Origin of the sequence: Stutzerimonas stutzeri (genome assembly GCF_000935215.1) — a bacterium.
Taxonomy (GTDB): Bacteria; Pseudomonadota; Gammaproteobacteria; order Pseudomonadales; family Pseudomonadaceae; genus Stutzerimonas.
Genome location: NZ_JXXD01000009.1, coordinates 1 through 52,928, shown reverse-complemented (window position 1 = coordinate 52,928; position 52,928 = coordinate 1). Strand labels below are relative to the sequence as shown.

The following is a 52,928-nucleotide window of genomic DNA, read 5'->3' as shown; positions in this document are numbered from 1 at the left end:
TGGCAGGGTGGCAGGCACATCAGCATGCGGTTCGTTTTAAAGAAGCCGCAAGCGTGTCGCATCGCACTTCCCATCAGTAATCATTGCTGATGGGCGATGCCTTTTTGATTGGCATAAATTGCAGCGCTCCAGCCGTCCCGCCGAATCTCCCAGAATTCGTCCACGCGAAAACGAGCTTTTTTGCCCCTTCCTTGTAGCTTCACTACACTGCAAATCTATGCGGTACTGTGTGGCTATGCCTAAGAGCCTGATCGACAAAGAAAAACCCCGGCGCTAGGCCGGGGTAGTGACAGAAATTGTCATGACAATAACTTGCACAAACATGACAATTTATCTGCCCGTCGACAGGCGGATCAGAAGTCCAGATTAGACACTGCCAGAGCGTTGGTTTCGATGAAGTCGCGACGCGGTTCAACGGCATCGCCCATCAGGGTATTGAAGATCTGATCTGCACCAATGGCATCTTCGATCGTCACTTTCAACATGCGCCGTACGTTTGGATCCATGGTGGTTTCCCACAGTTGATCCGGGTTCATCTCGCCCAGTCCCTTGTATCGCTGAACGCTGTGGCGGCGCGTGCCTTCGGTCATCAACCACTCCAGCGCTTGCTTGAAGGTGGATACCTGCTTTTTGCGCTCGCCGCGCTGAACATAGGCTCCCTCTTCGAGCAGGCTGTTCAGCTTCTCACCGAGAGCGGTTACGGTCCGGTAATCGTTGCTGGCGAAGAAATCACGGTTGAAGGTGATGTAGCTGGCCAGGCCGTGGGAGCTGATCTCAACTTCCGGCAGCCACAGGTGGCGCTCTTTGTCTTCACGCAAGCTGACGTTGTAGATCAAACCGGAGCGTTCACCGACCTTGAGTTGCGCGCTGTACTGCTCCAGCCAGGCCTGCATCGCGGCGTGATCGGCCAACTGCTCTACTGAAACACGCGGCAGGTAGATGAAGTGCTCAGTCAACTCCAGTGGATACAGACGCGATAGGCGCTGCAGAGTTTTCATCACAGTACGGTAATCGTTGACCAGCTTCTCGAGCGCTCCACCAGAAAGGCCTGGGGCATGCTCATTGACGTGCAGGCTGGCGTCTTCCAGGGCCGACTGGGTGAGGTATTCCTCCATCGCCTCGTCGTCCTTGATGTACTGCTCCTGCTTGCCACGCTTGACCTTGTAGAGCGGCGGCTGGGCGATATATACATAGCCGCGCTCGATCAGCTCAGGCAGCTGACGGAAGAAGAAGGTCAACAGCAGCGTCCGGATGTGCGAACCGTCGACGTCGGCGTCGGTCATGATGATGATGTTGTGATAGCGCAGCTTGTCGATGTTGTACTCTTCACGCCCGATACCACAGCCCAGAGCAGTAATCAGGGTGCCCACTTCCTGGGATGAGATCATCTTGTCGAAACGCGCCTTCTCGACGTTAAGGATCTTGCCCTTGAGCGGCAAAATTGCTTGAGTCTTGCGGTTACGACCTTGCTTCGCCGAGCCACCCGCGGAATCACCCTCCACTATGTAGAGTTCGGAAAGCGCGGGATCCTTTTCCTGGCAGTCAGCAAGTTTGCCCGGCAGGCCGGCGATATCCAGAGCGCCTTTACGACGGGTCATTTCCCGGGCCTTGCGCGCAGCCTCGCGAGCACGGGCGGCATCGATCATCTTGCCGACCACGGCCTTGGCCTCGCCCGGATGCTCGAGGAGGAAATCACCGAAGTACTTGCCCATCTCCTGTTCCACGGCCGTTTTCACTTCCGAGGAAACCAGTTTGTCCTTGGTCTGCGAGCTGAACTTAGGATCCGGAACCTTCACCGAAATGATCGCAGTCAGGCCTTCGCGGGCATCGTCGCCGGTAGTGGCGATCTTGTGCTTCTTGGCCAGACCTTCCTGCTCGATGTAGGAGTTCAGGTTTCGCGTCAGCGCGGAGCGGAAGCCGGCCAGGTGAGTACCGCCGTCACGCTGAGGAATATTGTTGGTAAAGCAGAGAATGTTTTCGTTAAAGCTGTCGTTCCACTGCAGCGCCACCTCGACACCAACGCCGTCGTCACGCTGAACGTTGAAATGGAATACCTCGTTGACGGGGGTTTTGTTTGTGTTCAGGTAAGCAACGAACGCGCTCAGACCGCCCTCGTACTTGAACAGCTCTTCCTTGGCGGTACGCTCGTCCCGCAGGACGATACCGACCCCCGAGTTCAGGAATGACAGTTCGCGCAGACGCTTGGCCAGAATATCCCAGCTGAAATGGATGTTCTGGAAGGTTTCGGACGACGGCTTGAAGTGAATCTGTGTACCCGAGGTATCAGTTTCACCTACCGGAGCCAAAGGTGCCTGGGGCACGCCATGACGGTAGAGCTGTTCCCAGACCTTGCCCTCGCGGCGGATGGTCAGCATCAACTCCTCGGACAGCGCATTGACCACCGAAACACCTACGCCGTGGAGTCCACCGGATACCTTGTAGGAGTTGTCATCGAACTTACCGCCGGCGTGCAGCACGGTCATGATGACCTCTGCCGCCGAAACACCTTCCTCATGGATATCCACCGGAATGCCGCGACCGTTGTCGCGAACGGTGATGGATTCATCGGTATGGATGGTGATGGAGATATCGCTGCAATGCCCGGCCAGCGCTTCGTCGATCGAGTTATCGACGACCTCGAAGACCATGTGATGCAAACCGGTGCCGTCGTCGGTATCGCCGATGTACATGCCAGGGCGCTTGCGCACTGCATCAAGGCCTTTGAGTACCTTGATGCTCGACGAATCGTACGTGTGGTTTTCGCTCATGCCTTCACTCCCGAGGGGCCGTGGATCTGGGTAATTTGCCCATGTTCCACGTGAAACATTGAGACTGGCGTCTGTTCATGCCAGCCTTCTTGCAAAATGGATGAATCTACGCAGGTGATAAACACCTGACAGTTAAGTTGCTCAAGCAACTTGCACAGCGCCAACCTATGTTGGGCGTCCAATTCGGACGGCAGATCGTCGACAAGATAGATGCACTGACCGCGCTTGGTTTCGCTAACCAGATGGCCCTGAGCAATACGCAATGCACACACCACCAATTTCTGCTGGCCGCGCGATAGCACTTCAGCCGCGTTGTGATTGCCAACCTTCAATCGCAGATCCGCACGCTGCGGCCCGGATTGGGTATGCCCTAATGACCTATCCCGTTCCAGCGAAGACGCCAGCACATCAGCCAAGGAGCGGTCTTTATCCCATCCCCTGTAATAACTAAGCTTCAGGCCGTCCATGTCGAGCAAGGCCGCGAGGGTCGATTCAAATACGGGCTTAAGTGCCTGAATATAGGCTCGTCGATATCCGTCAATTTCATCACTGGCCAGCGTCAGTTCCCGGCTCCACGCCGCATCCGAAGCGCCGTCCAGTGTACCATGCCGCAGCCACGAGTTCCGTTGCCGGAGCGCCTGCTGCATGCGCAGCCAGGCTGGCATGAACCGATGTTCCACGTGGAACACGCCCCAATCAAGAAACTGCCTACGTAATTTCGGTGCGCCTTCGAGAAGACGAAAACTATCCGGATTGATCAGTTGCAAAGGCAGCGTATCGGCAAGCTCCGCGGCTGACCTGACCCCCTGTCCGTCGATACGGATCCGGACGTCACCGCTACGATCCCGGGAAACTCCCAACGCACGACTGTGCTGATCTGGCAGTTCAACTTGACCAAAAACGGTGCACGCCGATTGTTCATAGGTGATGACGGGGTTCAGCCGAATGCTACGAAACGAGCGCGCCAGCCCGAGCAGGTGAATGGCTTCGAGCAGGCTGGTTTTTCCGCTACCGTTATCGCCGAACAGGATGTTGATTCGAGAGGAGGGAGATAACGTCACCGGGTGCAGATTGCGGACCCCGGTGACGGAAAGACGACTGAGGGACATGAAGCTGGTTTACAGACGCATCGGCATCACGACATATGCGGAATCGTCGTTATCGAATTCCTGAACCAGAGCACTGCTGTTCGCGTCAGACAGAATCAGACGCACCTGTTCGGTGGTCATCACGCCCAGCACATCGAGCAGATAGCTGACGTTGAAACCGATCTCCAACGAACTGCCGTTGTAGTCGACCGCAACCTCTTCCTCAGCTTCTTCCTGTTCGGGGTTGTTCGCCTGAATCTTCAATAGCCCACTTTCCAGCTGCAGACGAATGCCGCGGTACTTTTCGTTGGAGAGAATCGCCGTGCGACTGAACGCTTCACGCAGCAACTGACGATCTCCTACCACAAGCTTGTCGCCACCACGCGGCAGTACGCGCTCATAGTCCGGGAACTTGCCGTCCACCAGCTTGGAGGTGAAGGTGAACTCGCCAGTGGTGGCGCGAATATGGTGCTGGCCCAGAACGATGCTGACCTCGGCGTCCTGATCGTTGAGCAGCCGCGCGAGCTCGAGGATACCCTTACGCGGCACGATGACCTGATGCCGATCGGGTTGCTCGATCCCCGCCTGCATCGAGCACATCGCCAGGCGGTGGCCGTCCGTCGCTACCGCGCGCAGCATTCCGCTTGAAACTTCGATGAGCATACCGTTGAGGTAGTAGCGAACGTCCTGCTGCGCCATGGCAAAGCTGCTGCGCTCGATCAGCTTGCGCAGCTTGCCCTGTTCGACGGTGAAGGAAAGCGAACCTGGGCCTTCTTCGACCGTAGGGAAGTCATTGGCCGGCAAAGTTGAAAGGGTAAAGCGGCTGCGCCCGGACTTGATAACAACCTTCTGATCATCGAGACGGATATTGATCAGCGCATCGCTCGGCAGGCTCTTGCAAATGTCCATGAGTTTGCGCGCCGGAACGGTGATCTCGCCTGGCTCGGCGGCCTCTTCAAGGGCAACACGGCCGACCAGTTCGACTTCGAGATCGGTACCGGTCAGCGACAATTGCTGTCCTTGCACCACAAGCAGTACGTTGGACAGCACCGGCAAGGTCTGACGGCGCTCAACGACGCCAGCAACCAGCTGCAGGGGTTTCAACAGGGCTTCGCGCTGAATGGAGAAATGCATGGTCTGGTCCCTTGCCTATAGATTAGGTCGCACTCAGGTTGTCAAAGTTCGCAGCAAATTCTTGTAATCTTCACGTATATCCGCGTCAGTTTCCCGTAGTTCGGCGATCTTACGGCAAGCATGCAGAACCGTGGTGTGATCCCGCCCACCGAACGCGTCGCCGATCTCAGGGAGGCTGTGGTTGGTCAGCTCCTTGGACAGGGCCATGGCCACCTGCCGCGGTCGGGCGACCGATCGCGATCGCCGCTTCGACAGCAAGTCAGAGATCTTGATCTTGTAGTATTCGGCCACGGTGCGCTGGATATTGTCGACGCTGACCAGTTTATCCTGCAACGCCAGCAAGTCCTTCAGCGATTCGCGAATCAGTTCGATCGTGATATCGCGCCCCATGAAGTGAGCATGGGCGATGACCCGCTTCAGCGCTCCTTCGAGTTCACGGACGTTCGAACGGATCCGCTGGGCAATGAAGAAAGCCGCGTCGTGGGGCAGGTCCACCTTCGCCTGGTCCGCCTTCTTCATCAGGATCGCTACACGAGTCTCAAGCTCGGGCGGCTCAACGGCAACGGTCAGCCCCCAGCCAAAACGCGATTTCAGACGTTCCTCAAGGCCGTCGATTTCCTTGGGATAGCGGTCACTGGTGAGGATGACCTGCTGGCCACCTTCGAGCAGCGCGTTGAAGGTGTGAAAGAACTCTTCTTGCGAACGCTCTTTTTTGGCGAAGAACTGGATATCGTCGATCAGCAGCGCATCGACCGAGCGATAAAAGCGCTTGAACTCGTTGATGGCATTGAGCTGCAGTGCCTTGACCATATCGGCCACGAAACGCTCGGAGTGCAGGTAAACCACTTTGGCGTTGGGGTTCTTCTTCAGCAGGTGATTACCCACTGCATGCATCAGGTGGGTCTTACCCAGGCCAACACCGCCGTACAGAAAAAGCGGGTTGTAGCCATGCTTGGGATTGTCGGCAACCTGCCAGGCAGCGGCTCGCGCCAACTGGTTGGATTTGCCCTCGACGAAATTTTCGAAGGTAAAGGTCCGGTTCAGGTAGCTGGTGTGCTTGAGCCCACCCTCGACCTGCACGGTACGCTCGACACGCGGCTGCTCGGGTTCACTGTTGTCAGCCGACAACGGCTCGAAGCGTGGCGCCTGCATGGCCGGCGCAGGCGCGCTTACTGCCATTGGCTGTGGCTGAGCACGTGCAGCAGCAGCCGAAGGAAGAGCGGCGGATGACGTCCGTTTACTGCCTATAAGGAGAGTAAGCGCCGGAGCGATTCCGCTTGAACGCTCCGACAGCAGTTCCAACAATCGGGAAAGGTACTTTTCGTTGACCCAGTCGAGCACGAAGCGATTGGGCGCATAGACGCGCAGCTCATCACCATCGCCTTCCACCTGTAGTGGACGAATCCATGTGTTGAATTGCTGAGCAGGCAGTTCATCGCGCAAAAGCTCAACACACTGCTGCCAAAGTTCCACCGACACGGAAGCTCCTATCGACTCAGTCGAGGTAAGACGGCGGCCATTGTAACGGCGCGCCCTCAGGTTATCCACAACAAACCTGAAGCGCAGGACGGGATACCCTAGGTCTGGTCAACCACTCAACGCATGGAAAAGCATTGTCACCAAGTCTGTTGATAACCCCCCCCTGAGGGCAGTGGTCAAGCCTGTTCAAAAGCACTGATTAACACCACCTGTGGATATCTTGCGTTTTAATCCACAGCTTGCGCAGAGCCTCTGCACGGGGTGAGCACCGCTTTCGCACCAGGTTTGCATTCGCGGGAGTGCCCGTCTCCTAAGGTCTGTAGCCATCTATCCACAGAAAAGGTGCTGCACATATATAAGCATTACATCTTAAGAGCTTATATTTCTTTTCCTCTTATATTTTTCATCCATGCAGGGCTGGTTGGAAATTGACCTGGCTCGATAGCTTCTCTACAATCGCCGGTCTCTTAAAAGGGGGCCATTCCGGCCCGCAATGAATCACCAGGTAAACGCACCATGAAACGCACTTTCCAGCCCAGCACCATCAAGCGCGCTCGTACTCACGGCTTCCGTGCCCGTATGGCCACCAAGAACGGTCGTCAGGTTCTGTCGCGTCGTCGCGCCAAAGGCCGCAAGCGTCTGACCGTCTGATATCGGAACAGGTAGTGAGTCGGGGCTTCGGCCGGGAAAAGCGACTGCTGACTCCCCGCCAATTCAAGGCAGTCTTCGACTCCCCTTCCGGTAAGGTGCCTGGCAGGAACGTCCTGCTGCTGGCACGTGAGAACGATCTGCAACACCCCCGCCTTGGGCTAGTGATCGGCAAGAAAAGCGTCAAGCTTTCGGTCGAACGTAACCGCATCAAGCGGCAGATACGTGAGACCTTTCGCCATCACCAGTCGGATCTGGTGGGCTGGGACATCGTGATCGTCGCCCGCAAGGGATTGGCTGATCTGGACAATCCCGAACTGGCGAAGCAATTCGCCAAGCTCTGGAAGCGACTGTCACGCAGTCCATCCAAGACCGCCGTCGAACCTGGAGCCGCCAACAGCACCCATGCGTAAATTGGCCATCGCTTCGATCAGAGTCTACCAGTACGCCATCAGTCCGATGATGGCCAGTCACTGCCGTTTCTATCCAAGCTGCTCCTGCTATGCACTCGAGGCCATCGAAACTCATGGCCTGTTGCATGGTGGCTGGCTGAGCCTGCGCAGGTTAGGGCGCTGCCATCCGTGGAACCCCGGCGGCTACGATCCCGTGCCTTCCCATAACACCTCCAATTCATCTCCGATGGCCGAGTAACCATGGATATCAAACGCTCGATACTGCTCGTCGCATTAGCAGTCGTTGCCTACCTGATGGTTCTTCAATGGAATCAGGACTACGGTCAGGCAGCCCTACCGACCGAAACCGCGCAAAGCCAGCCGGGCGCACCGGCTCTTCCGGATAGCCCGGCCGCCAACAGTGAAGGCACCGCTGGCGACGTGCCCGCGGTTGCCGGCCAGCAGCAAGCCAGCGCTCTGCCGGCTAACGCGCCGAGCAGCCAGCTGATTCGTGTGCGCAGCGACGTGCTGGATGTGGCCATCGATCCGCGCGGCGGCGACATCGTCGAACTGCATCTGCCGCAGTACCCGCGTCGGCAGGATCGTCCCGATGTGCCGTTCCAGCTGTTCGAGCGCAGCGGCGAGCGTGTCTACGAGGCACAGAGCGGCCTGATCGGCGACGGCCCGGACAAGGCGAGCGGTCGTCCTCAATACAGCAGCGAGAAAAGCGAATACCAGCTGGCCGAAGGTCAGGACCAGGTGGTCGTCGATCTGAAATACAGCGCCGATGGTGTCAACTACATCAAGCGTTTCACCCTCGAGCGCGGCAACTATGCGCTCAAGGTGAACTACCTGATCGACAACCAGAGCGCTCAACCCTGGACCGGTTACCTGTTCGGCCAGCTCAAGCGCGACAACAGCGGTGACCCGTCCTCGAGCACCGCCACCGGCACCGCTACCTATCTTGGCGCTGCGCTGTGGACCAAGGACGAGCCGTATCGCAAGGTCTCCATGGGTGACATGGATGAAAGCAATCTGCGTGAAAGCGTGCAGGGTGGCTGGATCGCCTGGCTGCAGCATTATTTCGTCACCGCCTGGATTCCTCAGCCGGGCGATACCAACCAGGTACAGACGCGCAAGGACAGCCAGGGCAACTACATCATCGGCTTTACCGGCCCCGCCGTTACCGTACCTGCCGGCGCACAGGGCGAGACAGGCGCCACGCTGTATGCCGGCCCGAAGAGCCAAGACAAGCTGGAAGAACTGTCCCCCGGTCTGCGTCTGACCGTCGACTACGGCATCCTCTGGTTCATCGCTCAGCCGATCTTCTGGCTGCTGGAAAACATCCACGCGCTGCTGGGCAACTGGGGCTGGTCGATCATCGTTCTGACCATCGTCATCAAGCTCGCCTTCTTCCCGCTCTCCGCGGCCAGCTACCGGTCGATGGCGCGCATGCGTGCGGTGTCGCCGAAAATGCAGGCGCTGAAGGAACAGCATGGCGACGACCGCCAGAAGATGTCCCAGGCGATGATGGAGCTGTACAAGAAGGAAAAGATCAATCCGCTGGGCGGCTGCCTGCCGATCCTGGTGCAGATGCCGGTATTCCTGGCCCTGTACTGGGTGCTGCTGGAAAGCGTCGAGATGCGCCAGGCGCCGTGGATGTTCTGGATCACCGACCTGTCGATCAAGGATCCGTTCTTCATCCTGCCGATCATCATGGGCATAACCATGTTCATCCAGCAGCAGCTCAACCCGACACCGCCGGATCCGATGCAGGCGCGAGTGATGAAGCTGCTGCCGGTGATCTTCACCTTCTTCTTCCTCTGGTTCCCTGCCGGTCTGGTGCTGTACTGGGTGGTCAACAACGTCCTGTCCATCGCTCAGCAGTGGTACATTACCCGCAAGATCGAGGCCGCGGCGAAGCCCGTCTGACGCCTCAACCGCCAATGCACAACGCCCCTTGATTGGGGCGTTGTGCTATCTGCCATCCAGAAAGGAGGCCGCATGAATCCAGTTCGCGACACCATTGCCGCCGTCGCTACCGCCCCGGGACGCGGAGGAGTCGGCATCGTTCGGGTGTCAGGGCCGCGGGCCAAGGCCATCGCCATTACCCTGACCGGTCGTGAGCCGACGCCGCGGTATGCACATTACGGTGCGTTTCACGCAGACGACGGCGAGGTGATCGACGAAGGCCTGTTGCTGTTTTTTCCAGGTCCGCATTCATTCACCGGTGAAGACGTACTCGAACTTCAGGGGCATGGTGGCCCGGTCGTTCTGGATATGCTGCTGCTGCGCTGTATCGAGCTCGGCGTGCGCCTGGCTCGACCAGGAGAATTCAGCGAACGCGCATTCCTCAACGACAAACTCGATCTGGCCCAGGCCGAGGCGATCGCCGATCTTATCGAAGCCAGTTCGGCGCAGGCCGCGCGCAATGCGGTGCGTTCTCTACAGGGCGAATTCTCTCGCCGCGTGCATCAGCTGACCGAAAAGTTGATTCAGCTACGTATCTATGTCGAAGCGGCGATCGATTTTCCCGAAGAGGAAATCGACTTCCTTGCCGATGGGCATGTTCTGGCACAACTGAATGCCGTGAAGACCGAGTTATCCACAGTGCTGCGCGAAGCCGGACAGGGCGCCCTGCTGCGCGACGGAATGACCGTGGTGATCGCAGGGCGCCCCAACGCCGGCAAGTCCAGTCTGCTCAACGCACTGGCGGGCCGTGAGGCCGCCATCGTCACCGATATCGCCGGTACCACCCGGGATGTCCTGCGCGAACACATCCTGATCGACGGCATGCCGCTGCATGTGGTCGATACCGCAGGCCTGCGCGACACCGAAGACCAGGTGGAGCGCATCGGTGTGCAGCGCGCGCTCAGCGCCATCGGCGAAGCGGACAGGGTGCTATTGATGGTCGATGCCAGTGCGCCTGAGGCGCAGGACCCACTGGCCCTGTGGCCGGAGTTTCTCGAGTCCAGTCCCGCGCCGAACCGGGTGACGCTGATTCGCAACAAAGCCGACCTCAGCGGTGAGCCGATCTCGATTCGCTTTGACGAGAACGGACAAGCGACACTGAGCCTTTGTGCACGATCCGGCGAAGGTATCGAGTTGCTGCGCGAACACCTCAAGCAGTGCATGGGATACGAACAAACCTCTGAAAGCAGTTTCAGCGCCCGCCGCCGCCATCTGGACGCATTGCGTCTGGCCGATCAGTACCTGCAGCATGGCCATGCCCAGCTGACGCTGGCCGGCGCCGGCGAGTTGCTGGCCGAGGATCTGCGCCAGGCACAACAGGCGCTTGGCGAGATCACGGGTGCGTTCAGCTCGGACGACCTGCTCGGGCGAATCTTCTCGAGCTTCTGCATCGGCAAATGACATGCACAGGGCGCTAACCGCGCCCGCCCCCTCCATCACAACGCATAGCGCCACGCAGAAGAACTCGTGACGCAGGCATTCGGCTGCCCATTTCTCCTGTCATGAGTCCTGTGGAAAAAGCCGCCTGAGGGCAGTAGAAAACTCATGACAGAAGCTGGTGAAAAACCGCCCTGTGCATAAGCTTCACTTTAATCCACAGGATGCAGACGGTATCCACACCGTTAACGCCCAACCGAAGCACAGCTTTATCCTTCGCTACAGAGTAGACATGACAAGGGATACAAGCGGTTATCCACAGAAAATCGCTTCACCATTCATAAACACATAAATAAGCTTCTTATATATTTCTTCTCTATTTCTATGTTTATCCACCGACTTGTCTCCGCCCGATGGTTGGTCATTTTTTGCTCAGAGCCCTTCTTTAGCTCCGGCTAAATCCCTATACTTCGCGGCTTCCCGAATTTCCCATCTGAACAGGCACGAGGTGCATGGTGGACTTCCCTTCCCGTTTTGACGTGATCGTTATCGGTGGCGGCCATGCTGGCACCGAAGCTGCGCTGGCAGCGGCACGCATGGGCGTGAAGACCCTGCTGCTCAGCCACAATGTGGAAACCCTCGGCCAGATGAGCTGCAACCCGGCTATCGGCGGCATCGGCAAGAGTCATCTGGTCAAGGAAATCGACGCCCTGGGTGGGGCCATGGCAATGGCTACGGACAAGGGCGGCATCCAGTTCCGTGTACTCAACAGCCGCAAGGGACCAGCGGTGCGCGCCACCCGTGCGCAAGCGGATCGAGTTCTTTACAAGGCTGCAGTGCGTGAAGCGCTGGAGAATCAGTCCAACCTGTGGATATTCCAGCAGGCCGCTGACGACCTCATCGTCGAGCAGGATCAGGTTCGTGGTGTGGTTACCCAGATGGGCCTGCGGTTTCTGGCCAGCTCGGTGGTGTTGACGACAGGAACCTTCCTCGGTGGACTTATCCACATCGGCTTGCAGAATTATTCAGGTGGGCGCGCAGGCGATCCGCCTTCGATCGCCCTGGCTCAGCGCCTGCGCGAGTTGCCACTGCGCGTCGGTCGACTGAAAACCGGCACCCCGCCTCGTATCGATGGTCGTTCGGTGGATTTTTCCCTGATGACCGAGCAGCCTGGCGACACACCGCTGCCGGTGATGTCGTTCATGGGCAGTCGTGAGCAGCATCCGCGTCAGGTCAGCTGCTGGATCACTCACACCAACGCCCGCACGCACGAAATCATTGCTGCCAACCTCGATCGTTCGCCGATGTATTCCGGCGTGATCGAAGGCGTGGGGCCGCGCTACTGCCCGTCGATCGAAGACAAGATCCATCGTTTCGCCGACAAGGACAGCCATCAGGTCTTTCTCGAGCCGGAAGGCCTGACCACCCATGAGCTGTATCCCAATGGCATCTCCACCTCGTTGCCGTTCGATGTGCAGCTGCAGATCGTGCAGAGCATCCGTGGCATGGAGAACGCCCACATCGTGCGGCCGGGCTATGCCATCGAATACGACTACTTCGACCCACGCGATCTCAAGTACAGCCTGGAGACCAAGGTGATCGGCGGGTTGTTCTTCGCTGGCCAGATCAACGGCACCACCGGTTACGAAGAGGCCGGTGCCCAGGGGCTGCTCGCCGGAGCCAACGCCGCGCTACGCGCGCAGGGCAAGGACAGCTGGTGCCCACGGCGTGACGAGGCCTACCTCGGTGTGCTGGTCGATGACCTGATCACCCTTGGCACTCAGGAGCCCTATCGGATGTTCACCTCGCGTGCCGAATACCGGCTGATCCTGCGCGAGGACAACGCCGATCTTCGTCTGACCGAGAAGGGTCGCGAACTGGGGCTGGTGGACGATGCCCGTTGGGCGGCGTTCTGCGCCAAGCGCGAAGGTATCGAGCTCGAGGAGCAGCGCCTGAAGAGCTGCTGGGTCCGTCCCGGCACCCCACAGGGCGATGCGATCGTCGAGCGCTTCGGCAGCCCTCTGGCCCGCGAGTACAACCTGCTCAATCTACTGGCTCGTCCGGAGATCGATTACCAGAGCCTGATCGAACTGACCGGTGACGGTGCGCCGGATCCGCAGGTCGCCGAGCAGGTCGAGATCAAGACCAAGTACGCCGGCTACATCGAACGTCAGCAGGACGAGATCGAGCGACTGCGTGCCAGCGAGAACATCGCCCTGCCGGCTGATCTCGACTACACGACGATTCCGGGCTTGTCGAAGGAAATTCAGCAAAAGCTCGATCAGGCAAGGCCGGAGACACTCGGACAGGCATCGCGTATTCCGGGAGTCACTCCCGCTGCGGTGTCGCTGCTGATGATTCATCTGAAGAAGCGCACTGCCGGCCAGCAGCTGGAGCAGAGCGCCTGATGAGCCTGGTCAGCGAATCCCATGCCGCCGAACTCGTGCGCGGCGCCCAGGCGCTCGGTGTCGAGCTGAGTGAAGGGCAACAGCAGCAGTTGCTGGCCTACCTGGCACTGCTGATCAAGTGGAACAAGGCCTACAACCTCACCGCCGTGCGCGATCCCGACGAAATGGTTTCGCGACACCTGCTCGACAGCCTGAGCGTGGTGTCCTTCGTTGCCGAGTCCGGACAGACCTGGCTGGACGTCGGCAGCGGTGGTGGCATGCCTGGCGTGCCGCTGGCGATCATGTTTCCTGATCGCAGCTTCACGCTGCTGGACTCCAATGGGAAAAAAACGCGATTCCTGACGCAGGTGAAGCTGGAGCTGAAACTGGCCAACCTCGAAGTCGTGCACAGCCGCGTCGAGCAGTTCCAGCCGGCGGAAGCCTTCGGCGGCATCACCTCGCGCGCCTTCAGTTCCCTTGAGGACTTCGCCAGCTGGACGCGGCATCTGGGCAATACCCAGACGCGCTGGTTGGCGATGAAGGGCGTGCAGCCGGACGACGAACTGCAACGGCTGCCCGCCGACTTCCGCCTCGATGCCTGTCACGTACTCAAGGTTCCCGGTTGCCAAGGCCAGCGCCATCTGCTGATACTGCGCCGCACTTCATGACCCGGACAGACACTGACCATGGCTAAAGTTTTCGCCATTGCCAACCAGAAGGGCGGTGTCGCCAAGACCACCACCTGCATCAACCTTGCGGCTTCGCTGGTTGCCACGCGCCGTCGCGTGCTGCTGATCGATCTCGACCCCCAGGGCAACGCCACCACTGGTAGCGGTGTGGACAAGCTCGGGCTGGAGTACTCGATCTACGACGTACTGATCGGCGAATGCAGCCTTGTGGATGCCATGCAGTTCTCCGAGCATGGCGGCTATCAGTTGCTGCCGGCCAATCGCGACCTGACCGCGGCGGAAGTGGCCCTGCTGAATCTGCCGGCCAAGGAAAAACGCCTGCGTGAAGCACTGGCACCGGTGCGGGAGAACTACGACTACATCCTCATCGATTGCCCGCCGTCGCTGTCGATGCTGACCATCAACGCGCTGTCTGCGTCGGACGGCGTCATCATTCCCATGCAGTGCGAGTATTACGCGCTCGAAGGGCTTACCGATCTGGTCAATTCGATCCAGCGTATCGGCCAGGCGCTCAACCCCAGCCTGAAGATCGAAGGCCTGCTGCGCACCATGTACGACCCGCGCAGCAGTCTGACCAACGATGTATCCGAACAGCTCAAGGCGCATTTCGGCGACAAACTCTACGACACCGTTATCCCGCGCAACGTCCGGCTCGCCGAGGCCCCCAGCCACGGCATGCCGGCGCTGGTCTACGACAAGCAATCCAAGGGCGCTCTGGCCTATCTGGCCCTGGCCGGTGAACTGTCGCGACGCCAGCGCCAGTCGGCGCGTGGCACCCCCGCATAAGGACTACTCATGGCGACCAAGAAAAGAGGCCTAGGCCGTGGACTCGACGCCCTGCTCGGCGGCGCCAGCGTTTCGGCAATGCAGGAAGAGGCTGCGAAGGTCGATACCCGTGAACTCCAGCACCTGCCGCTGGACCTGATCCAGCGCGGCAAGTACCAGCCGCGCCGCGATATGGACCCGCAGGCCCTGGAGGAGCTGGCCCAGTCGATCAAGAACCACGGCGTGATGCAGCCGATCGTGGTGCGTCCCGTCAGCGGTGGCCGTTTCGAGATCATCGCCGGTGAACGTCGCTGGCGCGCCAGCCAGCAGGCCGGGTTGGAGAAGGTGCCGGCGCTGGTTCGCGAAGTGCCGGACGAGGCGGCCATTGCCATGGCGCTGATCGAGAACATCCAGCGCGAAGACCTGAATCCGATCGAGGAAGCCGTCGCGCTGCAGCGCTTGCAACAGGAGTTCCAGCTGACCCAGCAGCAAGTTGCCGACGCGGTAGGCAAGTCGCGTGTCTCGATAAGCAATTTGCTGCGCCTGATTGCGCTGCCGGAAGAGATCAAGACGCTGCTGTCACACGGTGACCTGGAGATGGGCCACGCGCGAGCATTGCTAGGTCTGCCGGCGGAACAGCAGGTCGAAGGCGCGCGGCACGTTGTCGCACGTGGCCTGACCGTGCGCCAGACCGAAGCCCTGGTGCGACAGTGGTTGAGCAGCAAGGAAACACCGAAAGCCGAAGTCAAGGTCGACCCGGACATCAGCCGTCTGGAGCAGCGCCTCGCGGAACGCCTGGGCTCTCCGGTGCAGATCAAGCACGGACAGAGGGGCAAAGGGCAGCTGGTGATCCGCTACAGTTCGCTGGATGAACTGCAGGGTGTATTGGCCCACATCCGCTGATACAAAATGTTTGTAGTGCCGGTCGGAAAATACTACCGGAGAGTTGAACCCTGGCTGGCCTGCTCCTATACTCGCCGCGCTTTTTTGACTGCGGACAATTATTTACGCGGCCTGCTACAGCGATGGAATTCAGGTGAACATACGCAACAGAACACCCTTCCATCGCCTTCCGGCATTTCGCGTACTGCTGATGCAGGCAATGGTCGTAGTAGTGACCGCTGTCTCATGTGGCCTGGTTTTTGGTATGGTCGCCGGCTACTCCGCGCTGTGCGGTGGTTTGATTGCGCTGTCAGCGAACGTGTATTTCGCGTACAAGGCCTTTCGTTACTTTGGCGCACGTTCGACTCAGGCGATCATCCAGTCGTTCTGGTCTGGCGAGATGGGTAAACAGATTCTGGCAGCAGCGCTTTTTGCGTTGGTGTTCGTGGGAGTGAAACCGCTGGAACCGATCGCCTTGTTTGCCGGCTATCTGCTGGTTCTGGGTGTCGGAGCAAGCGCGCTCCTGCTGATGAAAAACAATCCGAAGCATTGAGCATTGAGGCGTTTATGGCGAGTACCCCCGCTGAATATATCCAGCACCACCTGCAAAACCTCACCTACGGCAAGCTGCCGGCAGGTTACGAGCGTGCTGATGGCTCCGTTCTCGATCAGGCCACCTGGACCATCGCTCAGACGGGTCTGGAAGCTCGTGACATGGGCTTCATGGCATTCCACCTGGATACCCTCGGCTGGTCGCTGCTGATGGGCGCCATCTTCATCCTGCTGTTCCGCAGCGCCGCCAAGTCCGCCACGACCGGTGTACCGGGCAAGCTGCAGAACTTCGTCGAGATGTGCGTCGAGTTCGTCGAAGGCGTGGTGAAGGACACCTTCCACGGCCGCAATGCTCTGATCGCTCCGCTGGCGCTGACGATCTTCGTCTGGGTCTTCCTGATGAACAGCCTTAAGTGGATTCCGGTCGACTACATCCCGGGTCTGGCCAGCCTGCTGGGCCTTCCGGCATTCAAGATCGTGCCCACCGCTGACCCGAACGGTACCTTCGGTCTGTCGCTCGGCGTGTTCATCCTGATCCTCTTCTACAGCGTCAAGGTTAAGGGTTTCGGTGGCTTCAGCAAGGAGCTGGCGTTCACTCCGTTCAACCACTGGTCGCTGGTGCCGTTCAACCTGTTCCTCGAGATTCTCGGCCTGCTGACCAAGCCGCTCAGCCTCGCGCTGCGTCTGTTCGGCAACATGTATGCCGGTGAGGTGGTGTTCATCCTCATCGCTCTGCTGCCGTTCTACGTGCAGTGGACCCTGAATGTGCCTTGGGCGATCTTCCATATCCTGGTGATCCCGCTTCAGGCCTTCATCTTCATGGTACTGACGGTGGTGTACCTGAGCTCTGCCCATGAAGAACATCACTGAAAACCGCTAACGCTTTAACCGAAAAACCTTAACCCCCCTTAGCTTCAGGAGCTTTACATGGAACTCGTCTACATCGCCGCCTCCATCATGATCGGTCTGGGTGCCCTGGGCACCGGTATTGGCTTCGCCCTGCTGGGCGGCAAGCTGCTGGAATCCACTGCTCGTCAGCCTGAGCTGGCTCCCCAGCTGCAAACCAAAACCTTCCTGATGGCCGGCCTGCTCGACGCCGTGCCGATGATCGGCGTTGGTATCGCGATGTACCTCATCTTCGTTGTCGCCGGTTAATCACTTTCCGGTTTGAGATGGGGTTCGCCGGGCGAGCCCCGTCGCCGTGGAATGACTCCCGCGTTGAACGAGATAGCACGAGGTAAATCGCTGTGAACATTAACTTGACGCTGTTCGGTCAAACGCTCGCCTTCGCTATCTTCGTCTGGTTCTGCATGAAGCTCGTCTGGCCGCCAATCACGGCAGCCATGGCAGCGCGCCAGAAGAAGATCGCTGAAGGACTGGATGCGGCAGGCCGTGCGCAGCAAGACCTGAAACTGGCTCAGGACAAGGTGTCCAACACCCTCCGCGAGACCAAGGAGCAGGCAGCCCAGATCATCGAGCAGGCGAACAAGCACGCCAATGCGATCATCGAGGAAGCCAAGCAGCAGGCACGTGTCGAAGGCGAGCGACTGGTCGCCGGCGCCCGCGCCGAGATCGAACAGGAAGTGAACCGTGCCAGGGACCAACTGCGCAATCAGGTAGCGGCTCTTGCCGTCGCCGGTGCAGAGAAGATCCTGGAGTCCCAGGTGGACGCCAAGGTGCACAACGAGCTGGTCGAAAAACTGGCCTCCCAACTCTAAGCGAGGCAAGCGATGATCAATACCCAGACGCTTGCTCGGCCTTACGCGAAAGCCGCTTTCGAGTTTGCCAGCGCCGCAGGAACGACCGAGTCCTGGTCGAAAATGCTGAACCTGGCCGCCATCGCTGTTGAAGTCCCAGAAGTCGCAGCGTTGCTGAACGACCCCCGCCTGACCAGCGAAAGCAAGGTCCAGGGGCTGGTGCGTCTACTCGGTGACGACGCCGACGAAGCTTTCCGCAACTACGTCCAGACCCTTGGCGAGAACGATCGCCTGTCGGTACTGCCGACCGTGTGGGAGCTGTACGAGGACATCAAGGCGCAAGCCGAGAAAACGCTCGAGGCAGAAGTTGAAACCGCCTTCGAGCTCAGCAACGAGCAACTCCAAACTTTGGCTGCCGCCCTGTCGAAGCGGCTAGATCGCACCGTCAACCTCCAGCAGGCCGTGAATCCTGCGCTGATCGGCGGCGTGTTGATTCGCGCCGGTGATGTGGTTGTCGACGGTTCGGTCCGCGGCAAACTGAGCCAGTTGGCCGAATCGTTGAAATCCTGATTTGAGGGTCATGGCATGCAGCAACTGAATCCTTCCGAGATTAGTGAAATCATCAAGCAGCGCATCGAGAAATCGAATGTCGCTGCTCAAGCCCGTAATGAGGGCACCGTCGTCAGCGTTTCTGACGGTATCGTACGTATCTACGGTCTGGCCGACGTCATGTACGGCGAAATGATCGAGTTCCCTGGCGGCATCTTTGGTATGGCACTGAACCTGGAGCAGGACTCCGTAGGTGCCGTGGTTCTGGGTAACTACCTGGGCCTGACCGAAGGCATGAGCGCCAAGTGCACCGGCCGCATCCTTGAAGTTCCGGTTGGTCCGGAACTGCTGGGCCGCGTTGTCGACGCACTGGGTAACCCGATTGATGGCAAAGGCCCGATCAACGCTCAGGCAACTGACGCGGTCGAGAAGGTTGCGCCGGGCGTGATCTGGCGTAAGTCCGTCGACCAGCCGGTGCAGACCGGTTACAAGTCGGTCGACGCCATGATCCCGGTAGGCCGTGGCCAGCGTGAGCTGATCATCGGCGACCGTCAGATCGGCAAGACCGCCCTGGCCATCGACGCCATCATCAACCAGAAGAACAGCGGCATCCGCTGCGTTTACGTTGCCATTGGTCAGAAGCAGTCGACCATCGCCAACGTGGTTCGCAAGCTGGAAGAGCACGGCGCGCTGCACAACACCATCGTTGTTGCTGCGTCCGCCTCCGAATCCGCTGCCCTGCAGTACCTGGCGCCTTACGCTGGTTGCACCATGGGCGAGTACTTCCGCGACCGCGGTGAAGACGCGCTGATCGTGTATGACGATCTGTCCAAGCAGGCCGTGGCGTACCGCCAGATCTCCCTGCTGCTGCGTCGTCCGCCGGGACGTGAAGCCTATCCGGGCGACGTGTTCTATCTCCACAGCCGTCTGCTGGAGCGTGCGTCGCGCGTTTCCGAAGAGTATGTCGAGAAGTTCACCAACGGTGCCGTAACTGGCAAGACCGGCTCGCTGACCGCTCTGCCGATCATCGAAACCCAGGCGGGCGACGTTTCCGCGTTCGTTCCGACCAACGTGATTTCCATCACCGACGGTCAGATCTTCCTGGAATCGGCCATGTTCAACGCAGGTATCCGTCCGGCCGTCAACGCCGGTATCTCGGTATCCCGCGTGGGTGGTGCTGCTCAGACCAAGATCGTCAAGAAGCTGTCTGGTGGTATCCGTACCGCTCTGGCTCAGTACCGTGAACTGGCTGCATTCGCGCAGTTCGCTTCCGATCTCGACGAAGCGACCCGCAAGCAGCTGGAGCATGGTCAGCGCGTTACCGAGCTGATGAAGCAGAAGCAGTACGCGCCGATGTCCATCGCCGACATGTCCCTGTCCCTGTACGCCGCCGAGCGCGGTTTCCTGACGGACGTGGAAGTGGCCAAGGTTGGCGCCTTCGAGCAGGCCCTGATCGCCTTCTTCAACCGCGAGTTCGCCGATCTGATGGCGAAGATCAACGTGAAGGGTGACTTCAATGACGAAATCGACGCAGGCCTGAAGGCCGGTATCGAGAAGTTCAAGGCCACTCAAAGCTGGTAAGCCGCAGCGGGAGCCGTGAGGCTCCCGCCTGCTAACCCGATAGGTGTCAAATGGCAGGCGCAAAAGAGATTCGCAGCAAGATTGCGAGCATCAAAAGCACGCAGAAGATCACCAGCGCCATGGAAAAGGTGGCGGTCAGCAAGATGCGCAAGGCACAGATGCGCATGGCTGCCAGCCGCCCTTATGCGGAGCGGATCCGGCAGGTAATCGGCCATCTGGCCTTTGCCAACCCGGAATACCGTCATCCGTTCATGGTAGAGCGTCCGGTCAAGCGTGTCGGCTACATCGTCGTGTCGACCGATCGTGGTCTTTGCGGTGGCCTGAACATCAACCTGTTCAAGGTCCTGATCAAGAACATGAAGGAGTGGCACGATCAGAAGGTCGAAGTCGACCTCTGCGTGATCGGCAACAAAGGCGCGAGCTTCTTCCGCAGCTTCGGCGGCAACGTCGTCGCAGCGATCGGCAACCTCGGCGAAGAGCCGTCGATCAATGATCTGATCGGCAGCGTCAAGGTCATGCTGGACGGCTTCCACAATGGCCGTATCGATCGCTTGTACCTGGTATCCAACAAGTTCATCAACACCATGACCCAGAAGCCCACGGTCGACCAACTGCTGCCGCTGGCCGCAGACGAGAACGCCGAGCCGGTCAAGAAAGGTCAGTGGGACTACCTCTACGAGCCGGACGCCCAGCAGCTGCTGGATGCTCTGCTGGTACGGTTCATCGAGTCCCAGGCCTATCAGGCGGTGGTTGAGAACGGCGCAGCCGAACAGGCCGCGCGGATGATTGCCATGAAGAACGCAACCGACAACGCCGGTGAGCTGATCGGCGACCTGCAACTGGTCTACAACAAGGCCCGTCAGGCTGCGATCACTCAGGAAATTTCGGAAATCGTCGGCGGCGCTGCCGCGGTTTAAGAACGGTTCAAATATTCAGAGGAACCAAACATGAGTAGCGGACGTATCGTTCAAATCATCGGCGCCGTTATCGACGTGGAATTTCCGCGCGATGTGGTACCGAACGTCTATGATGCGCTGAAAGTTCAAGGCGCCGAGACCACCCTGGAAGTCCAGCAGCAGCTGGGCGACGGCATTGTCCGTACCATCGCCATGGGTTCGACCGAAGGCCTCAAGCGTGGCCTGGACGTCGTCAACACCGGCACCGGTATCTCCGTACCGGTCGGCAAGCAGACCCTGGGCCGCATCATGGACGTCCTGGGTAACCCCATCGACGAAGCCGGCCCGATCGGCGAAGAAGAGCGCTGGACCATCCACCGCGCTGCTCCGTCCTACGCAGAGCAGGCTGGCGGCAACGAGCTGCTGGAAACCGGCATCAAGGTTATCGACCTGGTCTGCCCGTTCGCCAAGGGCGGTAAGGTCGGTCTGTTCGGTGGTGCCGGTGTAGGCAAGACCGTAAACATGATGGAGCTGATCCGTAACATCGCGATGGAGCACAGCGGTTACTCCGTGTTCGCCGGTGTGGGTGAGCGTACTCGTGAAGGTAACGACTTCTATCACGAGATGAAGGACTCCAACGTTCTGGACAAGGTTGCCCTGGTTTACGGCCAGATGAACGAGCCGCCGGGAAACCGTCTGCGCGTTGCACTGACCGGCCTGACCATGGCCGAGAAGTTCCGTGACGAAGGTCGTGACGTTCTGCTTTTCGTCGACAACATCTACCGCTACACCCTGGCCGGTACCGAAGTATCCGCGCTGCTGGGTCGTATGCCTTCCGCGGTAGGTTATCAGCCGACTCTGGCCGAAGAGATGGGCGTTCTGCAGGAGCGTATCACCTCCACCAAGAACGGCTCGATCACCTCGGTACAGGCCGTATACGTACCTGCGGACGACCTGACCGACCCGAGCCCGGCGACCACCTTCGCCCACCTCGACGCCACCGTCGTACTGTCGCGTGACATCGCCTCCCTGGGTATCTACCCGGCGGTCGACCCGCTCGACTCGACTTCGCGTCAGCTGGATCCGCTGGTGATCGGCCAGGAGCATTACGACACCGCTCGCGGCGTTCAGTACGTGCTGCAGCGCTACAAAGAGCTGAAGGACATCATTGCGATCCTCGGTATGGACGAACTGTCCGAGACCGACAAGCAGCTGGTATCCCGCGCTCGTAAGATCCAGCGCTTCCTGTCTCAGCCGTTCTTCGTGGCCGAAGTCTTCACTGGCTCGCCAGGCAAGTACGTTCCGCTGAAGGAAACCATCCGTGGTTTCTCCGGCATCCTCAATGGCGACTACGACCATCTGCCGGAACAGGCGTTCTACATGGTCGGCAGCATCGACGAAGCCATCGAGAAAGCCAAGAAACTGTAACTGGCGCGCCCGTTCGCGGGCGCCAACCAGCCTGACCGGCAGCTGCTGGTCAGGCTGATTACCGAGGCATGAACATGGCTATGACAGTGCATTGCGACATCGTCAGTGCGGAAGAAGAGCTGTTCTCGGGGCTGGTGGAAATGGTCGTCGCCCACGGCAACCTGGGTGACATCGGCGTTCTGCCGGGTCACGCGCCGCTGCTGACTGATCTCAAGCCGGGTCCGGTTCGAGTGATCAAGCAGGGTGGTGACGAGGAGATCTTCTACATCTCCGGCGGCTTCATCGAAGTGCAGCCGAACATGGTGAAGGTTCTCGCCGATACCGCTACGCGCGCCAAGGACATCGACGAAGCTGCCGCTCAGGCTGCCGTCAAAGCTGCCGAGAAGGCCCTGCACGAGAAGGGCGCGGAGTTCGATTACGGCTCCGCCGCCGCTCGCCTGGCCGAGGCCGCAGCCCAGCTGCGAACCATCGAGGCAATGCGCAAGAAGTACGGCCGACACTGATCGGCAAGCGACTTCATCGCGCACGAGTAAAAGGGTAGCCTTGGCTACCCTTTTTCTTTTTCTGCCATTTGTCGGCGCTGATACCAGCTGCACTCTGACGTACGGGTGAGCTGACGGGCCGATACCGCTCAGGAATCGCTTCATGTCTCTCGATATCGTCATTCTCGCCGCTGGCCAGGGCACGCGCATGCGTTCGGCGCTGCCAAAGGTTCTGCATCCGGTCGCCGGAAAATCCATGCTCGGGCACGTGATCGACACCGCGCGCGCATTGCAGCCGAAAAGCATCCAGGTGGTTATTGGCCACGGTGCCGAGCAGGTGCGCCAGCGACTGGCCGGCGATGATCTCGCCTTCGTCGTTCAGGCCGAGCAGCTGGGAACCGGCCATGCTGTAGCCCAGGCGTTGCCGAATCTGTCGGCCGAGCGCGTGCTGATCCTTTACGGTGACGTACCACTGATCGAAGCCGACACCCTGCAGCGCCTGTTGCAGAAGGTCGGGCCGGAGCAGCTCGCGCTGCTGACGGTGAAGCTTGACGACCCAACCGGCTATGGACGCATCGTCCGCGACGCGCGCGGCGAAGTGCAGGCTATCGTCGAGCACAAGGATGCCAGCGACGAGCAGAAGGCGATCCGCGAGGGCAATACCGGGATTCTCGCCGTACCGGGCAGCCGTATCGGCGAATGGCTGGGTCGCCTGTCCAACAGCAATGCCCAGGGCGAGTACTACCTGACAGACGTCATCGCCATGGCTGTGGCCGACGGCCTGCGCGTGGCCACCGAGCAGCCGCTGGACGCCATGGAAGTGCAAGGCGCCAACGACCGTATCCAGCTGGCCGAGCTGGAACGCCATTACCAGCAGCGTGCCGCTCGTCGTTTGATGGCCCGGGGCGTGACGCTGCGCGACCCGGCACGTTTCGATCTGCGTGGCGAGGTGGAGGTCGGGCGAGACGTGCTGATCGACGTGAATGTGGTGCTCGAAGGCACGGTGGTCATCGAAGACGACGTGCAGATCGGACCGAACTGCGTGATCAAGGACAGCACGTTGCGTCGCGGTGCGATCGTCAAGGCCAACTCCCATCTTGAGGGCGCGGTAGTCGGCGAGAGTGCCGATTGCGGCCCGTTCGCGCGGCTGCGTCCAGGCAGCGTACTCGGCGCCAAGGCGCATGTCGGCAACTTCGTTGAGCTGAAGAACGCGACCCTCGGCGATGGTGCCAAGGCCGGGCATCTCAGCTACCTCGGTGACGCCGAGATCGGCGCGCGGACCAACATCGGTGCCGGTACCATCACCTGCAACTACGATGGCGCCAACAAATTCAGGACGGTGATAGGCGAGGACGTTTTCATCGGCTCCAACAGTTCGCTGGTTGCACCGCTGAATCTCGGTGATGGCGCAACGACCGGCGCCGGTTCGACGATCACCGAGGACGTGCCGGCCCATACCCTGGGCCTCGGCCGCGGTCGCCAGCGCAATATCGAAGGCTGGCAGCGACCGAAGAAGCAGTCGTAGATCCGCGTTCGGCGCGGGATGCCGGCCTGCTTCCCGCTGTTGGTGGGTGACGCCGGATCGCCAGCGGCTTGCAGCCCGTAAGCACTTATGTTTTGATTCGCGCCGTTATCTTTCGAATCGAAACATATCTATGTCGAAGCGCAACACTCCACAACGTCGCCACGCGATCCTCGCCTTGCTAAACGAGCTCGGCGAGGTCAGTGTGGACGAGCTGTCGCGGCGCTTCGAAACCTCGGAAGTCACCATCCGCAAGGACCTCGCTGCGCTGGAGAAAAATGGCCTGTTACTGCGCCGCTACGGCGGTGCGGTTCCGCTGCCTCAGGAGCTGATCGGCGACAGCGTGCAGCCCGTTTCGCCCTGGAAGCAGGCGATCGCCCGTGCTGCGGTTGGCTGCATCCGCGAGCACGCGCGGATCATCATCGACAGCGGCACCACCACGGCGGCGATGATTCCTCAGCTCGGCCACAAGCACGGGCTGGTGGTGATGACTAACTCGCTGAACGTGGCCAATGCCCTGCGTGAGCTGGAGCATGAACCGGTGCTGCTGATGACCGGCGGCACCTGGGATCCACATTCGGAGTCCTTTCAGGGCCAGGTCGCCGAGCAGGTGCTGCGGTCCTATGACTTCGACCAACTGTTCATCGGTGCCGATGGCATCGATCTGGAGCGGGGCACCACCACCTTCAACGAACTGCTAGGGTTGTCCCGAGTGATGGCCGACGTCGCGCGGGAAGTCATCGTGCTCGCCGAGGCCGACAAGATCGGTCGGCGCATCCCCAATCTTGAGCTGCCCTGGAGCAGCGTGCACACCCTGATCACCGATGAGCGCCTCAGCGACGAGGCGCGCAGCAGCATCCTGGCCCGCGGCGTCAAACTGATCTGCGTGGCCGTCGAAACCAATCTGGAGACCTGAGCATGTGTGGCATCGTTGGCGCCGTCGCCGAACGCAACATCACCGCGATCCTTCTCGAGGGCCTCAAGCGCCTGGAATACCGTGGCTATGACAGTGCCGGCGTTGCCGTGCTGGACGAGAACGGCACACTCGAGCGTCTGCGCCGTAATGGCAAGGTCGCCGAACTGGAGCAGGCTCAGCAACACACGCAGCTGGCCGGCCGCCTGGGCATTGCGCATACCCGCTGGGCAACCCATGGCGCGCCCTGCGAGCGCAATGCCCATCCGCATTTCTCCGGTGATGATCTGGCCGTGGTGCACAACGGCATCATCGAGAACCACGAGGCGCTGCGGGCTCAGCTCAAGGAGATGGGTTACGTATTCGTCTCGGATACCGACACCGAAGTCATCGTGCACCTGCTGCACCACAAGCTCGATTCGCTCGGCGACCTCACCGCTGCGCTGAAGGAGGCAGTCAAGGAACTGCATGGCGCCTATGGACTGGCGGTGATCAGTGCGCGGCAGCCGGATCGCCTGCTCGCCGCGCGCAGCGGCAGCCCGCTGGTGATCGGTCTGGGCCTGGGCGAAAACTTCCTCGCGTCGGACCAGCTGGCGCTGCGTCAGGTCACCGACCGTTTCATGTATCTGGAAGAGGGCGACATCGCCGAAATCCGCCGCGATGCGGTGCAGATCTGGGATGTCGACGGCCAGCCGGTGCAGCGCGAGGCCGTGCAGTACCACGAAGGTGCCGAGGCGGCGGACAAGGGCGAGTACCGCCACTTCATGCTCAAGGAGATTCACGAGCAGCCGAAGGTGGTGCAGCGCACTCTGGAAGGCCGGCTAGGCGATCATCAGGTGCTGGTGCAGGCGTTCGGACCGCAAGCCGCCGAGCTGTTCGCCAAAGTGCGCAATGTGCAGATAGTCGCCTGTGGCACCAGCTATCACGCCGGCATGGTCGCGCGTTACTGGCTGGGGGAACTGGCCGGCATACCCTGTCAGGTCGAGGTTGCCAGCGAATTCCGCTACCGCAAGGTGGTGGTGCAGCCGGACACCCTGTTCGTCACCATCTCCCAGTCCGGCGAGACGGCAGATTCGCTGGCAGCGCTGCGTAACGCCAAGGCGCGCACCGAGCAGGAAGGTCGCTATCTCGCCAGCCTGGCGATCTGCAACGTCGGCATCAGTTCGCTGGTGCGCGAGTCGGACCTGACCCTGCTCACCCAGGCCGGCCCGGAAATCGGCGTTGCTTCGACCAAGGCCTTCACCACCCAGCTGGTTGGCCTGTTGTTGCTGACGCTGTCGCTGGGCCAGGTCCGGGGCACGCTTTCCCCTGCGCTGGAGGCCGAACTGGTTGACGAGCTGCGCCGGCTGCCGACCCGCCTGGGTGAGGCGCTGGCGATGGACGCTACGGTGGAGAAGATTTCCGAGCACTTCGCCGAGAAACATCACACCCTGTTCCTCGGCCGCGGCGCTCAGTATCCGGTGGCGATGGAGGGCGCGCTCAAGCTCAAGGAAATCTCCTATATCCATGCCGAGGCCTACCCGGCCGGTGAGCTCAAGCACGGCCCGCTGGCGCTGGTGGACGCCGACATGCCGGTGGTCACGGTGGCGCCGAACAACGAGTTGCTCGAAAAGCTCAAGTCCAACCTGCAGGAAGTGCGCGCCCGTGGTGGTGAGCTGATCGTCTTTGCCGACCGTGAAGCCGGGTTCGACAATGCTGAAGGGATCTTCGTGGTGAACATGCCGCATATCCACGATGTTCTTGCGCCGATCCTCTATACCCTGCCGCTGCAACTGCTGTCGTACTACGTTGCCGTGCTGCGCGGTACCGATGTCGACCAGCCACGTAACCTCGCCAAGTCCGTCACGGTGGAGTGACCGGCGAGCGCGCCAGAGAGCGTGTGGCTGCACGGAATAAAGATTGACACAATATAATAAAGTCTGACACAAGCTATTAAAGTCTGACACAATGCCTAAACCCCTGTATCTACAGGGGTTTTCCGTTTATGGGCTAAGCCGTTTGTCAGCGACCGCCACGTTAGATTTTAGTAGGAGTAGTCTGGAAAGCCCTTCGACATGGCTGCTTGGCAGCCCTGCGTTTTCCTAGAACTATACTTTTGCCGTCTGAGGGAACGGTCCGGACGGACTGAGGAGGGAGGGTGCGAGGTCGTAGGTTTGCTTCAAGTCAGGATATTGAACGGCACATTGCCAATGGTTTTGGAGCAGGTGCCGGAGCTGAGTACGTGCCTTGGCTGCGTGTTCAAGATGTTCCTTCAAGGGGTCGTTCCTGGAAAATCCCAGGCGTTAAGATTGACCGGATTCATCACCTCCTATCCGATCTTGAACGAGCGTACTTTTTACTCTCTGAGTTTTCAGAGGACGTAGTCGACATCCGCGAGCAATATCCCCTGCTGCCGTTGGAAAGCACCCAGGCTATAGCCAGAGCAATCGGTGTTCGGTACCCAAGGTACAGACCCACTTCTGTTCCTATGGTAATGACCACTGACTTTCTGCTGACCGTTCAGCAGCCAAACGGGGATCTCAAGTCGGTTGCTCGGACGATCAAATATCAGGAAGACCTTAAAGGTAGAGACTGTGCTCGAACTTTGGAGAAGTTGGATGTCGAGAGACGATTCTGGATCAGCCAAGGCGTTGATTGGAGCATCGTAACGGAGGAGCTATTTACGCCCGACTTAATCCAGAATCTTGGATTCCTTCGGAAATACGCAAAATTGCCTCGTGCCCTGATGGATGTCTCGCTGCATTCGGAATTTATCGAGATTCTTGAATCGGTAAGGATTTGCCCTTGGTCAACCTCAGAAAGCTTGAGAAAAATTGGCAACCGATTATCTATACCGTATAGCGAAGCTCGCGACATTTTCTTTAATTTGATCTGGCGGAAGATTATAAGACTCGACTTAAGCGGTGCGCCGTTACATCTTAAGTCGCCCTTACCAGATTTCAAAGTTGTTCCCGCCACCGAAATGATAAAACTTAGCGAGAGGTCGTCATGAATATTTCAGTCAATGATGTCTTCGAGCCGCTCACAGAACTCTCCGTGCTCTATACTACGGCGAGAGCACTTCACCTTGATGAAAAAAACGATGCACTGGTCATAATCGATCTGACTGAACCTCCCAGGAAGCCCTATTCCATTGGCCTGGAGGAGCTCAGGGCGTCATTGGCATCGGGCCATACAAAGCCTGTAGTTACTGCGGTGCCAGAATTTCTTTTGGTTTTGGAAGATGATCTAGACGAGAGTGCTAGGCGCGATAGGGACGAAAAATGGGCTTTGATTGCGCCACTTTTGGATCCGGCGTATCCAGGACAGATATTCTCTCAAGGCGAGATGGGCCGGCTGGTCGGAAATCGTGCTGCTGAGGTAGGCGTGCAGCGAAAGACGATCTATCGCCTGTTGTATAGATACTGGTTCTATGGCCAGGTAAGAAATGCGCTTCTAAAAAACTATTCTGCTGTAGGTGTTGGGAGTCGCAATTATTCCGTTGATAACCCGCCAGGACGAAAGCCTAAGTATCAAGGGGTGCTAGTCTCACGTGCCAAATTACTAAGCGAAATCGACAAACGATGCATTCGGCTGTCTTACGCACTTTATGCGCAGAACAAGACATCAACGATCCGCAGCGCTTACGACAAAATGCTGAGCAACTTCTACTCGGAAAAAGAGCTTTCAAAATACGCCGAGAATCGAGTTCGCTTGCTTCCTGAATCTGAGATTCCCACATTCAACCAGTTCGATTACTGGGGCAAGCAATTCTTTGATGAGATCGACACCGATCGTGGCCGTATGGGCATGAGGAGGTGGCTGAAGGACTGCCGCCCGTTGTCCGGTACCGTCCGCGATTGGCTTAGAGGGCCAGGTCATCAATTCGAAGTAGACGCGACCATTGCTGACATTTACTTGGTCAACAGCTACTCCCGACGGATGCTCATCGGGCGGCCCGTGGTGTACATCGTGGTTGACAGTTTCTCGGGGATGATTGTTGGCCTGTATGTCGGCCTTGAGGGGCCTAGCTGGAACGGGGCTCGACAGGCACTGTTCAACGCATTCACCTCCAAGGTGGAATTTTGCGCGCAGAACGGCGTGGATATCAGTCCTGAGGATTGGGATTGTCATCACCTGCCACATCAGATCTACTCCGATAGAGGTGAAATGTTGGGGTTAGCAGCTGAGGGTCTCGCGGCTGGCCTGGGTATCGATATGGGGACGGCTCCTCCGTATCGACCGGATTGGAAGCCCATGGTCGAGAGCCGCTTCGGCATCCTGAATGACTTGACCGGTATTAGGTGGCTCCCCGGCGGGGTTGCGGCCCGAGAGAAGGAGCGCGGCGAGCGTGATTATCGGCTCGATGCGACGCTGACTCTGAAGGAGTTCACCCAGATCATGATCGAGTGCATTCTTCACTACAACCGTCATCACCGGCAGCCTGATCGGCTCACCCAAGCGATGATGAACGATGGCGTTCAACCCACCCCGATGGAGATCTGGAGGTGGGCTTTGGAAAATGACCTTATCCAGGCTAACAAGCGTCCTGACGAGCTGATTTATCTCAACTTGCTGCCTCGAGAGCGAGCCACCGTCCAGAAGGGGGGAGTTTTGTTCCGCGGTATGCATTACTCCTGCGAGATGGCTGTCCAGGAAAACTGGTTCGCAAAAGCGCGTCGCAATGGCGTTTGGTCTATTGATTGCTGGTTTGATCCGAACTCCGCAGCGCACATCTGGATCAAGGGCGAGAACAAGGAATTCCTGCGCTGCGACCTCAGACGGTCGGATGCCAAGTATGCAAATTATCGTTCGGACGAGATCTACGATCTTCTGGAGGCCTATCGGCAGATGCCTCCGGCTCATAAGCGCGCTGAACTCGAAAGCCGAGTGGGCTTGGCCGACACCGTGGGGCAAATTATCAGTAATGCATTGGCCGAGCGGAAGCTTGAACCAGCTGCTAGCACCAAGGCTGAAGCGGTATCGAACATACGCGAGAATCGTGTTGAAGAGCGACTGCTTGAGCGTGAGAACGCTACTGTTCCAGACGGCGTACGCGCAGAACCCGTTCAACCTGATGCGCAGGGTCCCGCCATTGCCCGAGATTCGTACGCTGGACCGCGTACCGCGCAGGTTATCGACTTGCTCAACAGAGTTCGACCGGGGCAGACTAAATGAGAGGTGCCAAAGCTCTTGCGAGCTATACGAAGCAAGTCATCACTGAATACGCTGGAAACCCGCTGATCGAAGCGCTGCCTCCTATTCTTGACGAAACGGCGGCTGCCGAGCTGATATCTAATTTTCCCCAGCCGGTAACTCCTGAAGAGCTTGAGCTCGACGGGGCAACGCGGATTCACTGTATTGATCGCTTGAGGACGGTCGTGCAGCCGTTTCTGCTGCATTTGGAACTAGAGTCCCTGTTATCTCTGCTGATCCGCCGCGGATATGTTGGCCGTAATCCAACTAGTGCCTCAACTGTCAGGCACCTTCATTCCTTGTCAGGGGCTCAGCGCTATCACGATGCTTTCAAATCAACAGCTGACACCTTCAGCGTTGTGGGCCTGAGTGGTATTGGGAAGTCCACTGCACTGCATGCCATTTTAAGCCTGTACCCTCAGACGATCCGGCATGAGCATTATGAGGGCCAGCAATTCGTCCACACCCAGATCACCTGGCTCAAGCTTGATTGTCCACGAGATGGCTCGTTGGCTGGTTTTTGTCAGCAGTTCTTCCACGCGGTCGGCCAAGCACTGGGCGACAAGGACTACCACAAGCGCCATCGGCATCGAAACATCAACGATGCGCTTCAGCAGATGGAACAGGTAGCCAGCACGTTTTTTATCGGCGCCTTGCTCATTGATGAGCTGCAGAACCTTCACCTGGCCAAGACCGGGGGTAAGGAAAGCATGCTGAATTTCTTCCTTCACTTGGTGAACAACATCGGTATCCCGGTCGTGTTCATAGGGACGAATTCGATGATCAGCCTGTTCTCGGACGTAATGCGTGTCGCCAGGCGCAGTTGCGGTGGGGGGATGATAGAGTTCAAGCGCTTCGAGAAGGAGGATGACGAGTGGCGTTTTCTGGTCGAGAACCTTTGGAGCTATCAGTGGTGCAAGCAGACGGCTGAACTGACACCGGAGATTTTTGAAGCGCTGTACGAGCACACCCAGGGAGTGACCGACTTCCTGGTTAAGTTATTGGTGCTGAGCCAGCGCTATGCCATTCAGAGCGGCTCCGAGCGTGTGACTGCCGAGACGATCGTCAAAGTAAGCAATTCCAAGATGCAAATACTCAGGCCAGCGCTATCAGCTCTGCGTAGTCGTGATCTTAATCGCATGCGCAAGTTCGACGACCTGCTTCCCATAGAGGAGCAGCTGATGGAAATGATGGCGTTCAGTGGGCTTGGGCGAGCTGACCGTCTTGCTTTGCTTCGAGGTGTCACCCCTCCTGCACGCGCAAACACTGCAGTACCAGAAGCCGCTGTTAAGAAAGCCGGTACGCCTGTAGCAGTCGCCGTTGAGGCGTCGCAAGCAAAGGCGTTCAGTGAGCATCCTGACACCCTTGCAGAGTTGAAGTCAGCTGGCTGGGTCACCAAGGATATCTTCGAGTTCTCGCCGACCTACCGTCGATCATGATTCGAGGGTCGCGTAATGGAACTGAAATTCCATTTCTTCCCTGCAGCACTACCCGACGAGACGCTACACAGCGTTCTCTCTCGCTATGCCCGGCTTTGTGGCGGGCATAGCCGCAAAGCTGCGTTCACCGGCAACAGAGCTGCGGTCTCGTTCACGCAAAATGTAGCGTTTCCCTGTCGGTTGGATGATTTGGCCGAGTTGCTTCCCCCAGGCACAGATCTCTCGGTATCCAAAATCATCACGCGCCATACCGTTCTGCCCTATTACGCGCCTTTTCTCACCGATGAGCAGATGCAGCATGCCCGCACCTCAATGGCCGGGGACGGCAAGTGGCTAATGCTGAAACTAGGAATCAATGCCAGTCGGATCGAAGGAGCTTCGAGGGTACGGTTCTGTCCGGCCTGCCTCAATGAGGACGTCGTTCGGGTTGGAGCAGCGTACTGGCACCGCGTTCACCAGCTTCCCGGTGTGTTGGTATGCCCTCACCACGGCGATTCGCTCAGGACGGTGGATCCGAGCTGGTATAGCCGTAATTCATGGCAGCTCCACCTGCCTGACGATGCCGAAGTACAAGCTCATTCACATCAGGTCACTGTTGGTCTGGAGGCTTTTCCAACGCTGCATCAGATCGCGCTACGATCGATGCAATTGCTTACGCTAGACCTCGATCCCCTTTCACCCATTGCCTTGCGCGCTTGCCTGATGCGGAGAGCTGCTGAGTCAGGCCTAACCCGGGGTAAATCGCAGCGGCTGGATCTATGCCGTTTGGCCGCACATATGGACGGCGTTTACAACGCTCTGCCTGCAGCTTGGGAATACTCGATTCTCGGAGATTCACCCTCAGATCTGCCCGCGACTTGGGTCACCAAGCTGCTACGGAGGCCAAGGCATACGCATCATCCACTCAAATACATTGTGCTGGCCACCGCCCTGGGGGTTGATCTGGGTCATCTCCAGTGCAGCGACAAGCCATCAACGCAAGCTGTTAAGCGACCATCGCCAACTGGTGTTGGCTATCCAAAAGCGAAGCTTTCTGAGGTCCTGCTAGATGGACTGGAAGGCTTGCCTGCTGCGGTTTGGAAACTAGCTATTGCCGGGTGCGAGGCTCGGCAGATCGCCTCTGCGCTTGGAGTCACCCGAGTGTATGTTTATCGAACCATCCGTGCCGTCAACGGCGGTTCGCAGGCCTGGAGAGATGCAAGATTTCAAAGCGAGCGTCTCAGGCGCCGAGCAACCTTCGAGGTTGAATATGGGGGCCTGCTAGCTCACCAATGCAAAGGATACATGTGGCTGTATCGTTGTGATCGACCCTGGCTCTCAGGCTACATCGCCAAACATGCGGGTGCTCATACAAACCGCGTTGATAACACTGATACATTCGCTACTCTCGATGCGAAACTTGCTGAACAGATCAGGTGCTATGCACAGCGCCTTCTAACCGCGTCGGGTAAGCCTGTCTTGATCTCGCGCGCTAGGATACCTCTGGGATAACGCTTATCAAGCCACCCGCTGGCTAGCGGAGCATGACAACGCATGGTTGATGGGAAAGCTCAGCACGCCAAAGCGCTTACCTGAAGTAGTCGAGGAGGTTAGTGATCTCCGAGACAGCGCTTATGCTGCCATTCTCCTATCGGGTGCTGAGAATCTCTATCGGATTTCCAAAGGACAGAAGCGGGTTAATCTCAACAACCTGCAGAAACTCCTACCCGTGCGTTTACCGCGGTGTCCAAAGTTACGTAAGCGTAGATTTCCCTTGGCGTCCCAGCAGGCTGAACTTCTTATGGAGTCTGTCTGGCACTTTAGATTGAGACGGCTAATTTTCGCTCTTGCCAATATGAAAAGGCTAAACCTTCCGATGAACACTGGAAGTCTGGGTATGGTTTCCAGTGTTCCGAATACTGTTTTTCAAGCCCTTGTTAGCTTTTTCGAGTGGGACCTAGAGGACTTTGCGAGAAATGGAGTGGACGCAGAAACTCTGCTTAAGTCCACCGGTTTACCAAGGAATTGGCAGGGACCACCTGGTTTCAACCAAGTCCTGGGAGGCACTGCGTACTATCGGAATAAGTCTGTAGCTGAGAGCACCTGAAAAAAACGCGCTGAGTGAAGCCTGTAACGCTTCCGTTGGATTAAAGTAATTTGCAATATGTTCACTCACCGACGCCGCGCGCTTTTTCAGAGCCTGTGCCATTCAACCGGACGCGGTTCTCCACAGCAATTACCGCTACGCGGTCGGATGCATGTGCTTTTTGCATCCAGATGTCATGGCCGGCCACAGACGGTATTACATCTGATTAATCTAGGAGAAATTATCTAGAATAAATTGGCTCACGGCATAAATGCTAGTGTTGTCTTGAGATTCTGTTGCGCTTGGGGGAACTACGCCTTGTTCGAGTATCCGCTTCTTGCTGCCGGAATTTGAAGACCACGAGCAGCAGCCATCGAACAAAAATTTCTGCTGTTTTTCAGTGCAAGTGATGAGGTTAAGAGCACATCACACGTAAGCTCCGCTTAGCATTAATGTAATATAAGACTCAGCTTTGTGTAAGGTTGACACCTTTAAACTATCCAACATCAATGACCAAGAGGTGTTAACGATGAAAAAATTTGCGGCAGTTCTTGCTGTTGGCATAGCCGTAAGTTCCTCCTTCGCAATGGCTGAGGTTGATAGAAACTCAACGATGCAGCATGACTATGCTGCAGTCGAGGGTAGACAGGCTTTAAAGGTTCTTCTTGAAAGCGGTGATGTACTAAGTGTGACGCCAATGGGCGAAGATAGTATTCTAGGCTGGCCAAGCTATCGTGCGCAGCCATACGAAATCAAAATTCGTACTCCTGATGGAGTTGTCCACTCAGTGGAGTTCCGTAGCGCGCCAGTTGGCATCAATAACGGTTAATTATTTATAAGGGAATTAATACGATATAAGCCAATTGTATGATCGTTACGATTGGCTTATGACTGATTTTTCAAATGGCATTCTTTTTTTTGCACAAGAGTAACAATAGAAGCCAAGGCGTCATTTCAGTGGGTAGAGCGTAGGTGTCCTGCCACTGAATAAAAGCGCTTTCCTACCAAGTCCATAAGATACCATCTTGGCAGGAAAGCGGCTTGCTGGTTATACAGCCATACGTTCACATTCCTCAGCGCACTTCATACAGGCTTTCGCGCACTCTTGGCAGTGATCCATCTGATGCTTGGCACACTCTTCACCGCAGGCTCGGCAAATTTTTGCACACAATGCACAGAACTCTTTAGCCAACTCGCTCTGGCGACTCATGAGTCTGGCTGCCAGAGCACATATGTCAGCACAATCTCTGTCGAGCTCAATGCAACGGGCCATCGTTTGTACGTCGTCTTCAAGTAAACAGGCAGATGCGCATGCTTCGCAAACTAGAGCGCAGTTAGAACAAGCTTGAATGCAGCTATTGAACATTGTTTCAGTCATGACTTCCTCCAAAGTTCGTATTTTAGCGTATAGTCTTGAGCTGGCCTGAGGTGATCCTCTAGCAGCTCATAAATCCGACATATTCAGAGTTCGTCCGTTCCAATGGTTAACATTACAATCGTGTAAGGTCCCTTATGATCGCTATGCGGCTGATTTTAAAATATTTACCTTTATTCGATATTTTATTATTGGCGGGGAAATTCCATGTGAAAGCCCGTCATGCCGTCTAATGAGGTGCACCAGATTCTGCCTTTATGGGCCTCAACAATAGATCTGGTAATAGCCAAGCCGAGGCCAGCGTTGCTTGGACTACCCTCGCGCCGGGCAGGATCGACCCGATAGAAGCGATAAAAGAGCTTGTCCAGGTGCTCGGGCTCGATCGTCCCTCCGGGATTCTCGACGCTGAGGGTTACCGTTCTTTCCGCCTCGTGAATCGTTACAGAAATAGTTTCCCCTACCGGGGTGTAACGCAGCGCGTTGGATAACAAATTGGAGACCGCTCTATCAATCATTAATTTATCTCCCAGCACATTTCCTGCGCCTGAGACTGAGAGACGGATATCGCGTTCGTCAGCCACTAAGTGGTAATACGCAAGCAGTTTAGCAACGACATCAGCTAGTTCGATAGACGCTTGTTCGGGAATAATCAAGCCGTTGTCGGATTTGGCCAAAAAGAGCATGTCGTCAATAATGCGTGACATACGCTTCAACTCCTCTAGATTGGAGTAAAGATTCTCCTCATAAGCATCAATATTCCGCTTTTTGGTCAGCACCACCTCGGTGTGGGTCATGAGGTTGCTAACAGGGGTTCGCAGTTCATGAGCAATGTCCGCCGAGAAATTGGAAAGCCGAACAAAGGCATCTTCCAAGCGACCTAACATCGCATTGAAGGACAGAACCAATTGCTGTAACTCAAGCGGTATCGGTTCAAGCGGCATTCGTTCCTGCAACGACCTTGCTGACATCGATGCGGCGAGATGGGTAACTTGCCTCAGAGGCCTGAGACCGCTTCTAACTACCATCCAGCCAAGCGCAGCACTAATTAGAGCGCTGACGCTTAATCCAACGCCGAACCAACGCTGCAAAGTCTGAAAGAAATGCGCGTGGTTAGTGACATCAAGAATCAACAGTGCTGTAAGTGGTTCGGGCTGGTCTGCTACCGAGATTCGGGCAGTCAATCCTCTATACAGGCGGCCGGCATATTTCCATTCCCACATATTCTGCTGTTCTGCGTCCCTATAGCTTTCCGGGACGTCGACTGTCTTGGGATCAGAAAAGAGCACTCTGCCATCTTCGCTCAAGATGGTCGCCGCTAAATCATGATGGGCACCTAGCAGAGCTCGCAACTGCGGTAGCTCCTCAGCAAGGTTTGCGCTGCTGCGTACGTTATTGAAAATTTTCTTGGTCGATTCGAGCTTCTCCACCAAGGCCTGCCGATCCAACACTTCGAAGTGATGCTGGCTAAGCAAATTGAAGCTCAGCCCAGCTATGGTGAGAACTACAACCACCACAGACATGAACATGACACTCATTCGGGCGGTCAGCGAAAGGTGACGCAGTCTCACTCCGGTGCATCCATCATATAGCCCATGCCACGCACGGTATGGATCAGTTTGTGCTCGAAGTCGTCGTCGACTTTTGCGCGCAGACGGCGTACCGCGACCTCGATAACGTTGGTGTCGCTGTCGAAGTTCATATCCCATACCTGAGATGCAATCAGAGACTTCGGAAGCACCTCGCCGCGTCGGCGCATCAACAATTCCAGCAGTGAAAATTCCTTCGCCGTCAGATCAATTCGCTTCCCAGCACGAACGGCGCGGCGCTTTAGCAGGTCCACTTCGAGATCTGAAATTTTCACGGTGGTTTGGGTGGGGGAGCCGCTGCCCCTGCGAAGCAATGTCCGGACCCTTGCCAGAAGTTCGGAGAACGCGAACGGCTTAATCAGGTAGTCGTCCGCGCCCAGCTCCAGGCCTTTGACGCGGTCTTCCACGCCATCACGTGCGGTCAAGAACAGTACGGGTATTTCGTGCCCTGCTGATCTGACCATGCGTAGCACCTCCCATCCATCTAACCCTGGCATCATCACGTCAAGGATTAAAAGGTCATAAACCTCACTCAGCGCATATTGGAGCGCATCTGTGCCAGTCGTGACCCGGTCGACGGTAAATCCAGCTTCGGTAAGTCCTTGTTGCAGGTAAGAACCAGTTTTGGGTTCGTCTTCAGCGACCAGTAATTTCATGCAGGCAGATTCCGAAAGTTTGTTTCGACTCAGTGTGCAGGTTAACGAGGCCGCCATCTAGAAGCTTACAAAAATGTAACGTATAAATCAGCTCGCTGACAGGCGGAGGTGATAGTGTTTCACATAAGTCGGAATCTATGTTCGAGCAAAATATGAGCAGTGACTCTAAGAATGCTAGCAGCTGGTTTTTCCAGGCCTTCCACATTGCTCCCTTGGCCTAATGGCGCCTCAACGGCGCCTTTTTTTTTGATGATCTGATCAGGCGGGCGAGCCTTACAGATAGTAATTTAAGTGTGCGCACCTCTGAACTTGAAGTGAATTAATTCATTCCTCTGCACGGAGTTTCTTTCAATGCTTAGATTGGGCGCGACATCCATCAGTCGGCTATCAAGCAAGGAGGGTCGGCAAGGTGAGGATCCGTTAATCTCCTTAGTTGGCATGCTATATCTATCGGGACGAGCGGCTCATGCTGACGCAACGTACTAAAAATACCAGCACTGGAGGTCACTGCCGTGTATCACCGCCATCTTCATCGGAATAATGAAATATCTTTTTGGAAGACTAGACCCGGCGTAGCGCTCTTAATGCTGGCAATAATCGGTTTTTTCTACTTGGCACGCGAGCATTACGGTCATCTCTTGCAGGGACTGCCATACATAATCTTGCTGCTTTGCCCGTTGCTCCATTTGTTTGGTCACAACCATGGTGGCCATTCCAATCCCACCCGTGTCTCCAAGGACAAAGATAGGAAGTAAATGGCATGCACAATTCTTCCAGCAACCACGACCGGCATCAGGCTAACCATTCGCACGATCAAAACGGTAAACAGTACGACCCGGTGTGTGGAATGGCGGTCAAGCCAGATAGTCCTCATCACGAGACCTTCGAAGGAAAGACTTATCGCTTTTGCAGCGCAAGGTGTCAGGAGAAATTCCAGGCTGCCCCTCAGCGGTTCGCAAGCGCACGGTCGCGTGAGGAGAATCAGAATGTAGCTCAAGCGCCGTCCGAACCGAGCACTGAATACATCTGTCCGATGCATCCGGAGATTCGCCAGGCGGGACCAGGAAGCTGCCCAATCTGCGGTATGGCATTGGAGCCTGTGATTCCGGAACTAGACGAAGAAGAGAACCCGGAGCTTAAGGACTTCTCTCGGCGCTTCTGGTGGACCCTGCCGTTGACGGTGATCGTCACCGTGCTGGCCATGGGGGGGCACTCTCTGAACCTATTTCACGGCTCCACGCAGAACTGGGTCGAACTCATATTGGCCACTCCAATAGTGCTTTGGTCCGGCTGGCCGTTCTTCGAGCGCTGCGTACGCTCCTTCCTGCTGCGCAGTCCGAATATGTGGACGCTGATCGGTCTCGGCACCGCCGCCGCCTATCTGTACAGCGTCGTGGCCACTCTCGCGCCGGGCGTGTTTCCCGCCGACTTCTTGAAAGACGGGCGCATCGGTGTGTACTTCGAGGCGGCGGCAGTGATCATCTCGCTGACTTTGCTCGGCCAGATACTTGAGCTGAAGGCGCGCTCGCAGACTTCGGCGGCGATCAAGTCACTCCTTGGCCTGGCGCCGAAGACCGCGCGACGCATCAATCCCGACGGTACGGAGAACGACATTCCGCTCACCCATGTTCATGCGGGCGACAGGCTGCGAGTGCGCCCTGGAGAGAAGGTGCCTGTCGACGGTCTGGTACTGGAGGGCGAAAGCGCAGTAGATGAGTCAATGTTGACCGGCGAGCCGGTGCCGATCATGAAGCACGTCGGTGACAGTCTCATCGGTGCCACCCTCAATGCACACGGCAGCTTGGTGATGCAGGCGCAGAAGGTCGGCAGCTCGACCATGCTTGCGCAGATCGTGCAAATGGTTGCCCAGGCGCAGCGCTCCAAAGCACCGATGCAGCGACTGGCTGATGTTATCGCCGGTTACTTTGTGATGGTGGTAATCGCTATCGCCATACTGACGTTCCTTGTCTGGGGTCTTTGGGGGCCGGAGCCGAGCTGGGTCTTCGGTTTGATCAACGCGGTGGCGGTGCTGATCATTGCCTGCCCGTGCGCCCTGGGCCTGGCCACGCCAATGTCGGTGATGGTCGCGACCGGCAAGGCGGCCGGCAGCGGTGTACTGTTCCGTGATGCGGGTGCCATCGAAAATTTGCGCAAGATCGACACCCTGATCGTCGACAAGACGGGTACCCTGACTGAAGGTCGCCCGGCCTTTCACAGTGTAGAGGCAGCGCCTGGTTTCACTCCGGATGAGGTGCTGCGCCTGGCAGCGAGCCTCGATCAGGGCAGCGAACATCCTCTAGCCCACGCCATCGTCGACCATGCCCGTACACAAGGCCTGGCACTGAGCACGGCCGAGACATTCGAATCAGCGTCCGGCATCGGCGTGCGTGGCCAGGTTGATGGCCACCGTCTGCAACTAGGCAATACCGCGCTGATGAATGATGCCGGCGTGGATGCCAGCTCCCTCAGTGCGCGGGCCGAACAGTTGCGCGGCGAAGGCGTGAGCATCATGTTCCTGGCGGTGGACGGCGTCCTGGCTGGTCTGCTGGCAGTGGCTGATCCGATCAAGCCGACGTCGAAACTGGCGGTAGAGCGCCTGCAGGCGGATGGCGTGCGGGTAATCATGGCCACCGGGGATGGCCTGACTACTGCTCGTGCAGTGGCCCGCGAACTCGGCATCGAAGAGGTGCACGGCGAGGTCAAACCGCAGGACAAGGAACGCCTGGCCGCCGCCCTGCAACAAGAAGGGCACCGCGTGGCCATGGCCGGCGACGGCATCAACGACGCTCCAGCCCTGGCGCGTGCCGATATCGGAATTGCCATGGGCACCGGCACCGACGTCGCGATGAACAGTGCTCAAGTCACACTGGTCAAGGGCGACCTGCTGGGCATCCTGCGAGCAAGGAGCTTGTCAGTGGCCACGGTGCGCAATATGCACCAGAACCTGACCTTTGCTTTTCTCTATAACGCTCTGGGCATCCCGCTGGCCGCAGGCCTGCTCTACCCGCTGACCGGCCTGCTGCTGTCGCCGATCATCGCGGCGCTGGCTATGAGCCTGAGTTCGGCCTCAGTGGTATTTAACGCGTTGAGGCTGCGCAAGGGATCGATCGATTGAAACGCTTGACCTTGCCCTTCTGGCAAGGTTGAACATTTGCTGAACCATTACGGTGATTTCCCAGGAGATTCTCATGAGCACCATTGAACTCAACGTCGAAGGCATGAGCTGCGGCTCGTGCGTCAAGCATGTCACCGAGGCGCTCAACACTGTCGAGGGCGTCACCAAGGTTGATGTCGATTTACAAGCCGCCAGGGTGCGGGTTAGCGGCCAGAGCGACAGCCAAGCGCTGATTGCTTCCCTGGCTGATGCAGGATATCCCGCTCAGCTGGCCGGTCCGGCAACCGGATCGAGCAGCATAAAAAAGACGGGTTGCGGTGGCAGCGGTGGCTGCGGCTGCAACTGAAAATGAAAGGCAAACAAGGTTCTTATATGTCTAGAAACTGCGTATATCAGTCCTTGCGGCGCTGCTGATAAGTGGGGCGGTCCATGCCGCTGAACCCTTGATCATCGATGTACACCGAGACGCCAACTGTGGTTGCTGCAACGACTGGATCTCCTATCTGGAAGACAACGGCTTTGAGGTCCGCGACCATGTTGAACGCAACATGCGTTCGGTAAAGCAAGACCTGGGAGTCGAGCCGCGTCTGGCGTCCTGTCACACCGGTGTGATCAACGGCAAGTTCGTTGAAGGCCACGTGCCGGTGGCGCAGATACTCGAATTGCGCAAGCGTTCCGACCTGCGAGGTATTGCCGTGCCCGGTATGCCGGCTGGATCGCCCGGTATGGAGCACGGGGATGTCAAACATGCCTACCAGGTAATCGGGCTTACCCCTTCAGGGCAGGATGAGGTCCTCGCCAAGTACCCGTAGGTTCAGGCTCCGTGCCGCTGACCAGCTTTCCCAGTCGGGTGGCACGGGGATTTCGCTGGATGATCGCAGCGATTACCCTCCCCCGGCTCGCTTGGGCAGGACAGTTTTCCTGGCTTGCGAGGCGGAATTATGTCTGGGGCCTTTAGTTAAACTCTTATTTCGCGAGATACATGTTTCGCCTTTTGCTGTGCCTGCTTTTACTGATCCCACCGCCGGTCAGCGCCGGGATTTCTGATCTGCCTCGCTCACAGCCGCCCCTCTTCAACGCCCCCTGAATAACAGCCAGGACTTCCTGCCGGTGGATCTGGCCTTTGGCCTTGATCTGATAGAAGCCGACATCGACAGTATTCGCCTGCGGTTCATAAATGCCGATGGTTATTACCTCTACAAAGATGGTTTCGCCTTCGGCCAACCTTTGCTGCTGGACTGGTACGCCGACTGGTGCATCAGTTGCAAAGTAATCGAACGAGAAATACTCGAAGTGCCCTCCGTGCGCGAACAGCTGGCTGATTACCGGCTGGTGCGCTTCGATATGACGCGTAGCGATGCCGAGCAACGCGCGCTGCTTGATCGCTATAAGCTGTTTAGCCCGCCGGTCTGCAATTGTTTGCCCCCAGTGGTGATGAGTGGCAGGACCTTCGCACGATTGGTTAAACCGACGCCGAGAGTTTTCTGGAACGACTGCGTCTAGCCGACGACCGAATGTAAAGCATGCAACCTGGTCGCTTCCGGAAGTGGGCAATGACTTGATCGTTTTAACGATGTTCCACTATCAAAATCGGTGACGACTGAAGTCAGCCATTTGTTGAACAGTCACACCGGAACTTAACAGTCAGAAAAAACGGTACCTGACAGAACTGTAATGTTTCGCTAAGGCCTGTGACAGGATGCCGCAGTTAAGTTGGCGTCGTGCCTGAAGAACAAAGCACTCCGTTCAAACGGAAACCGAATTGACGGATATTTCGAGGGGATCGAACAATGCTCCTGTTTTCATGCGTTGCCGAGTACTCCGGCTTGGCAGGGGCGGGCAGTCAACGAATCTGAGACCGGGTTGCTCACCACTGGCTCATCTGATTAATGGACATAACGGGATGCAAAGCAAAACCACAAGGCGCACTTTCATCAAGGGTCTAGCCGCCACCGGTATTCTCGGCGGCTTAGGCATGTGGCGTATGCCGGTCTGGGCCGTGACCAGTCCCGGTCAGGCCAACGTGCTGGCCGGTACCGATTTTGATCTTTTCATCGGTGAAACCCCGGTAAATATTACTGGCGCGGCTCGTACCGCGATGACCATCAATGGCTCACTTCCAGGGCCGACCCTGCGTTGGCGGGAAGGCGATACCGTGACTCTGCGCGTTCGTAATCGTCTGCAGGACGATACCTCGATTCACTGGCACGGCATCATCCTGCCGGCGAACATGGATGGCGTACCTGGCCTGAGTTTCCACGGCATCGCCCCCGATGGCATGTATGAGTACAAATTCAAGGTTAACCAGAACGGCACCTATTGGTACCACAGTCACTCGGGACTACAGGAGCAGGCTGGCGTCTATGGTGCTCTGGTGATCGATGCCAAAGAGCCGGAGCCGTTCAGCTACGACCGCGACTACGTCGTGCTACTAAGTGACTGGACTGACGAAGATCCGGAACGGGTTCTGGCCAAGCTCAAAAAGCAATCGGATTACTACAACTTCCACAAACGCACAGTCGGCGACTTCGTCGATGACGTCAGCGAGATGGGGTGGTCCGCAGCGATCGCTGATCGGAAGATGTGGGCCCAGATGAAAATGAGCCCGACTGATCTTGCCGATGTCAGTGGCTATACCTACACCTACTTGATGAATGGCCAGGCGCCGGATAACAACTGGACTGGTATTTTCAAGCCGGGTGAGAAAATCCGCCTGCGCTTCATCAATGCATCGGCCATGACCTATTTCGATGTCCGTATCCCGGGTCTAAAGATGACGGTGGTGGCGGCCGATGGGCAGTACGTCAAACCTGTTAGCGTCGATGAGTTCCGTATTACTGCGGCCGAAACCTTCGATGTAATAGTCGAACCCGATAGCGAGCAGGCCTACACCATCTTCGCGCAGTCCATGGACCGCACCGGCTATTCACGCGGCACCCTGGCCGTTCGCGAAGGGCTGAGCGCGCCTGTTCCTGAAGTTGATCCTCGCCCGTTGATCTCCATGAGCGATATGGGAATGGATCACGGCAGCATGGAGGGAATGGATCATGGCTCCATGCAGGGCGGCATGGCAGGCAAGGATCATAGCAAGATGGCAGGTATGGACCACGACAGTATGGCTGGCATGGATCATTCAACGATGGCAGGCACGGGTGGAGCGATGCAGTCCCATCCGGCCTCCGAAACCAATAACCCTCTGGTCGACATGCAGACCATGACGCCAACTCCCAAGCTAAATGACCCGGGAATCGGGCTTCGCAACAACGGTCGCCGTGTCCTGACTTACTCAGATCTGCACAGCACCTTCCTCGATCCGGATGGGCGCGAGCCGAGTCGTACTATCGAGCTGCATCTCACAGGTCACATGGAAAAGTTTTCTTGGTCATTCGATGGCATTGAGTTCTCTGACGCGGAACCGTTGCGATTGAAGTATGGCGAGCGTGTTCGTATCACCTTAGTCAACGACACTATGATGACCCACCCCATCCACCTTCATGGCATGTGGAGCGATCTGGAGGATGACAACGGCAACTTCCTAGTTCGCAAACACACCATTGATGTACCTCCTGGCTCGAAGCGCAGCTATCGCGTAACCGCAGATGCGCTAGGGCGCTGGGCCTATCACTGCCACCTGCTGCTCCACATGGAAATGGGCATGTTCCGTGAAGTTCGCGTGGATGAGTGAAGGAGATATCTAATGGGCAATTCCCCGATACGAAACCCCCTTTTCTGCAGTGCCGCAATGTTGAGCCTTTTGGCTGCCCTGTATATCCCAGTGTCGCTGGCCGAAGAAAATCACAGCGATCATGGACGGCACGCCGTTGACTCTTCCAAAGCTGCCAGTGAGAAGCAGCCTCCTCAGGTGCGAGGCCAAGGCCCAGCCAATCAGCAAATGGATCACGGCTCGATGAACCATGAAGGCATGGACCACCAAAAAATGACCGGTGAGCATGGCAGCGACCATGCCGAGGCAGATTCGAACCATGACCATTAAGCTATCACGTCCATCGCTCATTGCCCTGGCGGTGTCAATGAGCGCACTGAGCGGCGGCTTTACCTTTGCCGCAGAAGGAATGGATATCTCGACTATGGGCCGCGGCTCCATGCCGCTGGACCATAGCAAGATGGGCCACGGCGCCATGCAAGAGCAAATGGAAGGGATGGATCACAGCAACATGGATCACTCCCAAATGAACCATGGCTCCCCGAGAACCACCAGTCGTACACCGATCCCCGTCCTCACGGATGCCGATCGCCAAGCGGCCTTCGCGCCTCTGCCTGGACATACAGTGCACGATAGCGGCATCAACAGCTTCTTCCTGCTCGATCAGCTTGAATATCAGGACGCTGATGAGGGCAGCACCCTGGCCTGGGATGCCTCAGGCTGGGTGGGAGGCGATATCAATCGGGTCTGGTTTCGTTCCGAGGGAGAGCGTACCAACGGCGTAACCGAGGATGCCGAGCTGCAGCTGTTGTATGGGCATTCGGTCGGCCCGTGGTGGGACGTCGTTGCTGGCGTTCGCCAAGACTTCAAGCCCGAGTCTCCACAGACCTGGGCTGCCATCGGTATGCAAGGTCTGGCGCTTTACGATTTTGAAGCCGAGGCCACTGCGTTCGTTGGCGAAGGGGGCCAGGCTGCAGTTCGCTTAGAAGGCGATTATGACATCCTGCTGACCAATCGACTGATCCTCCAACCAACTGCGGAAGCCAATTTCTACGGCAAGAATGATTTTGAAAGAGTAGTGGGCTCGGGCCTGGCAAATACTGAACTGGGTTTGCGCCTGCGCTACGAAATCGTTCGCGAATTTGCGCCCTACATCGGGATTTCCTGGAGTCGCTCATACGGTAATACCGCAGACATGCTGCGCGACGAAGGAGAAGATGTTGAAGAGGTGCGCTTTGTCGCCGGCATTCGAATGTGGCTTTAGAGGTTAATATGAAAAAAACAATTACAACCCTCTTGGTAGCAGGCGCTGCTGGTACTGCTGCAATACTAGCTGGAGCCTATTCCGGAGTGATTAACGTAGGAGCTGACGATCCTCATCACCCTGCCGTGTATGCGTTCCTTTCAATGGCGCGTGATCGCTCTATTGAAGCGCGTTCCAAGGACATTGTGGTTCCCGATCTAGATGACGAGAATCTCATTCGTGGTGGCGCCGGGAACTACAACGCCATGTGCGTTGGGTGCCATCTGGCGCCCGGTGTCGAACTAACAGAGCTGAGTCAGGCGCTGTATCCAGCCCCTCCGAACCTGGCCAAGATTGGCATTGACGCAAGCCCCGCATCCGCCTTCTGGGTCATCAAGCATGGAATCAAGGCAACAGGCATGCCGGCCTGGGGCAAGAGCATGGGCGACGAATATATCTGGGGCATGGTTGCCTTCCTCAGCCAGTTGCCCAAGATCGACGCTACGCAATACCAGGCGCTCGTCGCAGCCAGTGACGGTCACCAGCACGGTGGCGGTGAGAGTCAGACGCGAAATCACGATGGCCTAGATGGTAGCAATTCTGACCATCATGGCAATGTTGCCGCTGGAGGAGAGCCTGGACGTCGCGGTATAGCGGCAGCAGACCACCACGGCGGCTCAGCGTCAGAGTCCGATCACCATTCTGCGAGCAGTAACGGCGATGATCACCATGATGGAAGTAACTCCAGCTCGAAAGGCAGCAGCGCTACCGACGACCATGCCGAGCCATCCTCCAATACCCACACTCATACGGATGGCAAAGTGCACGTACATGGCAGCTAAAAGCAATGGGCACGTTAGGAAATGGCGCAGTAGTTGAGCTTTCCCGCGACAAGCGTCTTGCTACACCGACGTCATAAATGGTTATTTCGTGTGCTGGCCGCTCAGGTCAGCGCGCTTAATAAGCGTATGACCTCGTCGGAATCGCAGCATCACTTTTGCAAGAAGAATGGACCGGAGCGAGAAAGTCGCGCGATACCTTGCGTCAGTTAGCCCTGTCTAAATCATCAATCAGAAACATCATTTCAGAAATCTCTCGGCGCTGAGCCTCAATTATTTGATCCGCCAGCTTGCGAACGCGCGGGTCTGAGATCTGAGCGCGCTCACTCGTCATGATGGCTATAGAATGGTGAGGAATCATGGCCTTCATATAGTCGGTATCGTCGACAGTTGCCTGACTACGAACAAGCCACAAGGCAATAGCAAAGGAAGCTGCTCCGCCTGCGAATATCGCTACGTTCAGCGCCTTTTTCTTGTACATATTGAGCATGAAGGCGAGCATGATAATCGCCATGACGGATCCCATCACTATCGCCATCCAAGCACGGGTCTCACTCCATAAAACATGCTCGAACGTGTAAGTATTCAAATACATAACGCCGTACATGATGGCGGTTGATGTGGCCACCATCGCAGCGAAACGCCAATAAGACATTTTCATATCAACTCCTCTTGGTGATGTGCTGCCACAGTATTGCATTGACTAAAGTCTGCGTATTTTTCGATCATGCCGGGCAGTTGCGTTACTAATACTGTGAGAGCTCAGATTTGATAATCAGCCCTCGGTGTTACCTAAGAACGGACAAGCCGGGAGGCTGTGAGGTTTCGATTTTTTTAAAAAGCTTACAAAAATGTAATCTGCACCAAGTTTACTCGCTCTCGGGTTTGCGCAGCGCTGCTCCAAGTCGAAGTGACCATGCGCCAGTCTGGCTGCGTGACGCGCTTCCGTGATTTGGTGAGGAACACGGCGCGCCTGGTGACGCTGTACGACCTGTCGAACTGTGGATGTCTCCTCGATATTCGCTGTCGAATGTAGAAGAGGTAAGCCTTTAAGGGGTAAGGGGCGACATCGAGATCCTTGCGGTAACCAGTAATTGCGATTTGTGGAAGATCAGGTCGTTCAGACCTGTTTCCAGTTTCCAAAGCGCAGGAGCTGAACGTTTGTTGGCTGTCACTGAGGTTACGCCAATGTAATTTTAGGGACAGCATCCCGTAAGTATTCACCCGCCACACTCAAATCAGGCCCCAACACTGAGGAAAGCACAATGAAAAGCATGCAAAAGCTCGTTATCGCCCTTGTTCTAACCGCTACATCTCCTTTTCTCATCGCTGCAAATAAAGGCGATCAACCCATGAGACACGACCATACTGTTGGCGATGGTCATGAAGTGATGGTCAATCTGCTAAAAACCGGGCAAGTGCTAAGCGTGACCCCAATGGGTAATTCACCAGTGTCCGGAAGTGATGTAAGAACGTATGAGATTAAAATTAAAACCCCTGACGGAGTCGTCCATTCGGTCGAATTTCTCGGTGCCCCAGTAGGCGTTAAAAACGGCTGATACCACTTTAACGGACACCTCCGCGATATTAATACGATTATGGTTGTTGCAGGTATCAGCACTTACCCTGCAACAATCATCGATGCTTAGGCTTCCCTTTGCTAAGGGAACCCTAGACGTGCAGTTTATACTTGGGATGTTTGAGACAGAAAGCGAGCAATAGTTTTTTAAACGCAAATCGGGGAAGAGGGATAAATGATGAACCAAATTAGTAAAGCACTGGTGACGATTTCGCTAATTTCGGCAGCTTTCGCAGCCGTCGCCGGCACGGAACAAGAAAGTGCTATGCGGCACGATCACACTGTTGGGGATGGTCACCAAGTAATGCTGGATCTGCTGAAGCGCGGCGAGGTGGTGAGTGTGGCCCCTATGAATAAAGAGCGTTCGGATAATAAAGCTATAAATAACACACTTAAGGGAAATGTTAGGCCATATGAAATAAAAATTCGTACTCCAGACGGGCGACTTCACGCGGTAGAGTTCCGCGGAATGCCAGCCAAAATAAACAACCGCTCACATGGTAATAAATGACAAGAAAGTTATTTCTGAGTAGCTGCCACAGGGGTAAGCCGGATCATAACGTCTCCTTACACGGGAGGAGGATCCTGACAGCGTGTCATGCAACAATGGGCTGAGTCGGCCTTCTCGGCTCAGCTCAAAGCAACATGAGCGAGTGATTTAATTTTTCCACAGCACATACAATTTTTACATTCAGTTGGCGTCTACTTCACCAGTTGAGCGAATGTCTGTGGGGGACCCAGTGGTGCTGCTACGAAATCACTACAGTCGCTGTGGAAAACCACCAGTCCGCTCTGATATGCCGCCGATCGCGATCGCGTTCTCTGCCGCGAATATGAGGCCCTGACCAAAAGTGTGACGATACGCAGCGTTTTGAAGCTCCATTGCCATTCTGAATGCCGCCCCTTATGGCCGCGCCGCTATCGCCTCCTACATAGGCTATTACCAAGTTGAGTCTGTCATTGTCGAGCAGTATGTGGTCTTCCTCGTGATGTCTTCCAAAAGGCACCGATAATTGCCGCGGGTAGCTTGCAAACGCGGACGTCACGCAAAGCGATGCATGTGATCGACGAGACCCATCTTTTGGTCTGAGATCGCAGCGGTCAGTATCCCAGCTTTGAGCCGGGAAAGTCTGATGCGGCGCATATCGAGAATACGCCCCTGGTCGATGCCGATGCTGTTCTCTGCTCCGGCAGTGCCAGTTCTATGCCCCTTCATCAAGAGCCGAGGGGCGCCTGTCACCCGTCGGCCCGTCCTAGCCAGAAGCGCTGCGTGGATGGGCCTCTCAAATTTAAAACTTGAGCGCCTGCGACCCCCAGCTCAACGGCTGAATGATTTTCATATGGTGTGGCCGCTAGGTAACTGAGCCAATTAATCGGGATGGCTATGCTTGCTCGAATGCTACCGGCCCCACTTAATCCTTGGGTAATTTGATTCATAACACCAGTGTAATTACCGTGTCATATGAGTAACAGCTTGCCGCTCTTATAATTTCATCACACACGTTAAGTTAGGAGCTGGTTATGAAAGCTTTCAAGATTACGGCAGCAGTGTTTTTTATGAGCGTGAGCTCATTATCCTTGGCAGAGGGTAGCTCAGATCGCGAGTATGGCGAAATGATACGCGCGAACGAAAATACTATGCGGGAGTACGCTACTTCTGTCGGAAAGAAGCCTCCCGAAGTTGTCCATTATCGTTATGGGATGAAGTTGGACATCGCCAAGGTAATTCGTACCACGCGAACCGATATGACCTGCAACGATGTGATGCCGGCCCAAATTACCTATGAGGACTCTAAGGGTGATTTGGCGATTGTTGAGTATCGGGTCGCCGGAACGAACTGTCGGAGATAAGACACCACCTATCGACCCATCGAAGCCTGCATAAACGTAAGAGTCCGAGGCGGTAGTCGCAGCCCGAGACATGCTCCTGGTGCGGCGGTGGTCATAAGCATTTCAGCAATACAATCGTTACTAGCCTTGCCGTTTTTATGGCGAATCGGTGCGGGTACTGGCATGGGGCCGTCTGGGGAAACTGCCCAGCTGAGCGATGTGCTTAGTAGTACATACATAGCCGCGAGGGGTGCCTACGACTCGCGGCTTTTATTTTCCATATGGAGCGTGTAGCTGAGAAATGTTCGGACAAGTACTATCAAACCAAGTACTGCAACGTTTCGTAGCGAGGGCTCAATTACAACCGTTCGTATGACATCGGCAGCAACGAGGAATTCTAGTCCTAGCACAATCGCGCCGCCAATATCTTGCCGTAATGACCGGGAGCGATCCGTCAATGCGGCCCCTTTGTAATTGAAAAAAAAGCGATAGAGCGCTATGAAACTTCCGAAAGTTATAGCGAGCACCCCTGCAATCTCGAACCCGATCACCGCGATCTCAATCGCTGCATGAGGTGCCTCAAGGTTCATAGAAACACCCGTCAATGGTGGTCATAGATGCCTATTCCCCGAATATCGTTCCATGAGGTGGTCTGGTGGCAGAGATAGCACTGCTCAGGTTCCGCATTCCTGACACCCGCTATCGGCTTGGACATCATTCCGAAGTGCTCCTTGTAGTGGCTGAGCGGCGCGAGGTGGCACTGGCCGCACTCGGTGGAACTCGGCGGTGGATGCCGGTACTCGGCAATCGACCATGTGGTCGTGCCGTGGCATGTCGCGCAGTCGTTTCCGAAGACCTGGACGTGCGGGTCGGTGGTCTTGTGGCAGCTCGCACAGTCCAGCAGCGTCTCCTTGTAAGTCATGCCGTTGGCAAGCGAGAGGTTGCCCGGCAGCGCCTCGGGCCGGTGTGCCTTGAGGTGCGCGAGCAGCACCGCCCCCTCATGACCCTCCGGGGCCCGATCGAGCCATCGCACGATGATGTCGGTCAAAGCCGCATGGTCCATACCACGCAGGCTGCGGCCGGCGTCGTGTTCCTTGTGGCAGGCCACGCAGTTGTTCGAGCCGGCGATGTCGGCATGGAATGCCGTCGGTTGTCGCTGGACCAGGACGGTCTCGTTTGCATGGCAGGCCACGCAAGTCGCGTCCTCCACGCCCTTCACCGGCGTGTGGCACGCCGCACAGTCCTCTTTGAGAAACGCATGTGCGCTGGACAGGGGGCCCGGAGAGGCCATGTTCTGCCACGTCGCGGCGCGCTGCATTTGCGGAAGGTATGTCCACAGTGCGACTGCCGACACCGGCGCCAGGACCGCGAGCAGCGCGGCGAGGATCTTTCCCTTTCGACTCATCTGAACCACCGCAACCCGAAGTAGATGCCAGCCCAGATATGCAACGCCAGCAGAAGATAGAAGATGATCGAGAACGCGATGTGTGCCGACAGCCAGGCGTTGAACAGCCTGCGCACCCGCTCCTGGAACTGGATCGAGTACTGCAGATCGGCGGCGGCGGATGCCAGTGGCAGCAGTTCGGCGCTGGCCTTGGGCGTACCGGCAACGCCCGCTGTTGGTCCTTGCGCGTAGGCCCAGTACTGCCCATCCAGAAGGCGCCACAGCCCGTCGATCTGCGCCTTCTTCTCGCGGATGTTCTCCGCGACGTAGCGCAGGTAATGCTGGCCGATGAACCCAGTGAGCACGCTCAGCAGCATCGATGCCGTCAGCGCGACGCCGAGCGCACTCTGGAACTTGTGCCCGCTATGGAGGATGGCCAACAGCGCGCCTACCAAGCCGAAATAGACGTGCGCCTGCAGCAATGCGCCGAAGCCATGCTTCCTGGTGAATGCGCGGCGCAGCGTAGCGCTGCGCTTGATTACGGTGTAGGTGAGCGGGACGAGCATGAACGCCGCGCCTACGACGCCGAACACGCCACCCAGGAGGCTTCCGGCGAAGAAGGAAGAGCGGTGCACCAGGAAACCCAGCCACAGGACCACCAGCATCGAGAAGATGATCGTCGCGATGATGCGATCCTGGTTGCGCATCTACGCATCCACCGAGATATCGGCCGACGCTTTCGCCTGGCAGGCCAGGATCACGCCCGAGGAACGATCGAGTGGCGTCAGACCGTCGTCCACGTCCATGGTGACCTCGCCCGACAGCAGCTTGATCTTGCAGAGGCCGCAGTAACCCTGCCGGCAGGCATATTCGATCGGAACGCCGACCTCTTCGGCGGCCTCGAGAACGGTCTGGCCGGCCGCCAGCGGCGCCTTTTTTCCGGACCGCTCGAAGCTGCAGGTGACGGCCGTCGCCGTGTCGCCCGCCGACACCTCCAGGCCGGGAGGCACTGTCCTGGAGGGGCTCAGGAACAGCTCGGAATGAACCGACGCCAGGTCGATGCCCAGCTTGCCCAGTTCGTTGCGGACCGCGTCCATCATCACCGACGGACCGCACAAGTGGATGCGGCGCGAACGGATCTGCGGAATCTGCCCCAGCAGTTCGGCGGTGATGAACCCACGCGGGCCGGTCCATGCCGCCGATGACTCGTCGCTCAGCACGATGGACACATGCAGGTTCGGATGCCGGCGGGCGAGTTGGTTCAGCTCGTCGCGGAAGATCACGCTTTCCAGGTCCTTGCAGGCGTAGACCAGGTCGATCCGGCCGTTCCAGCTCTGGTCGGTCAGGTAGCGGATGGAACTCATCAGCGGCGTGATGCCGACGCCGCCGCCCAGGAACACGACACTGTCGGACTCGACGCCGCGGAAGGTGAAGCGGCCGTAGGGGCCGGACGCATCGAGGAGATCGCCTTCCTTCACCTGCTCGTGCAGGTAACCCGAGACGATGCCGCCGCTTTCGTGCTTGACCGTCAGGTCGCACCAGCCGTGGCAGCATGGCGATGAAGCGATCGAATACGAGCGCTTGACCTGGTTCCCGCCTGAATGCACCGAAAGCGTGAGGAACTGGCCGGGCTCGAACTCGAACGGCAGCGCACCCACGCCCTCCACTGGCGCCAGCCGAAACGTCTTGACCTTGGGCGTCTCCTGGAAGACGCGTGCGACCCGCAGCTTGCCCACCCAGCCGCCCATGGTGGACACGGGTGCGCGTGCCTGCGGCTC

49 protein-coding genes and 1 pseudogene are annotated in these 52,928 nt (G+C 57.3%); 38 read left to right on the top strand and 12 right to left on the bottom strand.

From position 1 onward, the window contains the following. Positions 1-353: 353 nt before the first annotated feature. Genes gyrB through dnaA form a run of 4 tightly spaced genes read right to left on the bottom strand, consistent with a single transcriptional unit; the run spans position 354 to position 6,469 of the window. Positions 354-2,768: a DNA topoisomerase (ATP-hydrolyzing) subunit B gene (gene gyrB / locus LO50_RS01190; RefSeq protein WP_041013085.1), complete on the bottom strand. Its 2,415-nt coding sequence runs from the start codon at positions 2,766-2,768 to the stop codon at positions 354-356. Further along, entirely contained in the window at positions 2,765-3,877 is a 1,113-nt protein-coding gene (gene recF, locus LO50_RS01185; RefSeq protein WP_044313828.1) for a DNA replication/repair protein RecF, read from the bottom strand. The genes gyrB and recF overlap by 4 nt, the downstream gene beginning before the upstream one ends. Before the next feature lie 9 nt (positions 3,878-3,886). Next, positions 3,887-4,990 carry a DNA polymerase III subunit beta gene (gene dnaN, locus LO50_RS01180; protein ID WP_014818479.1) on the bottom strand — a complete coding sequence of 368 codons (1,104 nt, stop codon included), beginning with the start codon at positions 4,988-4,990 and terminating at the stop codon, positions 3,887-3,889. 33 nt (positions 4,991-5,023) lie between these two features. Continuing rightward, complete coding sequence (gene dnaA / locus LO50_RS01175) at positions 5,024-6,469, bottom strand: chromosomal replication initiator protein DnaA (RefSeq protein ID WP_044313827.1); 1,446 nt, start codon at positions 6,467-6,469, stop codon at positions 5,024-5,026. Between the two features lie 516 nt (positions 6,470-6,985). Here dnaA and rpmH point away from each other — a divergent pair. From rpmH to LO50_RS24580, 26 genes are all read left to right on the top strand, one after another. Further along, positions 6,986-7,120, top strand: coding sequence for a 50S ribosomal protein L34 (rpmH, locus tag LO50_RS01170; protein WP_003290924.1), 135 nt, complete (start codon positions 6,986-6,988; stop codon positions 7,118-7,120). Between the two features lie 14 nt (positions 7,121-7,134). Further along, positions 7,135-7,530, top strand: a complete 396-nt coding sequence (gene rnpA, locus LO50_RS01165) for a ribonuclease P protein component (RefSeq protein WP_003303708.1) — start codon at positions 7,135-7,137, stop codon at positions 7,528-7,530. Further along, positions 7,523-7,768: a membrane protein insertion efficiency factor YidD gene (gene yidD / locus LO50_RS01160; RefSeq protein ID WP_003303707.1), complete on the top strand. Its 246-nt coding sequence runs from the start codon at positions 7,523-7,525 to the stop codon at positions 7,766-7,768. The genes rnpA and yidD overlap by 8 nt, the downstream gene beginning before the upstream one ends. 2 nt (positions 7,769-7,770) lie before the next feature. After that, on the top strand, positions 7,771-9,441 hold the full coding sequence (gene yidC, locus LO50_RS01155; RefSeq protein WP_044313826.1) for a membrane protein insertase YidC: 1,671 nt from the start codon (positions 7,771-7,773) through the stop codon (positions 9,439-9,441). Between the two features lie 72 nt (positions 9,442-9,513). Continuing rightward, positions 9,514-10,881, top strand: a complete 1,368-nt coding sequence (gene mnmE, locus LO50_RS01150; protein WP_003303704.1) for a tRNA uridine-5-carboxymethylaminomethyl(34) synthesis GTPase MnmE — start codon at positions 9,514-9,516, stop codon at positions 10,879-10,881. A gap of 491 nt (positions 10,882-11,372) precedes the next feature. Beyond that, positions 11,373-13,265 carry a tRNA uridine-5-carboxymethylaminomethyl(34) synthesis enzyme MnmG gene (mnmG, locus tag LO50_RS01145; RefSeq protein ID WP_003303702.1) on the top strand — a complete coding sequence of 631 codons (1,893 nt, stop codon included), beginning with the start codon at positions 11,373-11,375 and terminating at the stop codon, positions 13,263-13,265. Next, on the top strand, positions 13,265-13,912 hold the full coding sequence (gene rsmG / locus LO50_RS01140; protein ID WP_044313825.1) for a 16S rRNA (guanine(527)-N(7))-methyltransferase RsmG: 648 nt from the start codon (positions 13,265-13,267) through the stop codon (positions 13,910-13,912). Before mnmG ends, rsmG begins: the two co-directional genes overlap by 1 nt. Before the next feature lie 18 nt (positions 13,913-13,930). Continuing rightward, positions 13,931-14,719, top strand: coding sequence for a ParA family protein (locus LO50_RS01135; RefSeq protein WP_044313824.1), 789 nt, complete (start codon positions 13,931-13,933; stop codon positions 14,717-14,719). 9 nt (positions 14,720-14,728) lie between these two features. Continuing rightward, the gene (locus LO50_RS01130) at positions 14,729-15,601 is read left to right on the top strand and encodes a ParB/RepB/Spo0J family partition protein (protein ID WP_014822274.1); all 873 of its coding nucleotides are present in this window, start codon (positions 14,729-14,731) and stop codon (positions 15,599-15,601) included. 127 nt (positions 15,602-15,728) lie between these two features. Then, on the top strand, positions 15,729-16,133 hold the full coding sequence (locus LO50_RS01125) for a F0F1 ATP synthase subunit I (protein WP_371104282.1): 405 nt from the start codon (positions 15,729-15,731) through the stop codon (positions 16,131-16,133). 14 nt (positions 16,134-16,147) lie between these two features. Further along, on the top strand, positions 16,148-17,002 hold the full coding sequence (gene atpB, locus LO50_RS01120) for a F0F1 ATP synthase subunit A (protein WP_023446456.1): 855 nt from the start codon (positions 16,148-16,150) through the stop codon (positions 17,000-17,002). 57 nt (positions 17,003-17,059) lie between these two features. Beyond that, a complete protein-coding gene (atpE, locus tag LO50_RS01115) occupies positions 17,060-17,287 on the top strand; it encodes a F0F1 ATP synthase subunit C (RefSeq protein WP_003290909.1) in 228 nt (75 codons plus the stop codon). A 92-nt stretch (positions 17,288-17,379) separates the two neighbouring features. Beyond that, entirely contained in the window at positions 17,380-17,850 is a 471-nt protein-coding gene (locus tag LO50_RS01110; protein ID WP_014822271.1) for a F0F1 ATP synthase subunit B, read from the top strand. Positions 17,851-17,862: 12 nt separating this feature from the next. After that, entirely contained in the window at positions 17,863-18,399 is a 537-nt protein-coding gene (locus tag LO50_RS01105; protein ID WP_003291824.1) for a F0F1 ATP synthase subunit delta, read from the top strand. Between the two features lie 15 nt (positions 18,400-18,414). After that, positions 18,415-19,959, top strand: coding sequence for a F0F1 ATP synthase subunit alpha (gene atpA, locus LO50_RS01100; protein ID WP_003291823.1), 1,545 nt, complete (start codon positions 18,415-18,417; stop codon positions 19,957-19,959). A 50-nt stretch (positions 19,960-20,009) separates the two neighbouring features. Then, positions 20,010-20,876: a F0F1 ATP synthase subunit gamma gene (gene atpG / locus LO50_RS01095; protein WP_014822269.1), complete on the top strand. Its 867-nt coding sequence runs from the start codon at positions 20,010-20,012 to the stop codon at positions 20,874-20,876. Positions 20,877-20,906: 30 nt separating this feature from the next. Beyond that, positions 20,907-22,283 (top strand): F0F1 ATP synthase subunit beta, encoded by a 1,377-nt coding sequence (atpD, locus tag LO50_RS01090; protein ID WP_003303688.1) that lies wholly within the window; start codon positions 20,907-20,909, stop codon positions 22,281-22,283. 74 nt (positions 22,284-22,357) lie between these two features. Then, positions 22,358-22,786, top strand: coding sequence for a F0F1 ATP synthase subunit epsilon (locus LO50_RS01085; protein ID WP_003303687.1), 429 nt, complete (start codon positions 22,358-22,360; stop codon positions 22,784-22,786). A 142-nt stretch (positions 22,787-22,928) separates the two neighbouring features. Next, complete coding sequence (gene glmU, locus LO50_RS01080; RefSeq protein ID WP_044313823.1) at positions 22,929-24,290, top strand: bifunctional UDP-N-acetylglucosamine diphosphorylase/glucosamine-1-phosphate N-acetyltransferase GlmU; 1,362 nt, start codon at positions 22,929-22,931, stop codon at positions 24,288-24,290. A gap of 130 nt (positions 24,291-24,420) precedes the next feature. After that, the gene (locus LO50_RS01075) at positions 24,421-25,203 is read left to right on the top strand and encodes a DeoR/GlpR family DNA-binding transcription regulator (protein WP_044313822.1); all 783 of its coding nucleotides are present in this window, start codon (positions 24,421-24,423) and stop codon (positions 25,201-25,203) included. Positions 25,204-25,205: 2 nt separating this feature from the next. Continuing rightward, on the top strand, positions 25,206-27,056 hold the full coding sequence (gene glmS / locus LO50_RS01070; protein WP_044313821.1) for a glutamine--fructose-6-phosphate transaminase (isomerizing): 1,851 nt from the start codon (positions 25,206-25,208) through the stop codon (positions 27,054-27,056). A gap of 281 nt (positions 27,057-27,337) precedes the next feature. Then, on the top strand, positions 27,338-28,192 hold the full coding sequence (locus LO50_RS01065) for a TnsA endonuclease N-terminal domain-containing protein (protein WP_042925935.1): 855 nt from the start codon (positions 27,338-27,340) through the stop codon (positions 28,190-28,192). Further along, a complete protein-coding gene (locus tag LO50_RS01060; protein ID WP_042925937.1) occupies positions 28,189-30,357 on the top strand; it encodes a Mu transposase C-terminal domain-containing protein in 2,169 nt (722 codons plus the stop codon). Before LO50_RS01065 ends, LO50_RS01060 begins: the two co-directional genes overlap by 4 nt. Beyond that, positions 30,354-31,814, top strand: coding sequence for an ATP-binding protein (locus tag LO50_RS01055; RefSeq protein WP_042925938.1), 1,461 nt, complete (start codon positions 30,354-30,356; stop codon positions 31,812-31,814). The genes LO50_RS01060 and LO50_RS01055 overlap by 4 nt, the downstream gene beginning before the upstream one ends. 15 nt (positions 31,815-31,829) lie before the next feature. Further along, positions 31,830-33,305, top strand: a complete 1,476-nt coding sequence (locus LO50_RS23945) for a TnsD family Tn7-like transposition protein (protein ID WP_236690556.1) — start codon at positions 31,830-31,832, stop codon at positions 33,303-33,305. A 1,103-nt stretch (positions 33,306-34,408) separates the two neighbouring features. Then, positions 34,409-34,708, top strand: a complete 300-nt coding sequence (locus tag LO50_RS24580; RefSeq protein WP_085987739.1) for a hypothetical protein — start codon at positions 34,409-34,411, stop codon at positions 34,706-34,708. A gap of 219 nt (positions 34,709-34,927) precedes the next feature. On the opposite strand, the gene LO50_RS23935 is transcribed toward LO50_RS24580, so the two are convergent. From LO50_RS23935 to LO50_RS01040, 3 genes are all read right to left on the bottom strand, one after another. Next, complete coding sequence (locus tag LO50_RS23935; RefSeq protein WP_024162553.1) at positions 34,928-35,257, bottom strand: four-helix bundle copper-binding protein; 330 nt, start codon at positions 35,255-35,257, stop codon at positions 34,928-34,930. 185 nt (positions 35,258-35,442) lie between these two features. Then, the gene (locus tag LO50_RS01045; protein ID WP_044313820.1) at positions 35,443-36,822 is read right to left on the bottom strand and encodes a heavy metal sensor histidine kinase; all 1,380 of its coding nucleotides are present in this window, start codon (positions 36,820-36,822) and stop codon (positions 35,443-35,445) included. Next, the gene (locus LO50_RS01040) at positions 36,819-37,496 is read right to left on the bottom strand and encodes a heavy metal response regulator transcription factor (protein WP_003292145.1); all 678 of its coding nucleotides are present in this window, start codon (positions 37,494-37,496) and stop codon (positions 36,819-36,821) included. The genes LO50_RS01045 and LO50_RS01040 overlap by 4 nt, the downstream gene beginning before the upstream one ends. Before the next feature lie 584 nt (positions 37,497-38,080). Between LO50_RS01040 and LO50_RS23930 the strand changes: the two genes are divergently transcribed. The 9 genes and pseudogenes from LO50_RS23930 (at position 38,081) to LO50_RS01000 (ending at position 46,360) form a co-directional block, all read left to right on the top strand. Further along, positions 38,081-38,251: a DUF2933 domain-containing protein gene (locus LO50_RS23930; protein WP_080505060.1), complete on the top strand. Its 171-nt coding sequence runs from the start codon at positions 38,081-38,083 to the stop codon at positions 38,249-38,251. Between the two features lie 92 nt (positions 38,252-38,343). Continuing rightward, positions 38,344-40,611 (top strand): heavy metal translocating P-type ATPase, encoded by a 2,268-nt coding sequence (locus LO50_RS01035; protein WP_162836506.1) that lies wholly within the window; start codon positions 38,344-38,346, stop codon positions 40,609-40,611. A 73-nt stretch (positions 40,612-40,684) separates the two neighbouring features. Further along, positions 40,685-40,957 (top strand): heavy-metal-associated domain-containing protein, encoded by a 273-nt coding sequence (locus tag LO50_RS01030; protein WP_044313818.1) that lies wholly within the window; start codon positions 40,685-40,687, stop codon positions 40,955-40,957. A gap of 97 nt (positions 40,958-41,054) precedes the next feature. After that, the gene (locus tag LO50_RS01025) at positions 41,055-41,423 is read left to right on the top strand and encodes a DUF411 domain-containing protein (protein ID WP_234462266.1); all 369 of its coding nucleotides are present in this window, start codon (positions 41,055-41,057) and stop codon (positions 41,421-41,423) included. A gap of 406 nt (positions 41,424-41,829) precedes the next feature. After that, positions 41,830-42,077, top strand: a pseudogene (locus LO50_RS23925) (thioredoxin family protein); the annotation flags it as partial. A 437-nt stretch (positions 42,078-42,514) separates the two neighbouring features. Next, on the top strand, positions 42,515-44,296 hold the full coding sequence (locus LO50_RS01015) for a copper resistance system multicopper oxidase (protein ID WP_044313815.1): 1,782 nt from the start codon (positions 42,515-42,517) through the stop codon (positions 44,294-44,296). Between the two features lie 12 nt (positions 44,297-44,308). Further along, positions 44,309-44,605 (top strand): hypothetical protein, encoded by a 297-nt coding sequence (locus LO50_RS23920; protein WP_080902054.1) that lies wholly within the window; start codon positions 44,309-44,311, stop codon positions 44,603-44,605. Then, positions 44,595-45,539: a copper resistance protein B gene (locus LO50_RS01005; RefSeq protein ID WP_037004932.1), complete on the top strand. Its 945-nt coding sequence runs from the start codon at positions 44,595-44,597 to the stop codon at positions 45,537-45,539. The genes LO50_RS23920 and LO50_RS01005 overlap by 11 nt, the downstream gene beginning before the upstream one ends. Positions 45,540-45,547: 8 nt before the next feature. Beyond that, positions 45,548-46,360: a c-type cytochrome gene (locus LO50_RS01000; protein WP_044313813.1), complete on the top strand. Its 813-nt coding sequence runs from the start codon at positions 45,548-45,550 to the stop codon at positions 46,358-46,360. Positions 46,361-46,562: 202 nt separating this feature from the next. Here LO50_RS01000 and LO50_RS00995 read toward each other — a convergent pair whose 3' ends face one another. Further along, positions 46,563-47,018 carry a DUF305 domain-containing protein gene (locus LO50_RS00995; RefSeq protein WP_020307709.1) on the bottom strand — a complete coding sequence of 152 codons (456 nt, stop codon included), beginning with the start codon at positions 47,016-47,018 and terminating at the stop codon, positions 46,563-46,565. Between the two features lie 604 nt (positions 47,019-47,622). Here LO50_RS00995 and LO50_RS24575 point away from each other — a divergent pair. The 3 genes from LO50_RS24575 to LO50_RS00990 all read left to right on the top strand — a co-directional run bounded on the left by LO50_RS24575 (position 47,623) and on the right by LO50_RS00990 (position 49,787). Next, on the top strand, positions 47,623-47,916 hold the full coding sequence (locus tag LO50_RS24575; protein ID WP_011914423.1) for a hypothetical protein: 294 nt from the start codon (positions 47,623-47,625) through the stop codon (positions 47,914-47,916). A gap of 195 nt (positions 47,917-48,111) precedes the next feature. Further along, positions 48,112-48,447, top strand: a complete 336-nt coding sequence (locus tag LO50_RS24570; protein ID WP_011914422.1) for a hypothetical protein — start codon at positions 48,112-48,114, stop codon at positions 48,445-48,447. Between the two features lie 1,010 nt (positions 48,448-49,457). Continuing rightward, on the top strand, positions 49,458-49,787 hold the full coding sequence (locus LO50_RS00990) for a DUF2790 domain-containing protein (protein WP_003292133.1): 330 nt from the start codon (positions 49,458-49,460) through the stop codon (positions 49,785-49,787). 233 nt (positions 49,788-50,020) lie between these two features. Here the strand turns inward: LO50_RS00990 and LO50_RS00985 are convergent, their stop codons facing one another. The 4 genes from LO50_RS00985 to LO50_RS00970 all read right to left on the bottom strand — a co-directional run. Beyond that, the gene (locus LO50_RS00985) at positions 50,021-50,356 is read right to left on the bottom strand and encodes a DUF1622 domain-containing protein (protein ID WP_003298493.1); all 336 of its coding nucleotides are present in this window, start codon (positions 50,354-50,356) and stop codon (positions 50,021-50,023) included. A gap of 11 nt (positions 50,357-50,367) precedes the next feature. Then, entirely contained in the window at positions 50,368-51,171 is an 804-nt protein-coding gene (locus LO50_RS00980; RefSeq protein ID WP_003298494.1) for a multiheme c-type cytochrome, read from the bottom strand. Beyond that, positions 51,168-51,857, bottom strand: coding sequence for a hypothetical protein (locus tag LO50_RS00975; protein WP_003292130.1), 690 nt, complete (start codon positions 51,855-51,857; stop codon positions 51,168-51,170). Before LO50_RS00975 ends, LO50_RS00980 begins: the two co-directional genes overlap by 4 nt. Continuing rightward, a partial coding sequence (locus LO50_RS00970; protein ID WP_044313812.1) for a 2Fe-2S iron-sulfur cluster-binding protein occupies positions 51,858-52,928 on the bottom strand: 1,071 nt, incomplete at its 5' end.

Excerpts from the sequence above, each read along its gene's own strand:
- gyrB (WP_041013085.1), bottom strand. The coding sequence starts at position 2,768 with ATGAGCGAAAACCACACGTACGATTCGTCGAGCATCAAGGTACTCAAA.
- recF (WP_044313828.1), bottom strand. The coding sequence starts at position 3,877 with ATGTCCCTCAGTCGTCTTTCCGTCACCGGGGTCCGCAATCTGCACCCG.
- dnaN (WP_014818479.1), bottom strand. The coding sequence starts at position 4,990 with ATGCATTTCTCCATTCAGCGCGAAGCCCTGTTGAAACCCCTGCAGCTG.
- rpmH (WP_003290924.1), top strand. The coding sequence starts at position 6,986 with ATGAAACGCACTTTCCAGCCCAGCACCATCAAGCGCGCTCGTACTCAC.
- yidD (WP_003303707.1), top strand. The coding sequence starts at position 7,523 with ATGCGTAAATTGGCCATCGCTTCGATCAGAGTCTACCAGTACGCCATC.
- yidC (WP_044313826.1), top strand. The coding sequence starts at position 7,771 with ATGGATATCAAACGCTCGATACTGCTCGTCGCATTAGCAGTCGTTGCC.
- mnmE (WP_003303704.1), top strand. The coding sequence starts at position 9,514 with ATGAATCCAGTTCGCGACACCATTGCCGCCGTCGCTACCGCCCCGGGA.
- rsmG (WP_044313825.1), top strand. The coding sequence starts at position 13,265 with ATGAGCCTGGTCAGCGAATCCCATGCCGCCGAACTCGTGCGCGGCGCC.
- LO50_RS01135 (WP_044313824.1), top strand. The coding sequence starts at position 13,931 with ATGGCTAAAGTTTTCGCCATTGCCAACCAGAAGGGCGGTGTCGCCAAG.
- LO50_RS01130 (WP_014822274.1), top strand. The coding sequence starts at position 14,729 with ATGGCGACCAAGAAAAGAGGCCTAGGCCGTGGACTCGACGCCCTGCTC.
- atpB (WP_023446456.1), top strand. The coding sequence starts at position 16,148 with ATGGCGAGTACCCCCGCTGAATATATCCAGCACCACCTGCAAAACCTC.
- atpE (WP_003290909.1), top strand. The coding sequence starts at position 17,060 with ATGGAACTCGTCTACATCGCCGCCTCCATCATGATCGGTCTGGGTGCC.
- LO50_RS01105 (WP_003291824.1), top strand. The coding sequence starts at position 17,863 with ATGATCAATACCCAGACGCTTGCTCGGCCTTACGCGAAAGCCGCTTTC.
- atpA (WP_003291823.1), top strand. The coding sequence starts at position 18,415 with ATGCAGCAACTGAATCCTTCCGAGATTAGTGAAATCATCAAGCAGCGC.
- atpG (WP_014822269.1), top strand. The coding sequence starts at position 20,010 with ATGGCAGGCGCAAAAGAGATTCGCAGCAAGATTGCGAGCATCAAAAGC.
- atpD (WP_003303688.1), top strand. The coding sequence starts at position 20,907 with ATGAGTAGCGGACGTATCGTTCAAATCATCGGCGCCGTTATCGACGTG.
- LO50_RS01085 (WP_003303687.1), top strand. The coding sequence starts at position 22,358 with ATGGCTATGACAGTGCATTGCGACATCGTCAGTGCGGAAGAAGAGCTG.
- glmU (WP_044313823.1), top strand. The coding sequence starts at position 22,929 with ATGTCTCTCGATATCGTCATTCTCGCCGCTGGCCAGGGCACGCGCATG.
- LO50_RS01075 (WP_044313822.1), top strand. The coding sequence starts at position 24,421 with ATGTCGAAGCGCAACACTCCACAACGTCGCCACGCGATCCTCGCCTTG.
- glmS (WP_044313821.1), top strand. The coding sequence starts at position 25,206 with ATGTGTGGCATCGTTGGCGCCGTCGCCGAACGCAACATCACCGCGATC.
- LO50_RS01060 (WP_042925937.1), top strand. The coding sequence starts at position 28,189 with ATGAATATTTCAGTCAATGATGTCTTCGAGCCGCTCACAGAACTCTCC.
- LO50_RS01055 (WP_042925938.1), top strand. The coding sequence starts at position 30,354 with ATGAGAGGTGCCAAAGCTCTTGCGAGCTATACGAAGCAAGTCATCACT.
- LO50_RS23945 (WP_236690556.1), top strand. The coding sequence starts at position 31,830 with ATGGAACTGAAATTCCATTTCTTCCCTGCAGCACTACCCGACGAGACG.
- LO50_RS24580 (WP_085987739.1), top strand. The coding sequence starts at position 34,409 with ATGAAAAAATTTGCGGCAGTTCTTGCTGTTGGCATAGCCGTAAGTTCC.
- LO50_RS23935 (WP_024162553.1), bottom strand. The coding sequence starts at position 35,257 with ATGACTGAAACAATGTTCAATAGCTGCATTCAAGCTTGTTCTAACTGC.
- LO50_RS01040 (WP_003292145.1), bottom strand. The coding sequence starts at position 37,496 with ATGAAATTACTGGTCGCTGAAGACGAACCCAAAACTGGTTCTTACCTG.
- LO50_RS23930 (WP_080505060.1), top strand. The coding sequence starts at position 38,081 with ATGCTGGCAATAATCGGTTTTTTCTACTTGGCACGCGAGCATTACGGT.
- LO50_RS01035 (WP_162836506.1), top strand. The coding sequence starts at position 38,344 with ATGGCGGTCAAGCCAGATAGTCCTCATCACGAGACCTTCGAAGGAAAG.
- LO50_RS01030 (WP_044313818.1), top strand. The coding sequence starts at position 40,685 with ATGAGCACCATTGAACTCAACGTCGAAGGCATGAGCTGCGGCTCGTGC.
- LO50_RS01015 (WP_044313815.1), top strand. The coding sequence starts at position 42,515 with ATGCAAAGCAAAACCACAAGGCGCACTTTCATCAAGGGTCTAGCCGCC.
- LO50_RS23920 (WP_080902054.1), top strand. The coding sequence starts at position 44,309 with ATGGGCAATTCCCCGATACGAAACCCCCTTTTCTGCAGTGCCGCAATG.
- LO50_RS01005 (WP_037004932.1), top strand. The coding sequence starts at position 44,595 with ATGACCATTAAGCTATCACGTCCATCGCTCATTGCCCTGGCGGTGTCA.
- LO50_RS01000 (WP_044313813.1), top strand. The coding sequence starts at position 45,548 with ATGAAAAAAACAATTACAACCCTCTTGGTAGCAGGCGCTGCTGGTACT.
- LO50_RS00995 (WP_020307709.1), bottom strand. The coding sequence starts at position 47,018 with ATGAAAATGTCTTATTGGCGTTTCGCTGCGATGGTGGCCACATCAACC.
- LO50_RS24575 (WP_011914423.1), top strand. The coding sequence starts at position 47,623 with ATGAAAAGCATGCAAAAGCTCGTTATCGCCCTTGTTCTAACCGCTACA.
- LO50_RS24570 (WP_011914422.1), top strand. The coding sequence starts at position 48,112 with ATGATGAACCAAATTAGTAAAGCACTGGTGACGATTTCGCTAATTTCG.
- LO50_RS00990 (WP_003292133.1), top strand. The coding sequence starts at position 49,458 with ATGAAAGCTTTCAAGATTACGGCAGCAGTGTTTTTTATGAGCGTGAGC.
- LO50_RS00985 (WP_003298493.1), bottom strand. The coding sequence starts at position 50,356 with ATGAACCTTGAGGCACCTCATGCAGCGATTGAGATCGCGGTGATCGGG.
- LO50_RS00980 (WP_003298494.1), bottom strand. The coding sequence starts at position 51,171 with ATGAGTCGAAAGGGAAAGATCCTCGCCGCGCTGCTCGCGGTCCTGGCG.
- LO50_RS00975 (WP_003292130.1), bottom strand. The coding sequence starts at position 51,857 with ATGCGCAACCAGGATCGCATCATCGCGACGATCATCTTCTCGATGCTG.